Origin of the sequence: Vibrio mexicanus (genome assembly GCF_001012815.1) — a bacterium.
Classification (GTDB): Bacteria; Pseudomonadota; Gammaproteobacteria; order Enterobacterales; family Vibrionaceae; genus Vibrio; species Vibrio mexicanus.
In genome coordinates this window covers 57,672-110,571 of sequence record NZ_JYJP01000144.1, presented here as the reverse complement: position 1 = coordinate 110,571, position 52,900 = coordinate 57,672, and the positions used below count along the sequence as shown (strand labels likewise).

40 protein-coding genes and 11 pseudogenes are annotated in these 52,900 nt (G+C 45.9%); 11 read left to right on the top strand and 40 right to left on the bottom strand.

Features of this window, described 5'->3' with window-relative positions:
- Positions 1-53: 53 nt before the first annotated feature.
- The gene (locus tag UA76_RS21810) at positions 54-1,304 is read right to left on the bottom strand and encodes a TIGR03503 family protein (RefSeq protein ID WP_047049970.1); all 1,251 of its coding nucleotides are present in this window, start codon (positions 1,302-1,304) and stop codon (positions 54-56) included.
- An 8-nt stretch (positions 1,305-1,312) separates the two neighbouring features.
- The gene (gene dnaQ, locus UA76_RS21805) at positions 1,313-2,053 is read right to left on the bottom strand and encodes a DNA polymerase III subunit epsilon (protein WP_047049968.1); all 741 of its coding nucleotides are present in this window, start codon (positions 2,051-2,053) and stop codon (positions 1,313-1,315) included.
- Between the two features lie 56 nt (positions 2,054-2,109).
- Between dnaQ and rnhA the strand changes: the two genes are divergently transcribed.
- Complete coding sequence (gene rnhA / locus UA76_RS21800) at positions 2,110-2,574, top strand: ribonuclease HI (RefSeq protein WP_047049966.1); 465 nt, start codon at positions 2,110-2,112, stop codon at positions 2,572-2,574.
- Positions 2,575-2,590: 16 nt separating this feature from the next.
- Here the strand turns inward: rnhA and UA76_RS21795 are convergent.
- Positions 2,591-3,342 (bottom strand): annotated as a pseudogene (locus UA76_RS21795) (class I SAM-dependent methyltransferase).
- A 35-nt stretch (positions 3,343-3,377) separates the two neighbouring features.
- Between UA76_RS21795 and gloB the strand changes: the two are divergent.
- From gloB to UA76_RS21780, 3 genes and pseudogenes are all read left to right on the top strand, one after another.
- A complete protein-coding gene (gloB, locus tag UA76_RS21790; RefSeq protein ID WP_047049964.1) occupies positions 3,378-4,136 on the top strand; it encodes a hydroxyacylglutathione hydrolase in 759 nt (252 codons plus the stop codon).
- Positions 4,137-4,356: 220 nt separating this feature from the next.
- Positions 4,357-5,774: pseudogene (locus tag UA76_RS21785) on the top strand (lytic transglycosylase); the annotation flags it as partial.
- Between the two features lie 85 nt (positions 5,775-5,859).
- Entirely contained in the window at positions 5,860-6,459 is a 600-nt protein-coding gene (locus tag UA76_RS21780) for a YIP1 family protein (RefSeq protein ID WP_238322376.1), read from the top strand.
- Here the strand turns inward: UA76_RS21780 and UA76_RS21775 are convergent.
- The 21 genes and pseudogenes from UA76_RS21775 to rpsB form a co-directional block, all read right to left on the bottom strand.
- On the bottom strand, positions 6,446-7,288 hold the full coding sequence (locus UA76_RS21775; RefSeq protein ID WP_047049963.1) for an endonuclease/exonuclease/phosphatase family protein: 843 nt from the start codon (positions 7,286-7,288) through the stop codon (positions 6,446-6,448). The two genes, UA76_RS21780 and UA76_RS21775, sit on opposite strands and share 14 nt — an antisense overlap.
- Before the next feature lie 84 nt (positions 7,289-7,372).
- On the bottom strand, positions 7,373-7,711 hold the full coding sequence (glnB, locus tag UA76_RS21770; protein WP_047049961.1) for a nitrogen regulatory protein P-II: 339 nt from the start codon (positions 7,709-7,711) through the stop codon (positions 7,373-7,375).
- Positions 7,712-7,858: 147 nt separating this feature from the next.
- Positions 7,859-8,170: a c-type cytochrome gene (locus UA76_RS21765; RefSeq protein ID WP_047049960.1), complete on the bottom strand. Its 312-nt coding sequence runs from the start codon at positions 8,168-8,170 to the stop codon at positions 7,859-7,861.
- A gap of 35 nt (positions 8,171-8,205) precedes the next feature.
- Entirely contained in the window at positions 8,206-9,540 is a 1,335-nt protein-coding gene (gene tilS / locus UA76_RS21760; RefSeq protein ID WP_047049959.1) for a tRNA lysidine(34) synthetase TilS, read from the bottom strand.
- A 186-nt stretch (positions 9,541-9,726) separates the two neighbouring features.
- Complete coding sequence (accA, locus tag UA76_RS21755) at positions 9,727-10,686, bottom strand: acetyl-CoA carboxylase carboxyl transferase subunit alpha (RefSeq protein WP_047049958.1); 960 nt, start codon at positions 10,684-10,686, stop codon at positions 9,727-9,729.
- 45 nt (positions 10,687-10,731) lie between these two features.
- Positions 10,732-14,210: pseudogene (gene dnaE, locus UA76_RS21750) on the bottom strand (DNA polymerase III subunit alpha).
- A 153-nt stretch (positions 14,211-14,363) separates the two neighbouring features.
- Positions 14,364-14,987, bottom strand: coding sequence for a ribonuclease HII (gene rnhB / locus UA76_RS21745; protein WP_047049956.1), 624 nt, complete (start codon positions 14,985-14,987; stop codon positions 14,364-14,366).
- Positions 14,980-16,133, bottom strand: a pseudogene (gene lpxB / locus UA76_RS21740) (lipid-A-disaccharide synthase). Before lpxB ends, rnhB begins: the two are co-directional and overlap by 8 nt.
- A 100-nt stretch (positions 16,134-16,233) precedes the next feature.
- Positions 16,234-17,022 carry an acyl-ACP--UDP-N-acetylglucosamine O-acyltransferase gene (lpxA, locus tag UA76_RS21735; protein ID WP_047049955.1) on the bottom strand — a complete coding sequence of 263 codons (789 nt, stop codon included), beginning with the start codon at positions 17,020-17,022 and terminating at the stop codon, positions 16,234-16,236.
- A 1-nt stretch (position 17,023) separates the two neighbouring features.
- The gene (gene fabZ / locus UA76_RS21730) at positions 17,024-17,476 is read right to left on the bottom strand and encodes a 3-hydroxyacyl-ACP dehydratase FabZ (protein ID WP_047049976.1); all 453 of its coding nucleotides are present in this window, start codon (positions 17,474-17,476) and stop codon (positions 17,024-17,026) included.
- A 94-nt stretch (positions 17,477-17,570) separates the two neighbouring features.
- Positions 17,571-18,605, bottom strand: coding sequence for a UDP-3-O-(3-hydroxymyristoyl)glucosamine N-acyltransferase (gene lpxD, locus UA76_RS21725; RefSeq protein ID WP_047049954.1), 1,035 nt, complete (start codon positions 18,603-18,605; stop codon positions 17,571-17,573).
- Positions 18,606-18,616: 11 nt separating this feature from the next.
- Positions 18,617-19,116 (bottom strand): annotated as a pseudogene (locus UA76_RS21720) (OmpH family outer membrane protein).
- Between the two features lie 25 nt (positions 19,117-19,141).
- Complete coding sequence (bamA, locus tag UA76_RS21715) at positions 19,142-21,577, bottom strand: outer membrane protein assembly factor BamA (RefSeq protein ID WP_047049953.1); 2,436 nt, start codon at positions 21,575-21,577, stop codon at positions 19,142-19,144.
- A 39-nt stretch (positions 21,578-21,616) separates the two neighbouring features.
- Positions 21,617-22,974: pseudogene (rseP, locus tag UA76_RS21710) on the bottom strand (sigma E protease regulator RseP).
- Positions 22,971-24,179 (bottom strand): 1-deoxy-D-xylulose-5-phosphate reductoisomerase, encoded by a 1,209-nt coding sequence (gene ispC / locus UA76_RS21705; RefSeq protein ID WP_047049952.1) that lies wholly within the window; start codon positions 24,177-24,179, stop codon positions 22,971-22,973. Before ispC ends, rseP begins: the two are co-directional and overlap by 4 nt.
- Before the next feature lie 45 nt (positions 24,180-24,224).
- A complete protein-coding gene (locus tag UA76_RS21700; protein ID WP_047049951.1) occupies positions 24,225-25,067 on the bottom strand; it encodes a phosphatidate cytidylyltransferase in 843 nt (280 codons plus the stop codon).
- A 14-nt stretch (positions 25,068-25,081) separates the two neighbouring features.
- The gene (locus UA76_RS21695; RefSeq protein WP_047049950.1) at positions 25,082-25,837 is read right to left on the bottom strand and encodes an isoprenyl transferase; all 756 of its coding nucleotides are present in this window, start codon (positions 25,835-25,837) and stop codon (positions 25,082-25,084) included.
- Between the two features lie 93 nt (positions 25,838-25,930).
- Positions 25,931-26,487, bottom strand: a pseudogene (gene frr / locus UA76_RS21690) (ribosome recycling factor).
- A gap of 99 nt (positions 26,488-26,586) precedes the next feature.
- A complete protein-coding gene (gene pyrH / locus UA76_RS21685) occupies positions 26,587-27,318 on the bottom strand; it encodes a UMP kinase (RefSeq protein WP_047049949.1) in 732 nt (243 codons plus the stop codon).
- A 175-nt stretch (positions 27,319-27,493) separates the two neighbouring features.
- Complete coding sequence (gene tsf, locus UA76_RS21680) at positions 27,494-28,336, bottom strand: translation elongation factor Ts (RefSeq protein ID WP_047049947.1); 843 nt, start codon at positions 28,334-28,336, stop codon at positions 27,494-27,496.
- Between the two features lie 131 nt (positions 28,337-28,467).
- Complete coding sequence (rpsB, locus tag UA76_RS21675) at positions 28,468-29,196, bottom strand: 30S ribosomal protein S2 (protein WP_047049945.1); 729 nt, start codon at positions 29,194-29,196, stop codon at positions 28,468-28,470.
- Between the two features lie 365 nt (positions 29,197-29,561).
- Here rpsB and map point away from each other — a divergent pair, with 365 nt between their 5' ends.
- The 3 genes and pseudogenes from map to UA76_RS21660 all read left to right on the top strand — a co-directional run bounded on the left by map (position 29,562) and on the right by UA76_RS21660 (position 33,728).
- Positions 29,562-30,437, top strand: a complete 876-nt coding sequence (gene map / locus UA76_RS21670) for a type I methionyl aminopeptidase (RefSeq protein ID WP_047049943.1) — start codon at positions 29,562-29,564, stop codon at positions 30,435-30,437.
- A 105-nt stretch (positions 30,438-30,542) separates the two neighbouring features.
- Positions 30,543-33,166: pseudogene (gene glnD / locus UA76_RS21665) on the top strand (bifunctional uridylyltransferase/uridylyl-removing protein GlnD).
- 178 nt (positions 33,167-33,344) lie between these two features.
- Entirely contained in the window at positions 33,345-33,728 is a 384-nt protein-coding gene (locus UA76_RS21660; protein ID WP_047049941.1) for a DUF3461 family protein, read from the top strand.
- 69 nt (positions 33,729-33,797) lie between these two features.
- Here the strand turns inward: UA76_RS21660 and pgpA are convergent, their stop codons facing one another.
- The 15 genes and pseudogenes from pgpA to UA76_RS21590 all read right to left on the bottom strand — a co-directional run bounded on the left by pgpA (position 33,798) and on the right by UA76_RS21590 (position 46,097).
- Complete coding sequence (gene pgpA / locus UA76_RS21655) at positions 33,798-34,301, bottom strand: phosphatidylglycerophosphatase A (RefSeq protein WP_047049940.1); 504 nt, start codon at positions 34,299-34,301, stop codon at positions 33,798-33,800.
- Positions 34,298-35,272, bottom strand: coding sequence for a thiamine-phosphate kinase (gene thiL, locus UA76_RS21650; protein ID WP_047049939.1), 975 nt, complete (start codon positions 35,270-35,272; stop codon positions 34,298-34,300). Before thiL ends, pgpA begins: the two co-directional genes overlap by 4 nt.
- An 82-nt stretch (positions 35,273-35,354) precedes the next feature.
- Positions 35,355-35,822, bottom strand: coding sequence for a transcription antitermination factor NusB (gene nusB, locus UA76_RS21645; RefSeq protein ID WP_047049937.1), 468 nt, complete (start codon positions 35,820-35,822; stop codon positions 35,355-35,357).
- A complete protein-coding gene (gene ribH / locus UA76_RS21640; RefSeq protein ID WP_047049936.1) occupies positions 35,822-36,292 on the bottom strand; it encodes a 6,7-dimethyl-8-ribityllumazine synthase in 471 nt (156 codons plus the stop codon). The genes nusB and ribH overlap by 1 nt, the downstream gene beginning before the upstream one ends.
- A gap of 138 nt (positions 36,293-36,430) precedes the next feature.
- Positions 36,431-37,543 carry a bifunctional 3,4-dihydroxy-2-butanone-4-phosphate synthase/GTP cyclohydrolase II gene (ribBA, locus tag UA76_RS21635; protein ID WP_047049935.1) on the bottom strand — a complete coding sequence of 371 codons (1,113 nt, stop codon included), beginning with the start codon at positions 37,541-37,543 and terminating at the stop codon, positions 36,431-36,433.
- Positions 37,544-37,582: 39 nt separating this feature from the next.
- Complete coding sequence (locus UA76_RS21630) at positions 37,583-38,239, bottom strand: riboflavin synthase (RefSeq protein WP_047049933.1); 657 nt, start codon at positions 38,237-38,239, stop codon at positions 37,583-37,585.
- Positions 38,240-38,241: 2 nt separating this feature from the next.
- Positions 38,242-39,207, bottom strand: coding sequence for a bifunctional diaminohydroxyphosphoribosylaminopyrimidine deaminase/5-amino-6-(5-phosphoribosylamino)uracil reductase RibD (gene ribD / locus UA76_RS21625; protein WP_420340937.1), 966 nt, complete (start codon positions 39,205-39,207; stop codon positions 38,242-38,244).
- Positions 39,168-39,392, bottom strand: coding sequence for a hypothetical protein (locus UA76_RS25765; RefSeq protein ID WP_420340936.1), 225 nt, complete (start codon positions 39,390-39,392; stop codon positions 39,168-39,170). Before UA76_RS25765 ends, ribD begins: the two co-directional genes overlap by 40 nt.
- Positions 39,393-39,403: 11 nt before the next feature.
- Positions 39,404-39,853 (bottom strand): transcriptional regulator NrdR, encoded by a 450-nt coding sequence (nrdR, locus tag UA76_RS21620; RefSeq protein WP_047049932.1) that lies wholly within the window; start codon positions 39,851-39,853, stop codon positions 39,404-39,406.
- Between the two features lie 101 nt (positions 39,854-39,954).
- Positions 39,955-41,205, bottom strand: a complete 1,251-nt coding sequence (locus tag UA76_RS21615; RefSeq protein WP_047049930.1) for a glutamate-5-semialdehyde dehydrogenase — start codon at positions 41,203-41,205, stop codon at positions 39,955-39,957.
- An 18-nt stretch (positions 41,206-41,223) separates the two neighbouring features.
- Positions 41,224-42,363 (bottom strand): glutamate 5-kinase, encoded by a 1,140-nt coding sequence (gene proB, locus UA76_RS21610; RefSeq protein WP_047049928.1) that lies wholly within the window; start codon positions 42,361-42,363, stop codon positions 41,224-41,226.
- A 121-nt stretch (positions 42,364-42,484) separates the two neighbouring features.
- A complete protein-coding gene (gene crl, locus UA76_RS21605) occupies positions 42,485-42,874 on the bottom strand; it encodes a sigma factor-binding protein Crl (RefSeq protein ID WP_047049926.1) in 390 nt (129 codons plus the stop codon).
- Positions 42,875-42,968: 94 nt separating this feature from the next.
- Entirely contained in the window at positions 42,969-44,177 is a 1,209-nt protein-coding gene (frsA, locus tag UA76_RS21600; protein WP_047049924.1) for an esterase FrsA, read from the bottom strand.
- 131 nt (positions 44,178-44,308) lie between these two features.
- On the bottom strand, positions 44,309-44,773 hold the full coding sequence (gpt, locus tag UA76_RS21595) for a xanthine phosphoribosyltransferase (protein WP_047049922.1): 465 nt from the start codon (positions 44,771-44,773) through the stop codon (positions 44,309-44,311).
- A gap of 35 nt (positions 44,774-44,808) precedes the next feature.
- Positions 44,809-46,097: pseudogene (locus UA76_RS21590) on the bottom strand (NCS2 family permease).
- Between the two features lie 1,005 nt (positions 46,098-47,102).
- Here UA76_RS21590 and UA76_RS21580 point away from each other — a divergent pair.
- The 4 genes and pseudogenes from UA76_RS21580 to UA76_RS21565 all read left to right on the top strand — a co-directional run bounded on the left by UA76_RS21580 (position 47,103) and on the right by UA76_RS21565 (position 51,294).
- Positions 47,103-48,574, top strand: a pseudogene (locus UA76_RS21580) (aminoacyl-histidine dipeptidase).
- A gap of 324 nt (positions 48,575-48,898) precedes the next feature.
- Positions 48,899-49,339: an ATP-dependent zinc protease family protein gene (locus tag UA76_RS21575; protein WP_047049918.1), complete on the top strand. Its 441-nt coding sequence runs from the start codon at positions 48,899-48,901 to the stop codon at positions 49,337-49,339.
- Positions 49,339-50,243: pseudogene (rimK, locus tag UA76_RS21570) on the top strand (30S ribosomal protein S6--L-glutamate ligase). The gene UA76_RS21575 and the pseudogene rimK overlap by 1 nt, the downstream one beginning before the upstream one ends.
- Positions 50,203-51,294 (top strand): succinylglutamate desuccinylase/aspartoacylase family protein, encoded by a 1,092-nt coding sequence (locus UA76_RS21565; RefSeq protein ID WP_047049915.1) that lies wholly within the window; start codon positions 50,203-50,205, stop codon positions 51,292-51,294. The pseudogene rimK and the gene UA76_RS21565 overlap by 41 nt, the downstream one beginning before the upstream one ends.
- A 75-nt stretch (positions 51,295-51,369) precedes the next feature.
- On the opposite strand, the gene UA76_RS21560 is transcribed toward UA76_RS21565, so the two are convergent.
- Positions 51,370-52,728 carry a sodium-dependent transporter gene (locus tag UA76_RS21560; protein WP_047049913.1) on the bottom strand — a complete coding sequence of 453 codons (1,359 nt, stop codon included), beginning with the start codon at positions 52,726-52,728 and terminating at the stop codon, positions 51,370-51,372.
- Positions 52,729-52,900 lie beyond the last annotated feature (172 nt).

Sequence of the window (52,900 nt, the reverse complement as noted above, 5' to 3'; positions counted from 1 at the left end):
AAGAGACAGGCATAACGCAGCCTTTTGTTTTATCCCAAGTGACTTTATTCACTCTACTTTTTGGGCATATCCAATTGCATCTCTGGAACCGCCGCTTTTCTCGCTTTGAATTTGCTGCGGATAAACCAGATAAGCAGCCCAAGTATAATCGCTAGCACGTTACCACCAATGATGATCATCATACTCTTCTTGCGCTTCTCTTCACGCATTTGAATCTGTCTAAGCTCTTCCAATCGCTCTTGCTGAAGTCGCTTCTCTTCTTCTTGCAATCGACGAGTCTCTTCAAAGTTCACTTCTTCTAGAACACTATAGGTATGAAGCGGGATAGCAAACTTGAGGCCTCGACCTGACGCCAAATCCGTGGCAAACACTTTACCCAGCCAACGGAAATTACCAATAGCGCCCTGATAATCGAAATTAAGGTCAACTTTAAGAGACTCTTCTATCGCCGAACCCTGCGCAGTTTCTAATAGTGTCTCATCTTGGTAGTGCTCAATGTGAGCTGCCAAAGAACCGGGTGCAATCATGCCCTGCTCGCCTGAAATAACCAGACTGTGCGGCTGGCCTTCTTCACGAGATTGAATAAAGGTTGGCTGAATCGGCATTGGGTAAACCAGAACTTCTTGCTCATGAGCACGAAGGAAAACCCCATTTCCGGATGTGATTCGCACACGGTATTTACCTGGCTCCGCCTCGATTGGCAGCGCAACGGTAAATACGCCGTCACCCGCGTATTCGTCCAAGCCTTGTCCATCATCGGCAAATACACCCATCACTTTCGGAATTGGGCGGGCTTCTTTCACAAGCGACTCTTCGTTTTCGATAAACTTAGTGAACGTCACCTGCAGATTGACGCGATCTAAAAAGTCTCTGAGTACCAGCGGCTCATCATTTGAGGTTAAACGCGCCGTGAACTTAATCTCCTCGCCTTGGAATAGACGATCAGGGAATTCATCGGTTGTTAGCTTAAGGTGCGAGATTAACTTGATGTTGTTCTTAGGCGTGACTTTACCCACGGCCTGCCAAGGACCTGGCATTGGATTATCAATAGAGATGATGTCCATAGACGACTCTTGATACCAACGAACATCATCAGGATGACGCCAAGCATAGTATTTTTTGCCGTCGGGACGCACTAATACCACGGGTTGAGAGCGTTCAGCACGATAGATCACAAAGGTAATCTGTTTGATTGTGGGGTCGACCCTAAAACGGTTATCAAGCAGTGACATTGAGGATTCTTGCTGAGCGAACGAGCTCACGCTAAATAACAATCCAATTATGATGAAAACAATCCTCAACATCCTATCTCCTAACGCCAGAGGCAACTGCCATTTTTTTCGACTATATCCAATCGTTTTTGATGTTCTTCTAATTCATCGGCGGTTGCCATCAAAACCTTTAATGCTTTTCGACCAGATGCGACACGCTTAATGCTTGATCCGCCTTCATTTCCTTCTCCGCTGTCTGCAGAAAACTGTAGTGAAGTTTGACCACCGGTCATCGCCAGATAAACATCCGCAAGGATCTCGGCATCGAGCAATGCCCCGTGGAGCACACGCGCCGATGTATCAATTGTGTAGTGCTTCGCTAATGAATCGAGGTTTTTCCTTGCTGGCATATTGGCCATGCGCTTGGCCATCGCCAGTGTATCGGTCACTTTGCAATATTGCTCAGTTTTACCAATCGCCGCATCCAGCTTACCAAACTCATAGTCCATAAAGCCGATATCGAAGGGCGCGTTGTGAGCCACCAGCTCCGCACCGTTAATAAAGGCTAAGAATTCATCGTGGATGTCTTTGTATTCCGGTTTGTCACGCAAGAATTCGTCTGTGATACCGTGTACTTCAATCGCATCTGGCTGGATTTCGCGATCAGGCTTAATGTAGCAGTGGAAGTGACGCCCTGTTAGCTTGCGGTCGATAATCTCAACGGCACCAATCTCGATAATTCGATGACCTTCATAGTGTGGGCCACCTTCACGGTTCATACCTGTGGTTTCCGTATCGAAAACCACAATACGTTTTTGCTTGGAATTGTCGCTAGTATTCATATCAAATCTTGTGTCAGACTATGCCGATAATGTGCTTAACCCAATAGTATCAAATCATGACGAAACAGGTGGAAATTTTCACTGACGGTTCTTGTTTAGGCAACCCTGGCCCCGGCGGTTATGGTGTCGTCCTTCGATATAAGCAAGTGGAAAAGACCCTAGCCAAAGGCTATACCCTCACGACTAATAATCGCATGGAGATGCTAGCAGCCGTAGTGGGTTTACAAGCCCTTAAAGAACCTTGCCAAGTTTCTTTGACGACCGACAGCCAATACGTGCGCCAAGGTATCACCCAATGGATTCATAATTGGAAGAAACGAGGCTGGAAAACTGCCGACAAGAAACCGGTTAAAAATGCCGATCTATGGCAAGCCCTAGACAAAGAAACTGCTCGTCACCAAGTGGAATGGCATTGGGTGAAAGGCCACGCTGGCCATCGTGAGAACGAAATGTGCGACGAACTGGCTCGTGCAGCTGCAGAAAACCCAACCGAAAACGATGAAGGCTATCAAACCACATAATTTAATGAGAGTATATTTATCGAGAGTGTCTCTCACACTGACAATTATGAATGTTGCAGTTAGCGCTGACAGGAGCAAGTCGGCGCTTTAATTTCCAGTGTGGCTTAATCGGTTTTAGCGGATAGGTGCGTTTACGCGCCACAATGAAGTACAAACTCCCCATCGGCGACGCCCAATCGCCCATCGCATTTTCCATCCAAGTCCAAAGCGGCTGATACTTTTGCATCGGAAATAGCGCATACGTATCACAATGAATCACCTGATAGTTTAACACCCCAAGCCAATCCTTAATCCGCCCTGGGGTAAACATTCTACCACTCCAAGGCAAATTGTTTTTTCGCCACGGCATCAAGCTCGACAGCCAGATAAGCTTAGTGGATTAAAGCCGGTAATAATCAAATAGCCATCATCGACCATCACTCGATCCACTTCGCGCAACATGCGATGTGGGTCGTTACAATAGTCCAATTGATGCGCCATAATGACTGCATCGAAGCTTTTTTCTAAGAAAGGGAGATCGTAACCGTCGGCAATTACGTTATGCAGTGGGTTCTGAATATCTAGGTTAACTTGATGTTGGATGTTACAGTTGCAACTTGTCAGCTCACAGCTCAAACCACCCAATTTTAGTAGGTGATAGCCGAACAGTTTAGGACACCATTCATCAAGGCGCGTTTGTATCGATTCACTCACCCATGGGCCATTTTTTAGTTGACGCCACTCGTGAGGTTTCTCTATCTTCTTTTCACTACGTGCGGATGTGACCATTAAACTGCTACACCTTAGGGATCGGAGACCTAACCATGTTACATATCAAAAGCATACCTGCATTTAACGACAATTACATCTGGCTCATCGAAAATAGCGATCAAGATTGTGCCGTCGTCGATCCGGGTGATGCCACGCCTGTGCTTGCTTATATTAAAGAGCACAACCTTAATCTTAAGGCGATATTAATTACGCACCATCACAATGATCATATTGGTGGCGTTGCCGAACTGGTTAGACAATTTCCAGATGTGGATGTGGTTTGTTCTGTAAAAGAACCTATCCCAACCATGACCCACTCCGTCGAAGCGGGCGATCAAATTAAGCTGTTCGATGAAGTTTTTTGGGTTCTGGGTTTAGAAGGACACACGCTTGGTCACGTTGGCTATGTCGGAGACGGCAAACTATTCTGTGGCGACACCTTATTCTCTGCAGGCTGTGGACGCGTATTTGAAGGCACTATGCAGCAAATGCATGACTCTCTGAGCAAACTTGCCGCACTGCCTGAAGAAACCGAAGTTTACTGCGCCCATGAATACACCACTGCCAACCTTGCTTTTGCCCTTGCAGTTGAACCAGACAATACGCAACTCCACCAATATCGAGATGAGGTCAACCGATTAAGAGCGCAAAACAAGAGCACGATACCCACCACCATACGCAAAGAAAAGTGGATAAACCCGTTCTTACGCTTGGATCAGCCGAGTGTCATCAAATCTGTCACAAATCGGACATTGCAAACCGATCCTGTCTCAATCTTTACAGCATTACGTGAGTGGAAGAACGAATTTTAACGTTTTGCTGCTTGTCACTCGGCTAGGGTGACAAGTATTATCATCAGCCAAATTATAAAAGGGCTGAAAAATGCGATTGAAACACAGCTGGGTTTTGGTGCTGATGCTAACAGGATGCCAATTAACTCAGCCTATGGATCAGGAAACGGAATCCAACACAACAGATTCAACGACACAGGTGACTAAGCCTGTAGTTACACCAAGCACCACACCAGATGAACCTGCGGTTGAACCGACTCCCGTCGTCACACCTCAAAATCAAGAAGATGTTTGGCAACGTATTGCGATGCAGCTTGAAATGGAGATCCCAGATCATCCAAAGGTTGACTACTATCGTACTTGGTATTTAAAACACCCGAACCATTTAAGAACCGTTTCGCAGCGTGCAGAGCCGTTTCTGTACCTGATTACCGAGCGCATTGAAGAACGCGGCCTTCCTATGGAGCTGGCGCTACTGCCGGTGGTAGAGAGCTCTTTCGATGCCTTTGCGTATTCACACGGCAGCGCAGCCGGCCTATGGCAGTTTGTTTCTGCAACAGGTAAAAGCTACGGCCTAGAGCAAGACTTTTGGTACGACGGCCGACGCGATGTCTCTGCAGCAACCGATGCAGCATTGGATTTTCTTACTGACTTGAATAACCGCTTTGATGGTAACTGGAACCATGCAATCGCTGCTTATAATAGCGGTGGTGGCCGTGTAAATAGCGCCATTCGTAAGAATCGTAACCTCGGAAAGCCAACAGACTTCTTCTCTTTGGACCTACCAAAAGAGACCAGTGGTTACGTACCAAAACTGTTGGCACTGGCTGATATCGTCGCCAACCAAGAAAAATACGGATTCACCATCCCACCAATTGCCAACAAACCCGTGGTTGAACTAGTTGACCCTAAAGAGCAGCTTGATCTAGCCATTGCAGCAGATTACGCAGGGATCTCCGTTAAACAACTCCAAAGTCTAAACCCAGCCTACAATCAATGGGCAACTTCTCCAGACGGCGCTCAGCAATTATTGCTTCCGGTTGAATCAGTCGACTCATTCAACCAAAAAGTCGAAGAGAACCGCGGTAAAGGCATGCAATTGGTTCGCTATCAAGTCAAAGCAGGCGATAGCCTGAGTGTGCTTGCGAGTAAATACAACACCACTAGCCAAGTCATTCGTAATGCAAACAACCTATCAGGCAATACGATTCGAGTTGGCCAACATTTGATGATCCCAACTTCAACGCGTGATGACCAAGCTTATGCTTTAAGCGCTGCAAACCGATTGGCTAAAACTCAATCTCAGTCTCGTGGCCAAATCAAACTAACTCATAGAGTCGTTAGTGGCGATAGCTATGGAGCATTGCTCGCGCGAACAAAGTGTCACATCAATCTCTGGCCAAATGGAATGGTATGGGACCACGCGATACCCTTCGAGTTGGGCAAGAGCTTGTCATTTGGAAAGACAGCAGCGATGGTGCCATCATTCGCACCGTTTTCTACAATGTACGCTCTGGCGACACTATTAGCGGCATCGCTAACAAGTTTAGAGTGAAGAGTAACGACATTGTAAAATGGAATAACTTGAGTAAGAAGAAATACCTGCAACCAGGCCAACGCCTGAAGTTGTATGTTGATGTGACTAAGGTGAGTGTATGAATCCCTCAAGTAACCCTCTCGTCATGTTGGTGGACATCTTTCGTTCACCAAGCGCCTGTTTCCTCGCACTTCACCAACGTGGAATGTGGGGCTGGCAGCCATACATTTTCCTAATTTTGTCCCCCTTCCTATTTTGGGCTCTTACTTCGATATTGTCGATTTCGCTTGGCTTAAAGCAGGCTTAGTCGAACATTTAGCTGAGTCTTCGCCACAACAGCTTGAACTGTTAGAGGAAAACACTTTGATGGCCAGTGCTATCATCAGCGACGTGTTTGGCCGCACTCTAACCATCTTAATGCTAGCATTTTGGTTTAACTTGGCAACGAAGCCTAGCCAGCATCAGCACGGCTTCTGGCGTTGGTTTGCTGCAAGTGCTGTGATTACTTTCCCAGCCGTGGTGGGCGACCTAGCAAGTTATGTCAGTGTGCTTCTGAAACACGGTCAAGTGATGAGCTACGCGGCTGATTTGAATAGCCTCAATGGCCTGCTTAAACTGCCACCAAGTAACGCTTGGTCTCAGTTTGCTAGTTCTTTCCCACTGCTTTTGCCATGGTACATCGTATTAGGTTACGCAGCAGTGGGTACTTGGACGGAATTTGAAAGAGGTCAGGCATTAGCAATTTCAGCCCTGCCTTGGCTCGCTTACTACCTGATTTGGGCAGTCTACATTCTTATTGCAGGCTAAATTCTACCAACATTGGATTATGATCAGAGGCGTCCGTTTGTGGCGCCTCTGCTTTTTCTAACGTAAGGCCACGATAAAACACATGATCTAGAACTAGGCCTGTCACAAACTCGGTTCTATAGTCTGGGGTAAATGAGACCTTCTCGACGTTGAGTGATTTCAAACTCGCTTCTAACGCCTTCATTCGCTTCTCACTCCAACTGTTAAAGTCTCCCGCTACTAGGATTGGGCCTGTATGTTGGCGTAAGCCTTCAGCCAATTTTCCCAGTTGACGCTCATACTCCGTCGTTCCATAAGTGAAGTTCACAGCGTGAATGTTCACCACGGCTAGCTCTTTACCTGAAGACAATGGATAACGAGCGAAAATCCCAGATTTAGGTAGCCTCAACCATGGCTCTGGTTCCACATAAGCGCAAGCGATACTTGGCGCGCTGCCAGACAGGTTAAGCACACCAGCGGTAACATCTAACGCAGAGAAAGCATCCACCTGTTGGCCAAACCAATGGCTTTGGTTTAACCATGTTTTCAACTCATCCGTCATACTTGCTTCTTGAAGCAGCACCAACTGCTTATCATCAGAAAATTTCTCTAGTTCAACTTGCCAGTTTGATTTGTTCTGCTTGTAAATATTCCACACGAGAATGTTGAGCTTGCCCTGATTGTCTAGTTGCTCGTAGGCATTAGGCTCAATGCATTGAATAGATTTTTCGGAATCGCTTTGATGAATATCAGACAAAGCCGCAGACTCTGGAACAGAAAAGCTCCAGTAAATTGTTGATGCCATGGCAGCGACTGCGATAAGCAGAAGGGTAAGTAAACGCTTGATCATTAAACGGCTTCTAATGGTTCTTCTTCTAATGAACGTCTTCTAATAGATATCTTGTAATAAAAAAGGAGCCTGCTGGCTCCTTTTTTAAATCGCTTCTTCGTCTTCTTCACCAGTACGGATACGAACAACTCGCTCCACATCGGTGATAAAGATTTTACCATCGCCAATTTTACCCGTTTGAGCGGTTTCGATGATGGTATCAACACACTGCTCGGCTACATCGTCAGTCACGACAATCTCAAGTTTTACTTTCGGTAGAAAATCGACCATGTACTCTGCACCGCGGTACAACTCTGTGTGCCCTTTCTGACGACCAAAGCCTTTCACTTCAGATACCGTCATACCCGTGATGCCTACTTCAGCTAGCGCTTCACGTACGTCATCAAGCTTAAATGGCTTAATGATCGCTTCAATCTTTTTCATGCTCATCCCTTACGCTTCAACAGTTTGGGTTATTATCAGCCAGCCACCAGCAACAATCAACTGCTTAGATAAAAACCAATAAAAAAAGCCCAAGTATGACACTTGAGCTCTCTTCAATACTTAATGATTAATTTGAATCTTACACAATTACTTTAAGCTAGCGTAGTAAGCGGCAAGGTTCGCGATGTCATCATCGCTTAGCATAGACGCTTGCGCTTGCATTACAGCCGCAAGTCCACCTGTGCGCTCTTTATTCTTGTAGGCTTTCATTGAGGTCACTAAGTACTGTTCATTCTGACCTTTAAGATTTGGATAGCCAGGGATAACGGCAATCCCATCTGCTCCGTGACACGCTGCACACACAGCGGCTTTAGCCTGACCAGCAGCAACATCTGCGGCTAGTGCTTGACCACTCAACATTCCCAAACCAAGCACAAGACCCATTGCGACTTTTTTCATTGCTCTTCCTTATTTTTCTTTGTTATCAAGTATTTTTACAATTCTTGCACAAATTGTGTTGTTTTGTACCAAACTACATCACACTCTTGTCCGGAAAACGCTTGGTCTACAAAAAGTCCCACAACCGCGACGACCTTACCTTCAAATAGAATGATGGGTGTTCTGCGCCTTAACCAGCTTGGTACTTGGTACTCTTGAAAGAGTTTTTTCAATTTTCGGCTATGCTGGCGACCAACGGGTTTCGCACTCAGCCCTTCTGGGTCAAACGTTACGGTAAGCCCCGCTAACTGCTCTTCATTTAGAGATAATGAGCCGCCACTTCCACACTTCTCCAAGCACAAACAACCCAAATCATCAGGAAGTTGTACTGGTTCATTCAAAGTTATTTGGTACGTCCACTGCGTTAGGTCTTCGCCTCGTTCAACCAAGTAAAGCTTGTTTGAAAAGCGCCTCACTTGGCAGTCGACTACATTTAGGATTGGGTTGGCATCTTCTTTCGCTAGTGCTACCTCTTGCCAAATAAGACTAAGCTGTTTGGCACTTGGCATCAACTTACCCAGTTGCTCGAACCACATTCGAATCAAGCGATTACGCATGAGATCACTGATAGCCACTAAGGGAGCAATTGATAGGCTGCCATCTGCATTGATGGCATTCTCCAACCTATCAGACAAAAGCTCGTCTAACAGAGACTCTTGTTCGGCACACAATTGGGCGCTTCGCTCCACAGAACTAGCAATACTCGGCCAGCGCATTTTGAGCTCCGGGACGATTCGATGGCGCAAGAAATTACGATCGTAGCGCTCATCATCGTTGCTCTCATCTTCGATCCATTTCAGTTTTTGGCTCTGTGCATAAGCTTCCAGCTCGGAGCGAGCAACTTGCAGTAAAGGCCGAACAATGAAGCCTTTACCAAATGGGGCACATTGAGGCATAGATGATAGCCCTTTTGGCCCACTGCCGCGCTTTAAAGCCAGAAGAAATGTCTCTAGTTGGTCATCGGCATGTTGGCCAGTGAGAAGAACATCATTATCTCCAATATGCTGGCTTAATGCTTGGTAGCGCTTTTGTCTTGCTTGCTGCTCGATGCTATCACCATTGTTCAAATCTAACTGAACATGCTCGATAACACACTGCAGCTCGATCTGATGGCAGAAGTTTTTAACCACATCTACCCAATGATCCGCATTCGCGCTCAAACCATGGTGAACGTGGACTGCAATACAAGACTTATCGTTCTCATGACACCACTGTTTGACAAGAGTGGTCAAAACTATTGAATCCAAGCCGCCACTCAATGCGATCACAAAACGATTTGCATGGGTAAGCTGCTGAAGTGTCTTATCAATATCGAGAGAAAGCTGAGTCATTAGGCTAGTTATGAAGTGGGTATATATGGCTATCTTAACATCACGCTTGTGTTTGGGGCTAACAAGGATTGATGCAAACGAGGGACATTGAAAGGGAAAGCTTGTCTTTAGCACTTTCAAATGGCAAACAGCAAAAAGGCCAGCACATGGCTGACCTTTGGATATATGACTATCTGAAATCTCAGATTAGCAGTAACCGTAGCTCATTAGGCGTTGGTAACGGCGCTCTAGTAGCGAGTCATTATCGAATTGCTCTAGCTCTTCAAGTTGCTTCAACAGTGTCGATTTCATGTTAGCAGCCATCTCAACGTAGTTGCGATGTGCACCGCCTAATGGTTCAGGGATGATCTCGTCAATCAGCTCTAGCTCTTTTAGACGAGGAGCAATCAAGCCCATCGCTTCTGCAGCTTGTGGGGCTTTGTCTGAATCACGCCATAGGATAGAAGCACAACCTTCTGGTGAAATTACTGAGTACGTAGAGTACTGAAGCATGTTCACATAGTCACCAACACCGATAGCTAATGCACCACCTGAACCGCCTTCACCGACAACGTTACAGATCACTGGCACTTTAAGGCCTGACATAACTTTCAGGTTCTTAGCAATCGCTTCAGATTGGCCACGCTCTTCCGCGCCAACACCTGGGTAAGCACCTGCAGTATCAATGAAGGTAATGATTGGCATTTTGAAACGCTCTGCCATTTCCATTAAGCGCAATGCTTTACGGTAACCTTCTGGTTTAGGCATACCGAAGTTACGCTTAACCTTCTCTTTTGTCTCTCGACCTTTCTGATGGCCAATAACCATAACTGGGCGACCATCTAGACGTGCAATACCGCCAACAATCGCTTTATCATCAGCAAAGGCACGATCACCTGCAAGCTCTTCAAACTCGGTAAATACGTGCTCTAGGTAATCTAGCGTGTAAGGGCGTAGTGGGTGACGTGCTAATTGAGCCGTTTCCCAAGCACCTAAGTCGCTGAAAATTTTCTTCTTAAGCTCTAAGCTTTTCTTCTCTAGTTGCTCGATCTCTTTATCTAGATCGACTGCAGTATCACCACCATGGCGTGAAACATCACGTAGTGCTTCAATCTTTGCTTCAAGTTCTGCAATTGGCTTTTCAAATTCTAGAAAGTTTAGGCTCATCGATGGATCCTTTTATACTCAGCCCTAATCTGTCGGCTGAATTTATTAGTTAAATTCGAGTTCTACCTGGTTCTTACCAAGTAGTTGTTTTAATTCGTCTAACAATGTATCGCTCGGGGTTACTCGCCACTCAGTCCCTAAGGTTAGGCGAGCTCTCGCATTGGAGCGTTGATAATATACATTGACTGGCACTGTGCCAGCTCTATGAGGCTCTAGAATGTTGCTAAAGCGCTCAAAAAATTGACCGTCTATCTGGGATTCGTTCACAGAAACGGAAATACCACGTGCATATTTTTCGCGTGCACTTCCTAAGTCCATGACTTCGCGCGCGGACATTTTAAGACCACCATTGAAATCATCAAAGCTGACCTGTCCCGAAACCACCAAAATTTTATCTTTTTCTAACAATTCTGCGTAGCGATCCAAGGCATCCGAGAATAACATGACTTCCATTCGACCGCTTCGGTCATCCAAAGTCATCAATCCAATTCGGGTTCCACGCTTGGTCGTCATCACGCGAGCCGCAATGACAAGGCCAGAAATCGTGACCGACTGATCGCGTCTTGTTGGTGTTGCGTCTTTTAGTCGACAACTGGTGTACTTACCCAGTTCCTTAAGATACGCATTAATTGGGTGTCCTGTGAGGTAAAGCCCAAGTGTGTCCCTCTCCCCTTCTAACCAGACTTTTTCTGGCCAAGGTTCAACTTGAGTGTACTTGTGCTCTACTTCCTCAGGCGCATCGGTGAGCACGCCAAACATGTCGGCTTGACCAAACGCTTCCGCTTGGTGATGTTGACTCGCCGCTTTCACCGCATCATTGAGTGACGCCATTAACGCTGCTCGGTGTGGCCCTAAACGGTCCAATGCACCGGCAAAGATAAGCTTCTCAATCACTCGTTTATTGACCTTTTTCAGATCAATGCGCGCACAGAAATCGAATAGATCTTTAAAGTGACCATCTTTATTGCGCGCTTCTAAGATAGCGTCAATTGGGCCTTCACCAACACCTTTAATCGCACCGATGCCGTAAACGATCGCACCTGTCTCATCCACATTAAATCGATAGAGGCCGGAATTGATGTCTGGCGGAAGCACTTTTAGCTTCATTCGCAGACACTCGTCTACCAGGCCGACCACTTTCTCGGTGTTATCCATATCGGCGGTCATTACTGCTGCCATGAACTCCGCAGGGTAATGGGTTTTAAGCCACAAGGTCTGATAAGAAACAAGCGCGTAGGCAGCCGAGTGCGACTTGTTAAAGCCGTAACCTGCAAACTTCTCTACCAAGTCGAAGATCTTCATGCAAGTTCGCCATCAACCCCATTGGCAATCGCACCTTCTTCGAAGGTTGCACGCTGCTTCGCCATCTCTTCTGGCTTTTTCTTACCCATTGCACGACGCAGCATGTCCGCACCACCCAATGTGTAGCCAGACAGAACCTGCGCGATCTGCATTACCTGTTCTTGGTAAAGGATGATGCCATATGTAGGATCAAGGATCTCTTTCAGCGATTCGTGCTGCCATGTTTCATCCGGATAAGAAATAGCTTCTCGGCCATGCTTACGGTCGATGAAGTTATCTACCATCCCCGATTGAAGCGGGCCAGGACGGAAAAGTGCTACCAGTGCGATGATGTCTTCAAAACAGTCTGGTTGCAGTCGTTTGATCAACTCTTTCATGCCGCGAGATTCGAGCTGGAATACCGCTGTCGTTTCAGAGTTTTGTAGCAGATTAAATGAGGCTTGGTCCTCTAGAGGAATCGACTCAATACGAACTGGATCTTTGCCTTCTTTCTCAAGCCTTGGGTTAATCAGCCCTAACGCCCAATCGATGATGGTTAAGGTTCGCAGACCTAAGAAGTCAAACTTAACCAATCCGGCCGTTTCTACATCGTTCTTATCAAACTGAGTTACCGGGAAGTTACCTTCCGCATCAGCATAAATAGGAGCAAAATCGGTAATAGTCGTTGGTGAGATTACAACACCACCCGCGTGCTTACCCGCGTTTCGTGTACACCCTTCTAAGATGCGACACATGTCGATGAGGTCTTTGACTTCCTCATCTTTTTCATACAGTTCAGGCAGCGCTGGCTCGGCTTTGAAAGCTTTCTCTAGCGTCATGCCCGGATCGGGCGGAATGAGTTTTGAAATTCGATCAACAAAGCCGAACGGGTGTCCCAACACGCGGCCAACGTCTCGGATAACCGCTTTTGCCGCCATGGTACCGAAGGTAATGATCTGAGATACCGCATCACGACCATACATTTCTGCCACGTGGTCAATCACTTGGTCACGTTTATCCATACAGAAATCGACATCGAAATCGGGCATGGATACACGTTCTGGGTTCAAGAAACGTTCGAAGAGTAGGTCGTACTCCAGCGGATCAAGGTCGGTGATATCAAGTGCGTAAGCCACCAAGGAGCCGGCACCTGAACCACGGCCGGGTCCAACAGGAACCGCATTGTCTTTCGACCACTGGATGAACTCCATTACGATCAAGAAGTAACCTGGGAACCCCATGTTGTTGATTACTTCGAGTTCAATTTTCAGGCGCTCATCGTATTCAGGGCGTCGCTCTTCACGCACTTTTTCATCAGGAAACAGGAATGCTAGACGTCTTTCCAACCCCTCTTCAGATTTTTTGATTAGGAACTCTGTTTCTTCCATCCCTTCAGTTGGGAATGCAGGCAGGAAGTACTCTCCTAATCGAACGGTCACATTACAGCGCTTGGCAATCTCGACACTGTTTTGTAGCGCTTCTGGAATATCCGCAAACAGCTCGCACATCTCTTCTTCAGTGCGAAGATACTGTTGATTGCTGTAGTTTTTGGGTCTGCGCGGGTCATCAAGTGTAAAGCCGTCATGAATCGCTACACGAATTTCGTGCGCTTCGAAAAAGTCTGGTGTCAAGAACACCACATCATTAGTCGCCACAACTGGGAAATCGTATTGTTCAGCATACTCCAGCGCGAAGTGAAGATAGGCCTCTTCATCAGCGCGGCCAGTACGCGTCAATTCCACATAGAAACGATCAGGGAAGTGAGTTTGATAGAAAGCCGCTACATCTGCAGCAAGGGCTTTATTGCCTTTTAGCAGCGCCTTGCCTACTTCACCATTCTTCGCACCAGAAAGAATAATTAAGCCTTTCGCGTGATTGGCTAACCACTCTTTATCAATCACTGGCTGATGTTGTACGTGACCACGAAGGTAGGCTTCAGAGATGAGCAAAGTGAGGTTTTTATAACCTTCATTATCGGCAGCGAGAACCGTAAGTTTGGTCAACTCGTCCCCAAACTCGCTAGACTGCATCGCAAAATCTGCACCGATAATTGGCTTAATACCACAACCGTGCGCCGTCCCGTAGAATTTAACCAGACCACATAAGTTCGTAAAGTCCGTCAAAGCCATGGCTGGCATGCCCATTTCCGCCACTTTCTTAACCAGTGGCGGGACCTTAGATAGGCCATCAACCATTGAGAAGTCGCTGTGAACTTTAAGGTGAATAAACTTTGGATCTGACATCAAATATTCCAGGTTTCTTTACTTTTTGGGCAAACTTAAGACTTTATAGACAAGTCAAAGCTGCCTTACAACATATGGCGCTAAGCGTCTAAGTTTAGCGTAATCCGATTAAGGATCGGAGATTAATACAGGTGAAATGGGAGCAAACCGTCTCTACTCAATACCGAGCGCTTTCTTAACGGGTTTGAAGCTCTTGCGGTGCTCATCGATCACCCCATGTTTTTCAATTGCTTCGAAGTGCGCTTTGGTTGGGTAGCCTTTGTGTTTTGCGAACCCAAACTCAGGATGCTTTTCATCCAGTTGATCCATTTCATCATCGCGGACGACTTTCGCAATGATTGAGGCCGCACTGATTTCAGCGACGCGCAAATCCCCTTTGACCACTGCTTGAGCATCCATTGGTAGATCTGGCGTTCTATTTCCATCGATCAATGCTAAGTCTGGCTGTATTGCCAAACCAGAGATAGCACGCTGCATTGCAACCATCGTCGCTTGTAATATATTCAGTTCATCAATCTCGCTCGGAGAGCATCGCCCTACCGACCAAGCCAGTGCTTTTTCTTTAATCTCTGGGAACAGAGCAAGACGTTTCTTCTCGCTGAGTTTTTTCGAGTCCGAAAGACCTTCAATTGGATTATTAGGGTCAAGAATCACTGCAGCAGTCACCACGTCTCCGACAAGTGGTCCACGTCCTACTTCGTCGACACCTGCGATTAACTGGTAACCTGTAGGGTATTCAAAAGGAGGAAGTTCCGGCTTTTTCTTTTTATCAGGCATTGGATTGGCTCTCTGCAATTAAGTTAATGACGGCGCGCGCCGCTTGCTGGTCGGCATCTTTTCGAATCCAGTCATGCATCTGGGTAAACTTCTCGATGAGCGCAGAGTTGTCATTCTCAAGAATTTTTTCCATCGAAGGAAACAGAAAGTCTGGATGACACTCTTCCTGAATATGCTCTTTGACTAACTCTTCGTCAGCTAAAACGTTTGGTAGAGAAACAAACTTGGTAATAGACAGCTTTCTTGCAATCCAACCAGTCAGTTTATTGACCTGATAACCAACCACCATTGGACGTTTCACTAGCATACATTCCAGAGCAACAGTGCCTGATGCTAGCAAGACTGCATCGGAAGCGGTCATGACATTGCGAGCGGTATCTTCAATGATCACAAACTCAAGCTCAGGTGCGGTTTCTTGCCAAATTTTCTCAAACTGCTCACGGCGTTTTTTGTTTACGGCAGCAACAACAAAGCCATATCTGGGTGCGTAGCATGAATGCGCTGACAGGTTTCTATAAAGGGTTTTGCAATCAGTGCAACCTCACCACCACGGCTACCGGGCAAAACGGCTAACCACTTTCTGTCTTGGTCGAGGTTGAGAAGATCTCGCGCTGCCGCTTTATCACTTTCAAGAGGAATCGCATCGGCTAAGGTATGGCCAATAAATTCACACGCGACATTGTATTTGTCGTAGAAAGCTTTTTCGAATGGCAAAAAGGCTAAAACCAAATCTGTCGCTGCATCGATTTTGAATATACGCTTTGGTCGCCACGCCCAAACCGAAGGGCTAACGTAGTGAACCGTTTTAATGCCGATATCTTTAAGAGATTTTTCCAAGCGCAGGTTAAAATCTGGTGCATCTATACCAATGAAAACATCGGGTGGGTTGTCTTTGAAGTAGCGGACCAACTCAGCTTTCACTTTCAATAGACGCGGCAATCGGCCAAGTACTTCCACCAACCCCATAACCGCCAGTTCTTCCATATCAAAAAGCGATTCACAACCTTGGGCGATCATCTTAGGTCCACCGATACCAACAAACTCTGCATCAGGGTAACGCTGCTTTATCGCCTTGATGAAGCCTTCACCTAAGGTATCCCCAGAAAGCTCTCCGGCGACGATTCCAATCTTTAACGGTCTATCCATTACGGGTTACTCTTTTTGATAGTGGTAATGTTGCTGTCTTAAAACGCAAAAAAGATCGCAACGAGACGCTACGATCTTTCGATGTTAAGTTCAAAGGCGATTAACGAATAATGCCACGCTCAGTGCTTTCTAGCATGTCACACATTGGCTGGATAGAAGGCCACTCTTTTGCCATTTCAGCAAGGATAGGCTTAACTTCTTCCAGTGTTTTACCTGAGCGATAAATCTCTTTATACGCTTTTTGCAACGCTCTTAACTCTGGCTTTTCAAAGCCATTGCGCTTTAGGCCAACCAAGTTAAGACCGAAAGGCGTAGCGTGGTTACCCTGGGCAAGTACGTACGGCAGGATATCTTGAACCACAGCTGAGCAGCCGCCGACATAGGCGTATGCACCGACGGTACAGAATGGGTGAATAGCAGACAGCGCCATGACGCCCGCATAATCTCCAACCGTTACATGACCACCAAGAATCGCGTTATTACCGATGTGGGTGTGATTACCGACAATCACGTCGTGTGCAACGTGCGCATTCACACACAGTAGGTTATCATCACCAATTACGGTTGTCGCTTTGTCTTGCGTCGTACCACGGTGAATCTGCACCGCTTCACGAATGACATTGCGATCTCCGATAACCACTGTGGTAGCTTCGCCACCGTACTTCTTGTCTTGGTTTTCTTCACCAATCACTGCATTAGGAAAGATTCGGTTCTCTTTACCAATCGTCGTGTGACCTTTAATCACCACGTGAGACATCACTTCGGTATTGTCACCGATAACCACATCTGACGTGATATAGGTAAATGGACCTACGGTTACATTAGCGCCTAGAGTCGCACCTTCTTCAACTACGGCACTAGGATGAACTTGAGCTGTTTCATGAATCATATTAGAACTCTCGACGAGCACATTTTAGCTCTGCAGAACAAACAACTTCACCGTCGACTTTAGCCACACCGTTAAATGCAGCAATGCCGCGACGCTCTTTAATAAACTCAACTTCGATAACAAGCTGATCGCCTGGTACTACTGGCTTGCGGAACTTAGCTTTATCAACACTTGCAAAGTAGTAAAGCTCATTATCTGCAGGTGCACCAAATGATTTGAAACCAAGAAGGCCTGTTGCCTGTGCCATCGCTTCTAAAATAAGAACCCCAGGGAACACTGGAAGTTGTGGGAAATGACCTGTGAATTGAGGCTCATTAACTGATACGTTTTTAATTGCTGTAAGGTATTTTTCTTCTTCGTAATCCGTAACACGGTCGATCAGCAAGAACGGGTAGCGATGTGGAAGCAATTCCTGAATTTCAGTGATGTCCATCGTCTTTTTTTCAGTAGTCAAAGTCATATTCCTATGTCAATTCTTAAAATTTTTCTGTGCGCATTATAGAAGAAAAAGACTCGCGAGACGCGAGCCTTCTAAATAAAAAGTGGAATTAAGATTCCTCTTTTTGCTCTAACTGTTTCTCTAGAGCTTTTAGGCGCTTGTTCATCTCATCAATTCGATGAACTCGAGTTGCGGTTTTACGCCACTCTTTATTCGGCTGCAGCGGGATGCCTGATGAGTACATGCCTTTTTCAGAAATGCCACGCATAACCATACCCATTCCGGTAATGGTCACGCCATCAGCAATCTCAATATGGCCGTTAATCACCGAGCCACCACCAATAATGCAGTATTTACCAATCGTTGTACTGCCGGCAACAATAGTACCACCAGCCATAGCTGTACCATATCCGATGTGAACGTTATGGGCGATTTGTAATTGGTTATCAAGAATGACGTTATCTTCAACAACAGTATCTTCAAGTGCACCGCGGTCGATTGTGGTACATGCACCAATTTCTACGCGATTGCCAATGCGTACTGTGCCAAGTTGAGGAATTTTAATCCACTCACCTTTTTCATTCGCATAACCAAAGCCATCAGCACCAATAACCGTACTTGACTGAACCAAGCAGTCAGTGCCCATTACCACATCATGATAAATCGTTACGTTAGCCCAAAGCTTAGTATTCGCACCAATTGAGGCATTTTTACCAATAAAGCAACCCGCACCAATAACAACGTTGTCTCCAAGAGATACCCCTGCTTCAATCACCGCATTAGCGCCAATTGAAACATTGTTGCCTAAGCTAGCCGTTTCAGAGATTACCGCCGATGGGGCAATATCTTGGGCTGGTGATGGTGTTGTATCCAACGCTTGAGCCACTTTGGCAAATGCGACATAAGGGTCATCAACAACCAAAACATTGCCAACACATTGTTCTTTCTGTGCTGCTTTTACCATCACTACTGTAGCTTGGCACTGGTCAAGGTGTTTTGCGTACTTCGGATTGGATAGGAAAGTCACATGACCTTCCTGAGCTTTATCCATTGGAGCAACCATAGAGACTGTTGCGGCAATATCACCATGCAACTCTCCACCGGTTATTTCAGCAAGCTGTGCTAACGTAATCGTTTTATTCATAAGCTATTTTATTATTTTAGTGAGCTAATTACTTTTTCAGAAATGTCGTAGTCAGGGTTCGCAAACGCTACCGCTTGAACATCAACAACTAAGTCGTAGCCTTCTTTTTCAGATACTTTAGCAATAGCATCTTGAATGACTTTGAATAGTTTCTGCTTCTCTTGAGCTTCACGACGTTGAGTCGCTTTCTCAAGAGATTGAGCTTTTAGCTTAAATGTATTGTCTAGTTGACCAATCTCTAGACGCAAAGCTTCAACCTCTTCTGGCTCATTAGCTCGCCATCGCGTTGCAGCTTTTCAATCTTAGTCTTAGCATTCGCTTCGATTTTCTTTAGCTCATCAGCGCGATCTTTAAACTCTTCTTGCATCGTCTGAAGCACGATTTCACGTTGTGGTAGCTCTTGGAAAACTTGCGCTGTATTTACGTAGCCAACTTTCTGAGCTGCTTCAGCCGCGTGAGCAAAAAAAGAAGAAGAGAGTACCGCTAGGCTTAAGCCTGCAACTTTAATCATGTTTTTCAAAATTTTATCCTTTAAGTTAGAAGGTTCTGCCGATAGTGAAAGTGAAGAATTCTTCGTCATCACCTTCGTATTTCTTAATTGGTTTAGCCAAAGAGAAAACTAATGGGCCCATCGGTGACATCCACTGAAGAGCCGCACCATAAGATGCTCGATAGTTTGATGGATCTGAGTAGTCATAGTAGTACTGACCACCATAATCTGCACCGTTGTCACGATAATCAAACTCAGTATCCCAAACACTAGCTGCATCTAGGAACACGCTGGTTCGAATTTGACTGCGTACTTCGTCTGAGGCAAAAGGTGTTGGAACAATCAACTCTAAGCTTGCTAGAGCGATTGCGTTACCACCCACTGAGTCGTCAGTTGCCGTATCACAACCATTGTTACCACAGCTTCCCTCATTGATACGATAAACAGCTTTAGGACCCGCACTGTTAGAGCCAAAACCTCTAAGCGTGGTGAAACCACCCGCATAGTAGTTCTCATAGAACGGGTATAGGTTGTCTTGACCATCGGTTTGACCATAACCATTACCATATCCCAATCGGCCACGCATCAATAGGGCGAACTCATGCTTCGCCGTGATCGGGAAGTATTGGCGTACATCATATTGCGCTTTGAAGTATTGAACGTCAGAACCCGGCACAGTTGCTTTCACAAATGCACGCTGGTGATTACCCGCCGTTGGGAAAATACCACGGTTTAAGTTATTACGTGTCCAGGACACGTTAACATCGAAGTCATTTGTGTTAAGTGAGCCGTCGGAGTCAATGTTACTTGCTTGTGAACGAAGGAACTGCTCGACCTGTAGGTAAGGAGACAGGTTACCGATCTTGTTATGTGTGTAACCCACACCAAACTCAAAACGGTTCAGTTCATCGAATGGGAAACCCCAAGTTAAGCTAGTACCGTAACTTTCGTTGGTATAGTCAACAATACCCGCTTCTGATGCTTCAAATTCGTTGTAGAAAATTCGGCCACCTAAGCTGACACCATCAATTGTCCAGTACGGATCACGATAGTCTAAACTCACGTTCTTCTGATAATCGTTCATCATTGCGTTAATACCAACGCGATTACCGGAACCTGCAAAGTTATCTTGCTGCAGACCAACCTGGAAACTTACGCCTGACTCAGTACCGTAACCAACACCGAAGTTGATGCTGCCCGAGTTTGCTTCTTTAACAGAGTAAACGAGATCAACCTGGTCATCACTACCTGGTACACGCTGAGTTTGTACATCTACCGTTTCAAAATAACCTAGACGGTTAAGACGGCCCTTTCCGGTTTCAATTGCTTTAGAGTTAAGCCAACTCCCTTCCATCTGGCGCATCTCGCGACGCAGTACTTCATCTTTCGTCGAGTTATTGCCCGTAAAGCGAATATCACGCACATAGATACGGTTGCCCGCTTCTACATTAATAACCAGCGAAACCTGCTTGTTCTCATCATCAAACTCAGGAATCGTGTTAACTTGTGGATACGCGTAGCCCGCTTCCCCAAGAACTCGTTTGATATCCTCTTCTAAGCGCGTCACAGCAGAGCCGTTATATACGTCACCAGAAGTAAATGGCGCTAGATCTTTGAACTCTTGTTCTTTACCAATGAGTTCACCGCGGAACTTCACTTCATCGATACTGTAAGCTTCACCTTCATCAATACCTAGAGTGATGTATACGCCTTTTTTGTCAGGTGAAATGGCAACTTGAGTTGTATCAACCTGAAACTTCAAATATCCACGATCAAGGTAGTATGAACGAAGCGCTTCAATATCACCGGCAAGTACCTGCTTTTGGTACTTGTCATCGGCTAGGAAATTCCACCACGCGACATCAACATTGAGGTTAAAACGGCTCAGTAGTTCAGCATCACTAAAAACTTCGTTACCAATAAAGTTGATCTGCTTAATTTTCGCCGACACACCTTCAGTAAAGACAAATTTAAGGTCAGAACGATTTCGAGGTAGCGGAGTCACAACCGCTTGTACCGTTGCGTTGTATTTACCAACGCTGTAATAGAAGTCTTCTAAGCCTTTCTCTATGTTCGCAAGCGCAGTGCGATCCAAAGCTTCACCAATACGAACACCGGATGCGTCTAAGTTTTGCTGCAGCTGTTCATCTTTGATCGCTTTGTTGCCCGAGAAAGAGATACTCGCCACCGTCGGGCGCTCTTTCACTTGAACAACCAGAACATCGCCATCGCGAAGTACTTTCACATCTTCGAAATTACCAGACGCATATAGAGCGCGAATAATTTCCGCTACGTTTTGCCCATCAACACTGTCGCCGATGCGCACAGGCATATTAAGGAGGGCAGCACCTAGAGCAACACGCTGAAGACCTTCAATTTTGATATCTTCAACGACAAAGCCATCCGTCTCACTTGCAGCAACACTGGTCACTGAAACACTGCTGGCCAACAGTGTTGCTAGCGCTAATTTTTTCATCGCCATACTTGTTTTAGTTAGTCCTTACTACAACTATTGCCCGGGTTAGAGGCGAGTAAAATCGTTAAATATTGCAATCGCCATCAACGAGAAAATGATCACGCCACCAATACGGAAACCGATTTCTTGTACTTTTTCTGGTACTGGTCGGCGAATGACAGCCTCAATTGCATAAAACAGTAGGTGACCACCATCTAGCATCGGCAGTGGTACCAAATTAATAATGCCTAGGTTTACGCTAATCAGCGCGAGGAAACCTAAGAAATAAACTAAACCATAATCCGCGGTTGCACCCGCGCCTTTCGCTATCGATATTGGGCCACTGAGGTTATTTAACCCAACATCGCCAACCACGAGTTTTTTTAGCATGCTCGCGGTTAAGCCGACCACTTGCACCGTCTTATCGAAAGCTTTACCGATAGATTCAATTACACCAAATTGGAGTTCAAATCGATAGTTATCCGGCCATTCTGAGACTTGAGGAGCAATTCCAGCAAAGCCTTGTACATTACCTTGTCCTACATCCCTACTTTCCGGGACAAGTCGAATATCAAGGTTCTGGCCCGCGCGCTCAACCGTCATATTCAGTGGAGCATTCGGGCTGTTCTGAATTGCAGTGACTACATCACTCCATTGCTCAATGCTTTTACCTTCAATGGCGACGAGAGTATCACCAATTTGTAGCCCTGCTTTAGAACCTGCTCCACCCTCTGACACATTCGTCAATGTTGGAACGATTTCAGGGGTGTACGGCACAAAACCAAGCGCCCCATTGCAGACTCTTTTTCTGGGTCAAAGTTCCAGTTCTCGAGCGATAATGTTTTGGTTTGCTCTAAACCAACACCTTCTGCTGGTGCAACCGTCATAGTCAGCTGACGATCGCCAATATGGGAAATGAGGCGCATTTGCACCGATTCCCAATCCGCAGTTTTGACGCCAGATATCGCTTTAAGTTCCATACCTGGTTCAAGGCCAGCTTCAGCTGCTATAGAACTTGGGGAGACTTGGCCAACAACCGGCTTAACGGCCGGAACGCCAATAAGAAAAACTAACCAATAAGCCACGATGGCGAATATGAAGTTAAATATCGGACCAGCGGCGACAATAGACGTACGCTGCCAGAGCGGCTTTTTATCAAAGGCAAATTGCTGTTGCTCAGCAGGAACATCATCAACTCGACCATCGAGCATTTTGACATAGCCACCAAGAGGAATCATAGAGATGCTGTATTCGGTGCCATCTTTCGCCGTGCGCTGCCAGATGGACTTACCAAAGCCGATCGAAAACTTCTCAACTTTGACACCACAACGTCTAGCCACCCAAAAATGGCCGAACTCATGGACAGCAACTAATATACCCAGTGCAATGACAAAGGAGGCAAAATTCCAAAGAATGTCGTTCATCGTGAATACTCGCGGACCGTTTCGCTGGCAATAACTCGGGCCATTCTATCTAGGTCCAATAAGCTTTCCAAGTCATGGCTGTGTAAGTGATTGTTTGTCGCGCACACTTTTGACATTACATGATGATTGATTCGCGCTATATCTGTAAAGCGTATCGCATTATCTAGAAAAGCCGCGACGGCAATCTCGTTAGCCGCGTTTAATGAAGTCGTCGCATGCTGCCCTTCGTAACAGGCCTGCATAGCAAGTTCCAAGCAAGGATAACGGTTGTAGTCTGGTGCTAGAAATGTCAGCTCACCGACTTGTGTGAAATCCAAAGGCTTAACACCAGCTGGAATGCGCTCAGGGTATGAAAGAGTGAGTGCTATTGGTGTTGCCATATCTGGCTCCCCCATCTGGGCAAGCACAGAACCATCTTGGTACTGAACCATAGAATGAATAACAGATTGAGGGTGAATAAGAACTTTGAGCTGCTCTTGCTTTGCGTTGAACAACCATTTTGCTTCGATGAACTCCAAACCTTTGTTCATCATTGTCGCGGAATCTACCGAGATCTTAGGCCCCATAGACCAATTAGGGTGAGCGATTGCTTGTTCGGGAGTAACACTCTCTAACTCCGAAAGGTCGCTGTAACGGAACGGACCGCCAGACCCAGTCAGCAGGATGTGGCTGATTCCCTCTTTTGCGAGATCACATCGCCCCATTTGAATTTGAGCACTAGCTGGCAGGCATTGGAAAATGGCATTGTGCTCGCTATCAACAGGAAGCAACTCGGCACCAGAACGTTCAACGGCATCGATAAACAGTTGGCCTGACATGACCAATGCTTCTTTGTTTGCCAGTAGTACGCGCTTACCTGCCTCTACTGCGGCCATGGTAGGTAATAAACCCGCAGCGCCAACAATTGCAGCCATCACAGTGTCAACTTCATCAAATGCACTCACTTCGCACATCGCATCGACACCAAAGCGAACTTCGATTTTCACCGGAAGCTTAGCAAGTACCACTTGTAAGGCTTTTGCCGCTTGCTCGGTAGCCATTACCGCGTATTTCGGCTTCCATTGCATGCATAACTCAGCCATTTTCTCCACGTTGGTACCTGCTACAAGAGCAACGATAGAGAATTCAGTTGGGTTTTGACCCACGACTTTAAAAGTACTTGCGCCTATGGAGCCTGTCGCACCAAGGATTGTTAGCTTACGCATGAATTGAAACCGCTATTAGAAAGGCAAGAAAATCTTGCCTTTAATTTAGAAAATGAAATACAGAAAAGCAAAAACGGGGAAGGCAGCCGTCAAACTATCAATGCGATCGAGGACACCACCATGGCCTGGAATGATGTTACTGCTATCCTTGATGCCCGATACCCGTTTGAACATACTTTCGACCAAGTCACCCAATACCGAGATCACAACTGTCACTAAGGTGATCATTATCATGACAAAGGGACTACTAAATTGTAGGTCAAACCATTGAGCACTAAACCATGCAACAATCACTGCAGTAATAATACCGCCAATTAAACCTTCAATCGTTTTGTTCGGACTAACATGCGGGGCCATTTTGCGTTTGCCCAAGCTTTTTCCTGCAAAGTAAGCGCCACTGTCTGCCGCCCACACAATAAAGCACACAAACAGTACCAACTTAGCTCCATGATATGGGTTTGCGTCAACGCCTTCAGCACGGAGCAGTATTACGCTCCAGAAGAAAGGTAATAGGGTCAGAATGCCGAACAGATGACGGGCAATATTAGAGTTTTCCCACAATGGACGAGATTTAGGATAAGTAATCGCCAAAATACTCGAAGCTATCCACCACAGGCACCCAATTAAGAGTATTAAGTAGTGAGATGGAAGTAGTTGATTGAGGCTTTCAATATCAAAAGGGATAGCAAAAAGACTAAGTGCACTGATAAGAAGAGCTGGGATTAAAGCAACATAACGAGATTTATGTTCGACAAACTGAGTCCATTCCCAGTAACCAATAGTCGTCACTGCTGCAATCGCGGCTACAAAAGCCAGCATAGGTAACTTAAAAATCCCCAGGATAACTAGGGGAGCTAAAATCAGCGCGGTAATGATGCGTTGTTTCAAATCAAATCAACCCTTTATTGATTATTCATCAGAGCTTTTACTTGCTCTCCGGTACAGCCAAATCGTCTTTCACGATTTACAAACCAAGATACTGCGTCAGCGAGGCTGTCTTCGTTAAATTCAGGCCAATAGATTGGAGTAAAGTACATTTCAGCGTAAGCAAGCTGCCAAAGCATAAAGTTACTAATACGGCATTCACCGCTCGTTCGTATTAGTAGATCAACCTCTGGAATGTCAGACATTGTTAAATGCTGAGTCATCATCTCTTCCGAGATCTCATCAACAGTAAGCTCGCCGTCAACAGCTTTTTGCGCAAGCTGCTTTGTCGCTTGTAAGATGTCCCATTTGCCGCCGTAGTTTGCAGCAATGTTGATCACCATACCTGTATTATTCGCAGTTAACTGCTCTGCGTCTTGAATTTTTTTCTGCAATCGCGAACTAAAACGAGTTTTATCGCCAATCACTCGAAGTCTTAAATTGTTCTTATGAAGTTTTTTAACCTCTGTAGAAAGAACAGAGATGAATAACTCCATTAATAACCCCACTTCTTCCTCAGGTCGTTGCCAGTTCTCACTGCTAAATGCAAACAGAGTCACTGCTTTGATATTAAGTCGCACAGCAGCATTGATGGTCTTGCGAACGGCTGTAACACCATTCTTGTGACCGAATACACGTGGCTTTCCTTGCTCTTTAGCCCAGCGGCCATTGCCGTCCATAATAATAGCGATATGTTGCGGTAGAGAGTCTGAGGAAATTTGTGAGTTTTGCATATAGGAACAGCTGAATTGAATCGGGGAGTCAGAGTAGCATAAAAAAACGCTGTGCTGCGAGCACAGCGTTTTTCAACGATGTAGTGCTATGGATTAAACTTCCATTAGCTCTTTTTCTTTTGATGCAAGAACTTCATCTACGTTCTTAACAGCAGCATCAGTGATCTTTTGGATCTCGTCTTGCGCTTTACGATCTTCGTCTTCTGAAATTTCTTTGTCTTTCAGTAGCGCTTTAAGTTCGTTGTTCGCATCACGACGAATGTTACGGATCGCAACACGGCCGCCTTCTGCTTCACCACGTACAATCTTAACTAGTCTTTACGACGCTCTTCTGTTAGTGGTGGCAGAGGGATACGAATTACCGTACCTGCAGACATTGGGTTTAGGCCAAGGTCAGATTGCATGATCGCTTTTTCTACTTTAGGTGCAAGCTCTTTATCGAATACTGTGATTGCAAGTGTACGCGCATCTTCAGCAACAACGTTACCCACTTGGTTAAGTGGTGTTTGCGTACCGTAGTACTCAACTGAGATACCAGATAGAAGGCTTGGGTGAGCACGACCTGTACGAACTTTTGCTAGGTTATTTTTTAGTGCTTCAACACTTTTTTCCATACGCTCTTGAGCGTCTTGTTTGATTTCGTTAATCACAATTTCACCTTAAATTTGTGTTCTGTCCTAAACAAAGACTAATCTGTCATCATTCAAAGGCAAAGCTACCAACGTCACAGTTGGCAGCATTGAATCTAATTATTCAGCGTCGCTGATTAGCGTGCCTTCAGTTTCACCCATCACTACACGACGAAGCGCACCTGGCTTGTTCATGTTGAAAACACGGATTGGCATTTTATGATCGCGTGCAAGAGTGAAGGCTGCTAAGTCCATAACTTTCAGTTCTTTTTCAAGAACGCTTGTGTAAGATAGCTTATCATACAGCTCTGCATCTGGGTTTGCTACTGGGTCAGCCGTAAATACGCCGTCAACTTTTGTTGCTTTCAATACAACATCCGCTTCGATCTCGATACCACGTAAACACGCTGCAGAATCAGTAGTGAAGAATGGGTTACCTGTACCCGCAGAGAAAATCACAACACGACCTTGGCGTAGCTGGCTGATTGCGTCTGCCCAGTTGTAGTCATCACAAACGCCTTTTAGAGGAATTGCAGACATTACACGCGCATTAACGTATGCACGATGAAGTGCATCACGCATTGCTAGGCCATTCATCACTGTTGCTAGCATACCCATGTGATCACCAACAACGCGGTTCATACCTGCTTCAGCAAGACCTGCACCACGGAAAAGGTTACCACCACCGATAACCACACCAACTTGTACACCCAGTTCAACGAGCTCTTTAATCTCTTGCGCCATACGATCTAGAATCGTAGGGTCAATACCAAAACCTTCTTCGCCTTGAAGAGCTTCACCGCTCAGTTTTAACAGGATACGTTGATATGCTGGTTTAGGGTTTGTAGTCATGGAGTTTACCTTCCAAATATGAGAGTTGTTGATTAGCAGTCATGAATAGAAACAAAGCAAATTCCGCACTATATCTATTCATTACGACTAATCACTATTCAATTAAAACACGTTAGCCATTCGTAAAAAGACCGCAGCCATGGCTACGGTCTAAATAGTAAGCAAAACTCAGGGATTAACCTTTTTGAGCTGCTGCTACTTCTTCAGCGAAGCTCATTTCTTCAGCTTTCTCGATACCTTCACCTACTTCTAGGCGAACGAATGTAGCAACTGAAGCACCTTTTTCTTTCAGGTGATCGCCAACAGTCTTCTTAGGTTCCATGATGAACGCTTGACCAGTTAGAGAGATTTCGCCCGTGAATTTCTTCATACGGCCAACAACCATCTTCTCAGCGATTTCAGCAGGCTTGCCTTCGTTCATTGCGATTTCAACTTGAACCGCTTTCTCTTTCTCAACTACGTCTGCAGGTACGTCTTCTGGGTTAACGAACTCTGGACGAGAAGCAGCAACGTGCATTGCAACGTGCTTAAGAGTTTCAGCATCGCCTTCACCAGCAACAACAACACCGATTTTCTCACCGTGACGGTAAGAAGCTAGTGCAGCACCTTCAACGTACTGTACGCGACGGATGTTGATGTTTTCACCGATTTTAGCAACAAGAGCAACACGCTCTTCTTCGAACTTAGCAACTAGCTCTTCAACAGAAGCTTTAGAAGCTAGAGCGTCTGCTGCAACTTTCTCTGCAAATGCAGTGAAGTTGCCATCTTTAGCTACGAAGTCAGTTTGGCAGTTAACTTCAAGAAGAACAGCAACGCCGTTTTCTTCTTTAATGATGATTGCGCCTTCAGCAGCTACGTTACCTGCTTTCTTAGCAGCTTTAGCAGCGCCAGACTTACGCATGTTTTCGATTGCTAGTTCGATGTCAGCGTTTGCTTCAACAAGCGCTTTCTTACATTCCATCATGCCAGCGCCAGTGCGCTCGCGAAGTTCTTTAACTAGAGCAGCAGTTACAGCCATTCTCTATTCCTCAGTCAATTCTGGATTTGGTAAAAATCAGGGGCCTACATTATCGGCCCCTGATGCTAACTATAACTTAGTTTATGTTGCAACAGCATTTCGCATAAACCAAGTGTGACACAGAGCCGCTATTATTCAGCTTCTACGAAACCGTCTTTTTCAGCAGCTGCAGCTACGTCTTTGTTACGACCTTCTGTAACCGATTGAGCAGCAGCGTTTAGGTATAGCTGTACTGCACGGATAGCATCGTCGTTACCTGGGATAACGAAGTCAACGCCATCTGGGTTAGAGTTAGTATCAACTACAGCGTAAACTGGGATACCTAGGTTGTTTGCTTCTTTAACTGCAATGTGCTCGTGATCAGCGTCGATTACGAATAGAGCGTCTGGTAGGCCGCCCATGTCTTTGATACCACCAAGAGATTTCTCTAGCTTCTCCATTTCGCGAGTACGCATTAGAGCTTCTTTCTTAGTTAGTTTGTCGAAAGTACCGTCTTGAGCTTGAGCTTCTAGGTCTTTTAGACGCTTGATAGACTGACGAACAGTTTTGTAGTTAGTTAGCATACCGCCTAACCAGCGGTTGTTAACGTAAAACTGGTTGCTTGCGATAGCAGCTTCTTTAACAGCTTCAGATGCAGCGCGCTTAGTACCAACAAATAGAACTTTACCTTTCTTCTCGCCAACTTTAGCTAGTTCAGCTAGAGCGTCGTTGAACATTGGTACAGTTTTTTCTAGGTTGATGATATGTACTTTGTTACGAGCACCGAAGATGAATGGCTTCATCTTTGGGTTCCAGTAACGAGTTTGGTGACCGAAGTGAACACCAGCTTTAAGCATATCGCGCATTGATACAGTTGCCATTTTAAAATCCTCTATGGGGTTAGGCCTCCACATCCCCCATGTGTCCGACCCTGCCTTAATGGCGGGCACCCCGGAACATGTGTCGGAATGTGTGTGATTTAAAGATATAAGTTTAGTGGAACTGAGCCGCTTCGCCGCTAACATTAAAAGAAGTGGAGAGAACGGACCATGTTTCCGGCGCGCTTTATACCATATTTCTAGGCAATTTGGCTAGTAAAAAGTCGATATTTCCCTTAATCACGGCAATCTTTTGAACGATTCATGCTACGAGTGAATGTGCGCAACATACACATTTTAAATGCATCCTGTTAGAATACCGCAAAATTCGTACCTCAGAGTACTAGCGAAGTAGATAGAGAATACTGATGACAATCAAGATCAAAACCGCTGACGAAATCGAACGTATGCGCATTGCAGGCAAACTGGCCGCAGAAATCCTCGAAATGATTGAGCCTCACGTGAAAGAAGGCGTAACCACGGAAGAGCTTAATGACATCTGTCATAACTATGCTCTGGAGCGTGGCGCTTACTCAGCACCACTTGATTACCATGGTTTTCCAAAATCAATTTGTACTTCAATCAATCATATCGTTTGTCACGGCATTCCGGCCTCTCAAGACGAGATGGGTGCAAATGGCCAGCTAAAGCCAGCTGTTTTGAAGAGTGGCGACATCGTCAACGTTGATATCACGGTTATCGTTCCTAATGACGAAAATGCGGATCTCTCTACTCGCCCAGAAGGTTACCACGGTGATACCTCAAAAATGTTCCTAGTGGGTGACGTTTCTCCTGCAGACAAACGCCTTTCTATGGTCGCGCAAGAGGCGCTGTACATTGGTATGCGTAAAGTAAAACCTGGCGCAACTGTTGGTGACATCGGCACAGCAATCGAAAAATACATCAAAGAGAACAACAAAAAGAACCCGCGTAACAAGTTCTCTATTGTGAAGGACTTCTGTGGTCATGGCATTGGTGATGAGTTCCACGAAGAGCCACAGGTTGTTCACTATAAAAACCACGATCGCCGCGTGCTGAAAGAAGGCATGTGTTTCACCATTGAACCAATGATCAATGCAGGTAAGTTCGGCTGTAGCGTTGATGTGGAAGATAACTGGACGGTATATACTGGCGACGGCAAAAAGTCGGCACAATGGGAACACACTATTCTCGTCACGAAAACAGGCTGCGAAGTTCTTACGCTACGAAGCGACGACACCATCCCACGCTTGTTAAACAACTAAATTCCTTCAAACAATATCCCAGTCACCGACTGGGATATTTTTTTCCGCTTCCCGATTTGATAAATTGAAGTTCTTGATGGACTTTAATACGCATGGATCGCTGTTATGCCCTACCAATCTCCAATGGAGTTTACTGAGCAACAAATTGAGCTTAGTACCCTAAAATCACAACTTGAGAGTTTTGCTGAATACCAAAAGGCGGAATTTCGCAATCATCACCCGGTGACGGATCTAGTTCTTGGTCGCTCAGAGTACATGGACTCCCTACTCAATCGATTATGGGCTCACTATGGTTTTTCTAGACTGCCTCACATCAGTCTGGTTGCGGTAGGTGGATATGGTCGAGGGGAACTTCACCCGCTTTCGGATATCGATATTCTTGTTGTGTCCCAAAAGCGCCTACCCGATCATCTCGCAGAAAATGTTAGCCAATTTATCACCTTGCTTTGGGATTTGCGTCTCGAAGTCGGCCACGCGGTAAGAACCATTGATGAGTGCATCGAGATTGGCAAAGAAGACTTAACTGTCGCGACTAACCTTCAAGAAGCGCGGCTTTTGTGCGGCTGTGAAGAAACCTTCCAGCAACTAAAGTCGCAGATTCATTCAAAAACTTTTTGGCCGAGCGAAATCTTCTACAAGGCTAAAGTCGATGAACAACGCAGCCGTCACTCACGCTACCACGACACGACATACAACTTAGAGCCCGATATCAAATCCACTCCCGGCGGTCTAAGAGATATTCACACTTTAAGTTGGGTTGCCAGACGTCACTTTGGTGCGACTTCTTTGCTTGAAATGAGCCGTTACGGCTTCTTAACCGATGCCGAGTACCGCGAACTGGTCGAATGCCAAGACTTTTTATGGCGTGTCCGTTTTGCACTACACATTGAGTTAAAGCGCTACGATAACCGCCTAACCTTTGCTCACCAAGCGCATGTTGCGGAACATATTGGTTTCCAAGGTGAAGGCAACCGCGGCGTGGAAATGATGATGAAAGAGTTCTATCGCACATTGAGACGTGTCGCTGAACTCAACAAAATGCTCCTTAAGCTGTTTGATCAAGCGATCTTAAACAATGGCGTCGAAGCAGAACCTGAAATCTTAGATGATGACTTCCTAAGACGTGGCCATTTGATTGAAGCAAGAAAGCCAGCCCTTTTCCAAGCTCGTCCAGAAACTATTTTGGATATGTTCATCCATATCGCTAATGACTCGACCATTGAAGGTGTCGCTCCGCCGACATTGCGGCAGCTAAGAACCGCAAGAAGAAGACTCAATAAGTTCTTGCACACCATCCCAGCCGCAAGAGAGCGGTTTATGGAACTGGTGCGTCACCCTAACGCCCTGCACAAAGCCTTTAGTTTGATGCACAAGCTTGGCGTATTGGCTGCCTATTTGCCTCAATGGAGCCAAATCGTCGGCCAGATGCAATTCGATCTATTCCATGTCTACACCGTGGATGAGCACAGTGTCCGCTTACTCAAGCACATTAATACCTTTAGCTATGCTAAGAACCATGACAAGCATCCTATTTGCTGCGAAGTCTATCCACGTATCCAGAAGAAAGAGCTACTAATCATTGCCGCTATTTTCCACGATATCGGTAAAGGGCGTGGCGGAGATCACTCGGTAATTGGTGAAGGTGAGGCATACGAGTTTTGTATGGAGCACGGTCTGTCAAAACCTGAAGCTAAACTCGTGGCTTGGCTGGTGCGCAATCACTTATTAATGTCAGTCACGGCTCAAAGACGAGATATTTACGATCCAGACGTGATCACCGAATTTGCTAAGAAAGTGCGCGATGAAGAGTATTTAGAGTATTTGGTTTGCCTAACGGTAGCCGATATCTGTGCGACCAACCCAGAGCTTTGGAATAGTTGGAAACGTACCTTGCTTGCAGAGTTGTTCCACTCCACTCAACGCGCGCTTCGTCGAGGTTTAGAAAACCCTGTTGATGTACGTGATCGAATTCGCCACAACCAGCAAATGGCATCTGCCCTACTTCGTAAAGAAGGGTTTACCGCGCGTGAAGTGGAAGTGCTCTGGCAACGTTTTAAAGCAGACTACTTCTTAAGGCATACTCACAAACAAATCGCTTGGCACTGTAGTAATCTACTAAGCCAAGACGATCCAAACAAACCCGTCATTCTAATCAGTAAGAAACCGACTCGAGGTGGCACAGAGGTCTTTGTCTACTGTAAAGACCAACCGGCACTGTTTGCGACCGTGGTAGCTGAGCTAGATAGACGAAACTTCAACGTGCATGACGCGCAAGTCATGACCAGTAAAGATGGTTTTGTTCTTGATACCTTTATGGTGCTTGCTCAAAATGGCGAAGCATCGATGAGACTCGCCATAAAGCGGTGATAAAACATCTCATCCATGTATTAGAAGATGGCAGGCCGACTAAGATTAAGACTCGTCGTACGCCGCGCAACTTGCAGCACTTTAATGTCAAAACACGCGTTGATTTTCTTCCAACAAAGAGTAAGAAGCGCACGTTGATGGAGTTCGTTGCACTTGATACGCCAGGTCTACTTGCGGTTGTCGGTGCGACGTTTTACGACCTAGGTATCAACCTTCATGCTGCGAAAATCACGACGATCGGTGAGCGCGCTGAGGATTTGTTCATCATTACTAGCCCGGCAGGCGGCCAGCTTGATGAAGAGCAACAGCAGGCGCTAAGTAATTCGCTAAAAGAAAATATTGCCGAGTTTGCGCCTAACTAGTCATTTATTTCAGGTTAAATTTCATAACCAGAAAAATGGGCTAACATTGCTCACTTACTAAGCGAGATCTTGACCACAACTCAGGTAGTTGATAGCAATATCAGCTACCTGACACTCTATTAGGCTGCTACAGTAAACAGTAATGTTACTAAGATGAAAACACTAATAGAGGTCGCCTATGTATCCAAACCTCACCGGCTTAGGTATTCATGATCCTAAGCAGATCGAGCGTTACTCTCTTCGTCAAGAAGCCCACAAGGATGTCTTAAAAATCTATTTTCGTAAACAAAAAGGAGAGCTGTTTGCGAAAAGTGTTAAATTCAAATATCCACGACAAATCAAGAATGTACTCGTAGATAGCGGCAGTCACAAATACAAAGAAGTGACTGAGATAAACCGTAACCTCACCTTAGTGATAGATGAATTAAACACACTCACTAAGCCTGAGAAAGTAGCTGAAGTAGATGTAAAACAGAAAATTCTTACCGACCTTCGCCACCTAGAAAAAGTAGTATCGAGTAAGATCGCAGAGATCGAAGCGGATCTCGAAAAGCTCAAATAAATGAACCCAAAAAGGTTGATATACTATCAACCCTTTTTACTTTTACATCAGACTAACCCTATGTAAGGCTTACACCCAACCTAGATACCCGCCAAGAAGAAACAGCGCCAACCCTGCCATAGCGCCTGCAACAATATCATCAATCATAATGCCCAAGCCGCCGTGAACGCGTTTGTCCAGCCATTCAATTGGCCACGGTTTTACCATATCGAAGAAACGAAACAACACAAAGCCAGCCGCCAACCACTTCCATTCAAACGGCGAAATACCCAGCATAGGTACCACCAGCATAGTCAACCAAAAGCCGGCAAACTCATCCCAAACAATAGAACCGTGATCATGCACACCCATATCGTCTGATGTCACTTGGCATATCTTTATCCCAATCACGCACGAAATCACCACAATGGCCATATACACAGGAAGGGGCAGCTGAACTAAAAGTAGGTAAAAAGGTATCGCTGCGACAGTCCCCATCGTGCCAGGAACAACAGGAGATAATCCGCTACCAAAACCTGTTGCTAACAGATGCCACGGATTAGAAAGAGAAATTTTCGCTAAAGGGTTACTCATTGGTTTCCTTTGAAATGGTCATAGCCAGACAAGCGCCATTCAAGAGCTTGCCCATTGTTGTGTAATTCTAGTTGGTCACCGTCGGTCAGCTCACCAATGCATGTCACTGGTACATTCAAGCTCTCTGTTTTTGATTCAAACAGTGCCAACTTATCGTTCGGAACAGTGAAACACAGCTCGTACTCTTCACCACTCACAAGTGCGTATTGCTGCGCTTTCGACTCACTGCCTACAAAGCTGATCAGCTCATCTGAAATTGGCAGTTTACTTACGTCAATAGACGCTCCGACTTTTGAACGCTTAAGAATATGACGCAGATCCGATGCCACGCCATCAGAAATATCGATAGCGGAACTTGCCAAGCCACGCAAAGCCTCACCAAGAGAGACTCGTGGCTCGGAGAGATAGTGAAGACGTTCGAGTGTTTGAGCATTCGGCTTAGATGCATGCTGATCATCAAGTACTACATCCAATCCGGCATGAGCATGGCCTAAATAGCCACTGACCCATACTGTATCACCCACTGATGCACCACTTCGCTTCAAGGCAAGTCCTGATGGAACTAAACCTTGCACCGTCAATGTTAAGCTTAAAGGCCCTTTCGTCGTGTCACCGCCAATCAGTTGGATACCATATTGGTTCGCGAGTTCAAAAAAAGCATCACAGAAAGGTGCTAACCATTCTTCATTCGGTTCAGGCATGGTCAGAGCAAACGAAAGCCACGCAGGCGTTGCCCCCATTGCAGCCAAATCACTAATATTCGACGCCAACGCTTTGTGCGCGACCCATGCAGGGTTTGCCGATTTTAAGAAATGCGTCCCCGCCACCAAGGTATCGGTACTGATGGCGATTTCCATGTCGTTCGGGGCTTTCACCAACGCACAGTCATCACCTAACGACAGCACCACATCGTCACGATTGGCTTGTCGATTTTCGAAGTACTTCTCTATGAGATTAAATTCACCAGACATAATGCTAACGGTAAGAAAAAGAGCTTACGACAATAACAAAAAAGGCCAGCATATGCTGACCTTTTCTTTTCTAACGCACGGATTATTTTTTACGTACGTGCGGTGCTGCTTTATCAAGCACACCGTTGATAAACTTGTGGCTATCTTCTGCAGCAAATACTTTGGCTAACTCAATCGCTTCGTTGATGACCACTTTGTAAGGGACATCATCACGGCGAGTCATTTCGTACATCGCTAGGCGAAGTAGCGCAAGTTCCATTAGATCCAAGTCCTGCATTGGACGAGAAACATATGGACGCAGTTTGCTGTCTAGTTCCATGTGACTCAGAGCAACGCCAGCCAAAAGATCGCGGAAGTAAGCTACGTCTGTTTCTGGTGCAACAAGCGCAGGCTCAGCAGCATGATGCTCTTCTTCATCATACTTACCACCAGATAAGAATTGTTCTTCAACTGTGGCAACATTTTCTTTAGTAATTTGCCAAGAATAAATTGCTTGTAGAGCAAATTGACGTGCATTACGACGTGCGGCTGGTTTCACACTGGCCCCCATTAGGAATCGATTTCAGAAAGAACGTTGATCATCTCAAGTGCGCTTAGTGCAGCTTCTGCACCCTTGTTACCAGCCTTGGTTCCTGCGCGTTCAATAGCTTGATCGATCGTATCAACAGTTAGGACACCAAATGCTACTGGAAGTGAGTATTCCATAGACACTTGAGCCAAACCTTTATTACATTCACTACAAACATAGTCGAAATGAGGCGTACCGCCACGAATAACTGTACCTAGAGATACAATCGCATCGAACTTACCTGTTTTTGCTACGCGCTGCGCAACCAGTGGAAGTTCTACTGCACCAGGACAACGTACAACAGTGATGTTGTCTTCGCTAACTTGTCCGTGACGCTTTAAAGTATCGATTGCACCAGAAAGTAAACTTTCGTTAATAAAACTGTTGAAACGAGAAATAACGATAGCAATTTTTGCATTTGGCGCTGGGAAGCCACCCTCGATCACTTTCATAAGCCTTCCTTTAACTATGTTCATCAAGTGAGAATCGCCGGATTCTATCACAAAACTGTGAGCGATATCTAATACAAATTAGAGCGAGATCTTAGTTGCCTAACTACCATGCTTAAACACTAAGATCTCGCCAAATTATTATTTACAAACGTACTCAACAACGTTCAAACCAAAACCACCTAAGGCATGGTATTTCTTATTGCTCGACGACAGTAGACGCATATCATGCACACCAAGGTCTGCTAGGATTTGCGAACCAACACCAACACGGCGAGATGTCCCCTGCTTCTTAGCAAGTGTCGGCGCTTCACCTTTATCTTGCTGCTCGAACATCTTCACTCGATGGATAAGAAGATCTGTCGACTCCTCATTGCCAAGGATGATAAGTACGCCACCTTCTTTACCAATCTTTTGCATAGCGCCGTCAAGGGTCCAGCTACGCTCAGCATTACGATCGCTGTGAAGCAAATCGGTGAAAGTGTCTTGCAGGTGAACACGAACTAGTGGTACTTCATCACCTTTGAGGTCGCCTTTTTGCAGCGCATAGTGAATTTGATTATCGATAGTGTCGCGGTAGGTCACTAGCTCAAAGTCACCGAATTCTGTTGGCAGGTGGCATTGTGCGACACGCTCAATGGTTGTCTCAGTGTTGTTGCGGTACTCAATCAAATCTGCAATCGTGCCTAACTTGATACCGTGTTTCTCCGCGAAGATTTCCAAATCTGGGCGACGCGCCATCGTGCCGTCATCGTTCAGAATCTCAACGATAACTGATGCCGGTTCTAATCCTGCTAGACGAGCCAAATCACAACCCGCTTCAGTGTGCCCCGCACGAGTCAATACACCACCTTCTTGCGCTGCAAGTGGGAAAATATGGCCCGGCTGCACAAGATCAGCCGCTTTCGCTTCTTTTGCGACTGCCGCCTGAACGGTTAGCGCGCGGTCTGCAGCAGAGATACCCGTAGTGACACCTTCAGCAGCTTCAATTGAAACAGTGAAGTTCGTGGTGTATTGCGCATTGTTATCTTGAACCATCGGCGGCAAGCCTAGGCGCTCACAACGTTCTTTTGTCATTGTTAGGCAGATCAAACCACGGCCAAATGTCGCCATAAAGTTGATCGCTTCCGGCGTAATCATTTCTGCCGCCATGATTAGATCGCCTTCGTTTTCACGATCTTCGTCATCCATCAGGATAACCATTTTACCTAAACGAATATCTTCGATGATCTCTTGTGGGGTACTAATTGACATGATGTATTCCTAGACTCACGGTATTGGTTGCAGCTGGCTTTAAGCGAAACCATTTTGTTGTAAAAATTCCATCGTCAAACGCGACTCTGGTTCTTGTTGTTCTTGTTTAGAAAGCAGTAAGCGCTCCATGTAACGCGCGAGAACATCGACTTCTAAATTGACCTTTCGGCCTACTTGGAACTCATCGATAGTTGTCTCTTCAGACGTATGCGGCACGATGGTGAGTTTAAACGCATTCTTACGCAGATCATTAATCGTTAAACTGATGCCATCAACGGTAATCGAACCTTTCTCAGCCACATATTTGCTAAGCTCAGCTGGCATAGCTACCCAAAGCTCAATTGCGCGGCCAACAGGATTGCGTTCAACAATCTCGCCAACGCCATCAACGTGACCTGATACGATATGTCCACCAAAACGAGTGGTTGGCAGCATCGCTTTCTCTAGATTCACCTTGCCACCGACCTGATAATCAGCGAAGCCTGTTTTATTTAGGGTTTCTAACGATAAGTCTGCGCTGTAGCTCTGCTCATCAAAAGCAACGACAGTTAGACAAACGCCGTTGGTTGCAATACTGTCACCGAGCTTCACGTCCGACATATCAAGCTTACCAACATTCACGGTTACGCTGATGTCTTCGCCTTTTGGTGTGATAGCAGCAAGGGTACCCACTGCCTCTACAATTCCTGTAAACATAATTAATCTTCTTGGTAAATCACAGCCGCCACAATACGAATATCTGCGCCAACTTTTCGAATATCTGTAATATCAAGCTCAATGATATCAGCCATAGACTCTAAACCGAGAGCGCCGAATAGCCCGCGGCCATCGCTCCCCATAAGTTTAGGCGCTAAATAGAGTACGATTTCATCTACTAGCTGCTCTTTCAGCAGAGAGCTTGCCAGTGTGGCCCCCGCTTCAACCCACAACTGGTTGATGTGATGGTCACGCACTAAGCTTTCAAATGTCTCTCGGAGCTTAAACTGACCTTGCCCATCAACAGGGCCAACGGCGCGAGTTATCTGCTGTGTAGACTCTTGCAGCTCTGTAATCTTCGAGCTCACATTGCCGTTTATTAGTAAGACCGGCCCGTCAGTCGACAGTAATTTAGCATCTTCTGGCAAGTTCGCCTTACTATCGAGTATCACGCGAGTTGGCTGCCTCAATAAGTCCTTACTGTATTGGGACTGAACTGATTCTGGGAGTTCTTCCCAACGAACATTGAGCGATGCATTGTCTTCGATAACCGTTTGGCTGGTTGAGAGTACGGCACATGACTTTGCACGATAAACTTGAACATCACGTCGAGCTTGTGGCGAGGTAATCCACTGGCTTTGCCCATTAGCCAGAGCGGTTTGCCCATCAAGGCTTGCCCCCATCTTTAGTTGGACAAACGGCATGGTGCCTTTCATTCGCTTGATGAACGCAGTATTGAGTTGATGTGCGTCTTGTTCCAACAGGCCGACCTGAACATCGATTCCGGCTTCGCGAAGCATACGAATACCGCGCCCAGACACTTTCGGGTTCGGGTCTTCCATTGCACAAATTACTTTCGCAACTTTTGCTTCAATTAGCGCAAGTGAACAAGGTGGCGTACGGCCAAAATGCGAACATGGCTCGAGAGTCACGTAAACCGTCGCGCCCTCGGCAAGATCCTTCGCCATTCGAAGTGCATGGACTTCGGCATGAGCTCGCCAGCTCGCGCATGGAAACCTTCACCGACAATTTCGCCGTCACGGACAATAACACACCCAACATTAGGGTTCGGTGCTGTAGTAAATTGGCCACGCTCGGCTAGCTTTACCGCGCGCAGCATCATTTGATGATCTAGAGGTGTAAATTGAGACATATAATACTGAGTTAATCTTCTAGTTTGGCGATCTCTTCACCAAAGTCTCGAATGTCTTCAAAGCTGCGATAAACGGAGGCAAAACGAATGTAGGCAACTTTATCGAGCTCTTTGAGCTGATCCATCACCAAGTTACCAATCATTTCGCTTGGGACTTCTCGCTCACCCGTTGCTCGAAGCTGAGATTTAATCATGCTGATTGCCAATTCGACGGAGTCTGCGCTCACCGGACGTTTTTCTAACGCTCTTTGGAAGCCGCCCACCATTTTATCTTCATTAAAAGGTTCGCGATTACCATTTGATTTAACGACTTTCGGCATAACCAGTTCAGCGGTTTCAAACGTTGTAAAACGCTCGCTACAAGCCAAACATTGACGGCGACGGCGCACTTGGTGGCCATCCGCAACTAATCGAGAATCAATGACTTTGGTGTCATTTTCGGAACAAAAGGGACAATGCATACTACCTCCAGTATTTGAAGCTAGTGTAGCGGAATTCGCCCGCGGATTAAAAGCAAAAGGGGCCAAACGGCCCCTAATTCGTAAGCAAATACGAGATTTTGTTAACTACGTGCTAGGTAGTTTGCTTTACCTACCCATTTGTAGCTCGTTAGCTCTTCTAAGCCCATTGGACCACGTGCATGCAATTTCTGAGTCGATACCGCCACTTCCGCACCCAAACCAAATTGAGCGCCATCAGTAAAGCGAGTAGACGCGTTTACATAAACAGCCGCAGAACCTACAGAGTTAATGAAGCGCTCAGAGCTTTCAAGGCTGTTCGTCATGATCGCATCTGAATGGCTCGCATTGTGTACACGCATATGGTCAATCGCTTCCGCTACATCAGCCACCACTTTAACGCCAAGGGTGTAGCTCAACCATTCAGTATCAAAGTCCCCTTCTGCCACATCACGCAGCTTATCGGCGTTGGCTAGAAGTGCTTTCGCTTTTGGCTCAGCGACTAACTCGACCTGACCTTTTAGCTTCTCAGCCAGTTTAGGCAAGAACTCTGACGCTACTTTTTCATGAACCAGTAGAGTGTCTAATGCGTTACATGCAGATGGGCGTTGAACTTTAGAGTTTTCAACCACTACCAGCGACTTATCTAAATCTGCACTTTCATCAACAAAAATATGACTGATACCAAAGCCACCAATGATCACTGGGATTGTGCTGTTCTCTTTACACATTTTGTGCAGGCCAGCGCCACCACGTGGAATGATCATATCAACGTAGTCATCAAGCTTAAGCAGTTGAGACACAAGCTCACGATCTGGCTTCTCGATGTACTGCACAGATGCTGCAGGCAACTCAGCTTTTTCGAGTGCTTTTTGAATGACTTTAACCAGCTCCATGTTGGAGAAGAACGTTTCTTTACCGCCACGCAGAATACTCGCGTTGCCTGTTTTCAAACACAGTGCCGCAATATCAATAGTTACATTCGGACGCGCTTCGTAAATCACACCAACGACGCCCAGTGGTACTCGGCGGCGAGACAATGACATACCATTTTCTAGCACTTTGCTGTCAATTTCGCTGCCCACAGGATCGTTTAAGCTGATGACGTTACGAACGTCATTTGCGATACCGTGAAGACGCTCAGGGTTTAGCAGTAAGCGGTCAAGTAGCGCATCAGTTAGACCTGCGTCACGACCCAATTGAATGTCTTTTTCATTAGCCGCTAGAATCGCGTCTGCGTTTGCTTCTAGCTCGTCTGCGATAATCGTAAGTGCTCGGTTTTTCTGCGCTGTAGACGCAGTGGCCAAATGAAATGCTGCTTCTTTCGCAGCTTGACCCATGATGGTTAAATCCACAATTGTTCCCTCTAATCTCTATTCTTGAATCACAACGAGATCGTCGCGGTGAATCACTTCCGATCCATAGTCGTAACCTAGGATGGAAAGAATGTCTTTACTGTGCTTGCCGGCAATATTGGCAAGATCTTGGCTCGAGTAACTGCTGATACCTCGCGCAACCAATTGACCTGATTGCGTGGTAATACGTGCGACTTCACCGCGGGCAAACTCACCTCGCACAGATGTCACGCCTTTGGCCAGCAAGCTGCTGCCTTTACCAATTACGGCATTCACCGCACCATCATCAATGATGATATCGCCAGCTGCTGCTGGGCCAGCTAGAATCCAGCGTTTACGGTTCTCGAGTGCTTCTTCTAATGGTAAGAAGCGTGTACCTTGAGGCTCGTCGCTCAAAGAATCAAAAATCACGTTTTCAGCACTGCCCGCTGCGATAATCACTTCAATGCCGGCTCTGCGTGCGATGTCTGCGGCTTGCAGCTTGGTCGCCATGCCGCCTGTACCTAAAGTTGTACCGCTGCCGCCTGCAATTTTACGCAGCGTATCATCGATAGTGCGCACTTCTTTAATCAATTCAGCATTAGGGTCTTTGCGCGGGTCTGCGGTAAACAGACCCTTTTGGTCGGTAAGAAGCAGTAATTTGTCTGCGCTACACAAAATACCGACTAATGCCGATAAGTTGTCATTGTCACCGACTTTGATTTCACTAGTGGCTACTGCATCGTTTTCATTAACCACTGGAATGATATCGTTCTCGACTAACGCATTGATGGTATCGCGCGCATTGAGAAAACGCTCACGATCTTCCAGATCAGCGCGAGTTAGCAACATTTGGCCAATTTTCAGGCCATAGATTGCAAACAGCGACTCCCAAACTTGGATCAGTTGGCTTTGACCAACCGCAGCCAACAGCTGCTTACTAGACATAGCATTGGGAAGTGTGGGGTAACCTAAGTGCTCTCGGCCAGCTGCAATTGCACCTGATGAAACCATTACGACAGAATGGCCCTGTTTTTTAAGTTCTGCACATTGACGAACAAGCTCCACCATATGAGCACGATCGAGCGCCAATGTACCGCCTGTGAGTACACTTGTCCCAAGTTTCACAACCACGGTTTTTGATTGCGAAGACTTTCCACTTTGTTGCTTAGTTGCCATGATCTCTTCTGAAAGGAATAACGTTAAGACCAGATGTTTTAGCAATCAAACGGACAATTCACAAGTAGAAAAGGTGCAATAATGCACCTTTTTGTGGATATCAGAGTTTAATGAAAGAAAATCAGACGAACTCGACAGATTCTGCATGAAGCTCAACAGTCAGTCCGAACTTCTCTGACAAGGCATCGGTTAACTTCTTGTGGAACTCATCTTGTGTGCGATTTACCTCAGAAATCGCTTTGGCTGGAACAGGTTTTGTCACCCACTCACCCGCCAAGTTATACAAACCTGTTTGATACTTCGCACTAAAGCTTTCCCCTTCTTGCTCTAGTTCAAGCCACCAGCCCCAAAACTCCCTTTCTTCGGGTGACTTTTTGTCATTCACGCAGGCAGATAAGCAGTCAAACAGATAAAACCCTTCTCGACATTGGCCTTCACGAACATAAGGCCCAACAGCTTTCAGCGCAGCTAGCAAACGAAAATGAGTCGGATTTTTCGTCGTCTCTGACATAAAGACTCTCCATTTAGTAATTGAAATTGTTATTATTTAGCGATCAATTAGTAACCGCTAATTAACATGCTTTACCAAATTTCGAGTTTTGTCATCAAATTAGTTCATCTTCTAGCCACTTTATTGCCAAATCGAGGGATTGCTCATATCCTTTTGTAATTGTCTTGCTTTCGATTTTCTTCGCACGCCCACCCATACTGTAAAGTGCGACTAACTGGTTATCACTGTGTGGTGAAACCGGATCGCCATCCAAACTCATTGCTAAGATTGGCACTTTGGTTTTTCGAGAACCCAGAACCCCTTGAACTTTAAGGGACCAAGCGCTCATCAACCCAGACATGCTATCGATATCGACCACATCTTTGCCCATTCGAGACGCTAAGACATCGAGATACATCTTCGACATTTTCTTAAGCTTATTCGGCGATGAGAACACATCATGCACTGGCGCACCTAATGCAACACACGCTTTGATTTGGTCCGGCGCCAAAAATGACAAGCGCACCATCGCGTTACCGCCAAAACGGAAACCAAGCAGACCAATTCGACGGTGGTTTACCCATGGGAGCGTTGGTAAATGCTCAAGAACCGCATGATGAAGATCGGAAAACTCATGGTTCAGCGGCCAGCGATTACTTTGACCAACCGAAGGCAAATCTACCGTAAGCATGGCAATGTTTTTAGGCGCTAGATGATCTCTGAAAAGACGCCACATATCCGTTTGCAAACTATCAAGGCCAGCACTCACAATTACCACCGGATAAGGCTTATCTGTAGCCGGTAAATGAAGATTTACAGGCACCTTCTTATTCTTAAACGGGACTTCAATCGTCTTAATGGTATAGCGTGTTTTCTTAGCGCCTTCTGTATAAGCAGCATTGGCAAGCACTTGAGTTTGAATGGCTAAGTTATCGCCTTTAATGTGCGGGTAGCCTGCAATACTGAAGCACAACGCCGCTTGGAAGAGCTCATCAGCCCCTTCATCACCGTCCAACTCTTGTCCACGCTTTTGATGTGCAGCGCCCAGCTTGGTCCACTCATACGCCCAGTTACCACTGCGATAACCTGCTACCGTGTCCAACCACTCATCGTGAGAACGGTCATGAGTCGAAGAAGCAATTTTAGACAGCACAGCTTCTTGTTCAATCGGGTCAACACCCTGCCACACCCACTGCAGTTTGCGCAGATTACGATACCAATGATGATTGTCTTTGCTGTTTTTCTCTTCCAACATGGCTTCACTACTTGGCAAGTAACGAGTTAAAGCCGAGGTTTCTTTTGCAAGTTTATTACGGGCAAACAGGGTTTCAGATAGTTTTTGCTAACAGGTTCTGATTCCGACATAAAGCAATCTCTTAAAATACAATTGTCATAATAGTAATAAAAAAAATGACCCATTGAAGGGTCATTTTTGATATTTAATGTTTCAGCCAGTTATTTTACTTTGCGATTAATTGGCTCAGCGTACTGGATAGTCATATCCCATGGCTGCTCAATCCAAGTATCTTGGGCAATATCAACAACGTAATCATCAAGCAGATCAGCGCCAGAGGGCTTAGCACATACTGCGATAAGCTTAGCTTTCGGGTACATTTCACGAAGCTTACGTGCAGTGTCACCACTATCTACTAAATCTTCTACGATAAGGAAACCTTCACCGTCACCTTCAGGCGCTTTAACAACCGTCATATCGCGCTGATGATCGTGGTCGTAGCTAGAGATACAGATAGTGTCTACGTAACGAATACCTAACTCACGAGCTAAGATAGCAGCTGGAACAAGGCCGCCACGGCTAACACCTAGGATACCTTTCCACTGCTCAGCAGGCATTTGCTTTTCAGCAAGTTGACGGCAGTAAGTCTGCATGTTGTCCCAAGTGATAACGAATTTGTTGCTCATTTTAAAAACCTAATTATTAATTGTTTGTCAGTATCTTAAGCCACGATGTACTTAATGATAAAGATTGCAGACATCACCCAAACGCTGGCTGATACTTCTTTACCTTTACCACTTAGTGCTTTGATTGCAGCGTAAGCGATAAAGCCTAAACAGATACCTTCTGCAATCGAGAAAGTCAGTGGCATCAACAAGCAAGTCACCACCACTGGAGAGGCTTCAGTGAGATCACGCCAGTCGATGCTTACTAGGCCAGACAGCATTAGGATTGCAACATAAAATAGCGCACCTGCCGTCGCATAAGCGGGAATCATACCAGCTAATGGCGAGAAGAATAATGCAAGAAGGAACAAAATGCCAACTACAACAGCCGTTAAACCTGTACGGCCACCTTCACTTACACCCGCCACACTTTCAATGTAAGAAGTGGTGTTTGATGTACCTAAAACCGCACCCACTGAAGTTGCTGTTGAGTCAGCAAGAAGTGCGCGGTTAAGACGTGGAATCTTACCGTCTTTATCAACAAGACCGGCTTTTTGTGAAACGCCACTAGCGTGCCTGCTGTGTCGAACAAGTCAACGAATAGGAATGCAAACACAACTGAAATCATGCCAACTTCGAAAATTGCAGAGAAATCTAATTGCATGAATGTTGGCGCAAGACTTGGTGGCGCAGAAACTAGGCCGCCCCACTGAACGTCACCGAATGCTAAGCCAAGGCCCGTTACCGCAAGAATTGCGATCATTACGCCGCCTTTCACACCACGGTGAACCAAAGCGATAGTAATAAAGAAGCCGATAGCCGCAAGAACAGCTGGAAGAGAAGTGATGTCACCTAGAGAAACCAGTGTTGCCGGGTTATCAACTACGATGCCCGCGTTCTTAAGGCCAATTAGCGCTAAGAACAGACCGATACCTGCAGAGATGCCCGTACGAAGTGACATCGGGATCGAGTTAATGATCCACTCACGAATTTTGAAGATACTGAGAAGAATGAACAGCACACCAGAGACAAATACAGCCGCGAGTGCCACTTGCCATGTGTAGCCCATTCCAAGCACAACCGCATAAGTGAAGAATGCGTTTAGGCCCATACCTGGTGCCTGTGCAATTGGGTAATTTGCAACAAAGCCCATGATGAAACAGCCAATAGCCGCTGCCACACAGGTTGCTACAAACACAGCACCATGATCCATACCTGCATCTGCAAGCATCGCTGGGTTAACGAAGATAATGTATGCCATTGTCAGGAATGTTGTTAATCCTGCAACAACCTCAGTTTTCACGTTCGTGCCGTTTTCGCTGAGTTTAAATAGCCTTTCGAGCATAATCGAATCCTATAAGGGTAAAAAGTAAACGGTTGCGTAATCGATTGGCTGTGGATTATAAAGATATCAAATATGAAATTCCAGATAGAATTAAGACTCTAATCGCGTTTTATGAAGTCAAAGTACTCAGCGAAATCGCATTGCGATCAGAGTTACCAAACTAACTTTATATAATTCAATAAGTAAGAAAGTTCCTTAAGCAAAATACATGTGCGTTACTTTTGAACATTGTTCTAAACTTTCAAGGCATAAAATTTAGATTTTGAAGAGTGTGATATGAAGTTTGACGAATACAAAGGCAGGAAGCGGAGATCGTCATAAAACTGTAAGTTAGCGAACAATAATCGAACAGACGATCTAGCAGATAAAAAAACGCCACTCTATTTGAGTGGCGGTTGAATCATGTCAGCAAGCAAAGGCTGAAAAAAAATTCCAAAATTTAGGGGGTGAACAAACTGTTCGAGTTACTCACTAAAATCTTATCGACCGAAGCAAGTAGGGTATACAAAGTTGCTAGTGTAAACAGAGCTGTTTGACCAGAACATTGCAGAAGGTAAACCTTTCATAACTATCACCTATAAATCAAATTAAACAAACGTTGATTTCTCGGTTCCTTGGAGGCGATATACGGACTCATCCTTTGAGCATTTTCTCTTCGTTTCCGAAGTTGTGTTTAATATACCACCAAGAAATTTAATTACAACAAAAAAGGTGATAAAAATCACAAAAAATTTATCAGACCTCACTTTAAGTGCGGTTTGTGTAATTAAATTACAAAAATAACAGTAACCGGCCGCCTTTAATATGCACACCTTGTAATAGCGACACTTTTCCTTAATAACTTGCATCAATTTGGCTTCAAATACGTCAAGTGAAAACTATTCGCTTTCGCCAGAGAGTGGTATGCTAAGTCTCTACCAAGTTAGCCAGGCTTGGTTGTTCAAACTATTAGATCATTAAATTGCACAATTAAAGTCTGAAAAATCATTCAAATAGGAGTCATCTGTGTCTGAATTCCACTCTGAGATTAGCCAACTGTCACCAGCAACACTTTGGCAGTTCTTCGATAAAATCTGTTCTATCCCTCACCCTTCTAAGCACGAAGAGGAACTTGCACAGTACATTGTGAATTGGGCTACAGAGCAAGGTCTAGACGTTCGTCGCGACCCTACTGGCAACGTATTCATTAAAAAGCCAGCAACTGCAGGCATGGAAAACAAGAAAGGCGTCGTTCTTCAAGCGCATATTGATATGGTTCCGCAAAAGAACGAAGACACAGACCACGACTTCACAAAAGATCCAATCCAACCATACATCGATGGCGAATGGGTAACCGCAAAAGGTACAACGCTTGGTGCGGATAACGGCATGGGTATGGCTTCTTGTCTGGCGGTACTGGCGTCTAATGAAATCAAACACGGCCCAATTGAAGTTCTACTTACGGTAGATGAAGAAGCAGGCATGACAGGCGCATTCGGCCTTGAAGCAGGTTGGTTAGAAGGCGATATCCTGCTTAATACCGACTCGGAGCAAGAAGGCGAAGTCTACATGGGTTGTGCAGGTGGTATTGACGGCGCAATGACCTTCAACATCGCACGCGAAGCATCCCGGCTGATTACTCGGTGCGTCAGTTAACACTGAAAGGCCTAAAAGGCGGTCACTCTGGTTGTGACATTCACACCGGCCGCGGCAATGCAAACAAACTGATTGCACGATTCCTCGCTGGCCACGCTAAAGAGCTTGGCCTTCGCTTAGTTGAATTCCGTGGCGGTAGCTTGCGTAATGCAATCCCTCGCGAAGCCTTCATCACGGTTGCCGTTCCTACAAGCAACGAAGCAAAACTGGCAGAGCTGTTCGAGCACTACACTAGCTTGATCAAGTCTGAGCTAGGCAAAATTGAAACAGACATCGTTACCTTTAACGAAGTCGTTGAAACTCAATCCCCTATGTTTGCAGAAGGCGATCAACAACGTTTCATCGCGGCACTTAATGCGTGTCCAAACGGAGTTATCCGTATGAGCGATGAGATTGAAGGTGTAGTAGAGACCTCTCTTAACGTTGGCGTTATTACAACAGAAGAAGACACAGTCACGGTTCTTTGTCTGATTCGTTCACTGATCGATTCAGGCCGCAGCCAAGTCGAAGGCATGCTTAACTCAGTGGCAGAACTAGCAGGTGCGAACATGGCATTTTCTGGTGCGTACCCGGGTTGGAAACCAGATGCAGATTCTGAAATCATGGCAATCTTTCGTGAAATGTATGAAGGCATCTACGGTCACAAACCAAACATCATGGTTATCCACGCAGGTCTTGAGTGTGGCCTATTTAAGAAACCTTACCCAGAGATGGATATGGTGTCATTTGGCCCAACGATTAAATTCCCACACTCACCTGATGAGAAAGTGAAGATCGACACCGTTGCGCTATTCTGGGAGCAAATGGTCGCGCTACTTGAAGCGATTCCTGAGAAAGCCTAACGCTTCTAAAACAGCACTTTAAAACACCAAATCAAGCCGGCTACATGCCGGCTTTTTGTAACCATTTGATATCAACTTGACGCTCAATTAATGATAAAAATTCTTTGTCGAGATGGTCATTTTTATTCGTTAGCCAGCTTTCATTTACCTTGATACAGTCCCCCACCTTGAAGCACCTAAGGCAATTTATCTGTCTAATCACCATTGCCTTCTTCAAGCGATAACACTCTTTTGGCTACGGCCACAACACTTTTAGTTTTATCGGTGGGCTAACGTTTTTCCTAACATTGGCCTTTAATTCTCTATTAGAACATTAGTACTGCAATGAAAGAAAAAATGATTGTCGGCTGGCGAGAAACAATGAGCTTGCCAGAGCTTGGTATCGACAAAATTAACGCAAAAATTGATACCGGAGCACGAACATCATGCTTGCACGCATTCAAAGTAGAGAGCTTCAACAGGGATCAAGCTCTGTGGGTCCGCTTCTGGATTCACCCTATTCAACACAATCAGGACGTGGAAGTGATGTGTGAAGCACCGGTGATTGATCAGCGCGTGGTGCGTGACTCTGGTGGTCACGAGTCTACTCGCTTTGTTATTGAAACACAGCTTCACCTTGGCGGAGAAAGTTGGCCTATCGAAGTCACACTAACAAACCGCGAAGACATGGCATTTCGTATGCTGCTAGGGCGCACCGCAATGCGCAACCGAATTATTGTTGACCCTGTTGAGTCATTTCTAATCGCTTTCGAGGAGAGCAAATAATGAAAATTGGTATTCTTTCACGTAACGCTAATCTTTACTCTACAAAACGCTTGATCGAAGCGATTGAGAGTCGTGGCCATGAAGTTAAAGTTATTGATGCACTGCGCTGTTATATGAATATCAACTCAGACAAGCCTGAAATCCACTTCAAAGGTGAAGAGCTTTCAGACTTCGATGCGATCATTCCTCGTATCGGTGCCTCAGTGACTTTCTACGGCACAGCAGTACTGCGTCAGTTCGAAATGATGGGCGTATACCCAGTGAACGAATCGGTAGCGATCACTCGCTCCCGCGATAAACTGCGCTCAATGCAACTGCTGTCACGCAAAGGTATTGGTATGCCGATTACTGGCTTTGCAAGTAAGCCGGATGACGTAAAAGACCTACTAGAAATGGTGGGCGGTGCACAGTTGTAATTAAACTGCTTGAGGGGACTCAAGGTATTGGTGTGGTGCTAGCGGAAACACGCAAAGCGGCAGAAAGCGTCGTAGAAGCCTTCATGGGCCTAAAAGCAAACATCATGGTGCAAGAGTACATCAAAGAAGCGGGCGGCGCGGACATTCGCTGCTTCGTCATTGGCGACAAAGTAATTGCAGCAATGAAGCGTCAAGGGGCTGAAGGCGAGTTTCGTTCTAACCTTCACCGTGGTGGCACTGCATCTCTGGTTAAAATCACTCCAGAAGAGCGTCGCACTGCCATTGCTGCCGCTAAAGCAATGGGTTTGAACGTAGCAGGTGTTGACCTTCTTCGTTCCGAGCGTGGCCCACTGGTGATGGAGGTGAACTCATCACCAGGTCTTGAAGGTATTGAAGCGGCAACAGGCAAAGATGTTGCTGGCATAATTGTAGAATTCATTGAGAAAAATGCAGCAAGCAAAAGGACCAAAACTCGTGGCAAAGGCTAAAAAGAACCAAGCGTTCGAATTTTTAGGTGAGTTAATTGCACCAGGGCAAAGACAAGTTGTTGAATTAGAAGCCGCTAAGCTTTACACCCATTCACCGCTGTCGATTCCTGTCGAAATCATCAACGGCCAGTACGCTGGCCCTGTTTTGATGGTCAACGCAGCAATTCATGGCGATGAGCTCAATGGTGTTGAGGTTGTGCGTCAGCTGATCAATACCATTGATGCCAGTAAACTGCGTGGCACCGTGATTGCGGTGCCAATCGTCAACGTATTTGGCTTTATTCACAAATCTCGTTACTTACCGGACAGACGCGATCTTAACCGCTGCTTTCCGGGCAGTGAGAAAGGTTCGCTCGCCTCTCGCATGGCGAACACGTTCTTCTCACAAGTAGCTAAGCGATGTGACTATATTCTCGATTTGCATACAGGCGCCATTCATCGCACCAACCTGCCTCAGTTGAGAGCCGATCTGAGCAACCCAGAAACACTGCGCATTGCGCAAGCATTCGGTACGCCTGTGATTGTTGATTCACCACTGCGCGATGGTTCGCTGCGCAGTGAAGCTGAAAAGCTCAATATTCCAGTTCTTACCTACGAAGCGGGTGAAGCACTGCGATTTGAGCCAATCTGCATCAATGCTGGCTTCATCGGCGTGCAACGTGTGATGCAGGCTATTGGTATGCTCAGAGGCCGCCGTAAGAAGTTACCAGAGTCGGTAATTGCGAAATCCACCAGCTGGCTGCGTGCAGAAAGCGATGGCATCTTACGTACCGTAGTGACCTTGGGTGATAAGGTAGAAGCGGGCCAAGTACTGGCTTACATTAGCGCCCCGCTTGGTCACAGTGAGATCGAGCTGAAAGCGAACAAAGGCGGGATCGTTATTGGTCAGCAAACATTGCCGCTAGTAAACGAAGGTGATGCTGTGTTCCACCTTGCCTACTTCAAGCAAGACGACCAGCAAGTCGAACAAGTCGTTGAAGAGTTCATCGAAGAAGTGGCAGACGTGGATGTTGAGCCTTTAACAACAGGCCAAATCAATACGCCAACTTAATCGTAATCCAGTTCGATTACATACTAAAAAGCCCCTATCACAGGGCTTTTCTATTGAAAACGGTCACTCGCTCACTTAACCAAATGACGCCCAAATTACGGTTGCTACTAAAGCCGGACAAACAAACTTCACGTATGCAGGCCACACCTTACCAAACCAACCTTCACTGAACTCTGGGTTACCTTGCTTAAGTTCATTGATCTTGCTGTTACGATTCCATACCCAGCCGCCAAATACACAGAACAGAAGCGCGGCAATTGGCTGTAAATATTGAGTCGCAATCATGGCCACTAACCCAAACAGCTGACCAAAATTAAATACGATAACGACGCTCAGCAGTGCGATAGCACCGCCCAGAGCCCAACTGGTTTTGCCGCGCGGTGTATCAAAACGCTCACTAACCAGAGCAACAGGACATTCAAGCATAGAGATCGAAGAGGTGAGCGCCGCAATAGTTAAGAGTAAGAAGAACACCACCGCAAAGATCTGCCCTAGAAAACCTAGGCTATCAAACATCAGCGGCAGTACAGTGAAGACCAGAGTGTCAGAGCTCAACAGCGCTCCAGATTCAGAATAAATCTGTACGCCTTTTTGCATTGCCACAAACATGGCAGGCATCACCACTAGGCCTGCAATGAAAGCAACAGCCGTATCGACTAACGTCACTTGCATCGCGACCTGAGGAAGGTTCTCTTTCTTACTCAGATAGGAGCCATAAATCAGCATTGAGCAGCCGCCAATCGTCAGCGAGAAGAAACCTTGCCCCATCGCCGCAAGAATCAACTTGCGATCCCACACTTTATCAAAGTCGGGAATCAAGTAATGTTTCAGGCCTTCCGTCGCACCGGTTTGCATCATGATGTAGATGAACAGAACGCCAAACAGAATAAACAGAGCCGGCATCAGTCGGGTCGACCACTTTTCGATCCCCTGCTTCACACCGCCACGAACAATTAAAATAGTCAGAATATAAAAGCTCAACGTACCAAACAGGTTTCTTTCGACACTAAAGCCTTTGAACCATTCACTGACTGCCTGCAAGCCAATCAGATCAGTGATCGCCCCAAGCAAGAAACAGATAAGCCAGCCACCAACGACGCTGTAAAAGGCGAGAACCGCACAAGGAACCGCAAGGCCAATCCAACCCACCCCAGCCGATAATTTGGCCTGCAATGGGTTGTTTGCCAGCTTTCTCATACTATCGATTGGGTTCGCTTGACCATAGCGACCTATCGCCATTTCAACCACCAGCATGGGAAAGGCAACAATCAAAATCATGATGAGATAAACCAACAAGAATGCTCCGCCCCCATTACTGGCAGCCTGTGTTGGAAACCCCCAAATATTACCTAAACCAACGGCAGCACCCGCGGCCGCTAAAATAAATCCGATTCTTGAGCTAAAAAGCTCTCTTTGGTTTGCACTACTGCTCATTTGTTAGCTCTTGAATCACTAAACTAGTTTGCTAGTACACTAATTTAATTTAGGCCACTTAACAAGAGCTTTAAGGAGACTTTGACTACATAAAAACAATAAATGCAGATATAAACACCTAAATAAATGGCAATTAAAGAATTTAAATTCACACCAACATGTCAACTTGTCC

Coding starts and splice junctions, on each gene's coding strand:
- UA76_RS21810 (WP_047049970.1), bottom strand. CDS start 1,304: ATGTTGAGGATTGTTTTCATCATAATTGGATTGTTATTTAGCGTGAGC.
- dnaQ (WP_047049968.1), bottom strand. CDS start 2,053: ATGAATACTAGCGACAATTCCAAGCAAAAACGTATTGTGGTTTTCGAT.
- rnhA (WP_047049966.1), top strand. CDS start 2,110: ATGACGAAACAGGTGGAAATTTTCACTGACGGTTCTTGTTTAGGCAAC.
- gloB (WP_047049964.1), top strand. CDS start 3,378: ATGTTACATATCAAAAGCATACCTGCATTTAACGACAATTACATCTGG.
- UA76_RS21775 (WP_047049963.1), bottom strand. CDS start 7,288: ATGATCAAGCGTTTACTTACCCTTCTGCTTATCGCAGTCGCTGCCATG.
- glnB (WP_047049961.1), bottom strand. CDS start 7,711: ATGAAAAAGATTGAAGCGATCATTAAGCCATTTAAGCTTGATGACGTA.
- UA76_RS21765 (WP_047049960.1), bottom strand. CDS start 8,170: ATGAAAAAAGTCGCAATGGGTCTTGTGCTTGGTTTGGGAATGTTGAGT.
- tilS (WP_047049959.1), bottom strand. CDS start 9,540: ATGACTCAGCTTTCTCTCGATATTGATAAGACACTTCAGCAGCTTACC.
- accA (WP_047049958.1), bottom strand. CDS start 10,686: ATGAGCCTAAACTTTCTAGAATTTGAAAAGCCAATTGCAGAACTTGAA.
- rnhB (WP_047049956.1), bottom strand. CDS start 14,987: ATGCCTGATAAAAAGAAAAAGCCGGAACTTCCTCCTTTTGAATACCCT.
- lpxA (WP_047049955.1), bottom strand. CDS start 17,022: ATGATTCATGAAACAGCTCAAGTTCATCCTAGTGCCGTAGTTGAAGAA.
- lpxD (WP_047049954.1), bottom strand. CDS start 18,605: ATGAATAAAACGATTACGTTAGCACAGCTTGCTGAAATAACCGGTGGA.
- bamA (WP_047049953.1), bottom strand. CDS start 21,577: ATGGCGATGAAAAAATTAGCGCTAGCAACACTGTTGGCCAGCAGTGTT.
- ispC (WP_047049952.1), bottom strand. CDS start 24,179: ATGCGTAAGCTAACAATCCTTGGTGCGACAGGCTCCATAGGCGCAAGT.
- UA76_RS21695 (WP_047049950.1), bottom strand. CDS start 25,837: ATGCAAAACTCACAAATTTCCTCAGACTCTCTACCGCAACATATCGCT.
- pyrH (WP_047049949.1), bottom strand. CDS start 27,318: ATGACTACAAACCCTAAACCAGCATATCAACGTATCCTGTTAAAACTG.
- tsf (WP_047049947.1), bottom strand. CDS start 28,336: ATGGCTGTAACTGCTGCTCTAGTTAAAGAACTTCGCGAGCGCACTGGC.
- rpsB (WP_047049945.1), bottom strand. CDS start 29,196: ATGGCAACTGTATCAATGCGCGATATGCTTAAAGCTGGTGTTCACTTC.
- map (WP_047049943.1), top strand. CDS start 29,562: ATGACAATCAAGATCAAAACCGCTGACGAAATCGAACGTATGCGCATT.
- UA76_RS21660 (WP_047049941.1), top strand. CDS start 33,345: ATGTATCCAAACCTCACCGGCTTAGGTATTCATGATCCTAAGCAGATC.
- pgpA (WP_047049940.1), bottom strand. CDS start 34,301: ATGAGTAACCCTTTAGCGAAAATTTCTCTTTCTAATCCGTGGCATCTG.
- thiL (WP_047049939.1), bottom strand. CDS start 35,272: ATGTCTGGTGAATTTAATCTCATAGAGAAGTACTTCGAAAATCGACAA.
- nusB (WP_047049937.1), bottom strand. CDS start 35,822: ATGGGGGCCAGTGTGAAACCAGCCGCACGTCGTAATGCACGTCAATTT.
- ribH (WP_047049936.1), bottom strand. CDS start 36,292: ATGAAAGTGATCGAGGGTGGCTTCCCAGCGCCAAATGCAAAAATTGCT.
- ribBA (WP_047049935.1), bottom strand. CDS start 37,543: ATGTCAATTAGTACCCCACAAGAGATCATCGAAGATATTCGTTTAGGT.
- UA76_RS21630 (WP_047049933.1), bottom strand. CDS start 38,239: ATGTTTACAGGAATTGTAGAGGCAGTGGGTACCCTTGCTGCTATCACA.
- ribD (WP_420340937.1), bottom strand. CDS start 39,207: ATGGCGAAGGATCTTGCCGAGGGCGCGACGGTTTACGTGACTCTCGAG.
- UA76_RS25765 (WP_420340936.1), bottom strand. CDS start 39,392: ATGTCTCAATTTACACCTCTAGATCATCAAATGATGCTGCGCGCGGTA.
- nrdR (WP_047049932.1), bottom strand. CDS start 39,853: ATGCATTGTCCCTTTTGTTCCGAAAATGACACCAAAGTCATTGATTCT.
- proB (WP_047049928.1), bottom strand. CDS start 42,363: ATGGCAACTAAGCAACAAAGTGGAAAGTCTTCGCAATCAAAAACCGTG.
- crl (WP_047049926.1), bottom strand. CDS start 42,874: ATGTCAGAGACGACGAAAAATCCGACTCATTTTCGTTTGCTAGCTGCG.
- gpt (WP_047049922.1), bottom strand. CDS start 44,773: ATGAGCAACAAATTCGTTATCACTTGGGACAACATGCAGACTTACTGC.
- UA76_RS21575 (WP_047049918.1), top strand. CDS start 48,899: ATGAAAGAAAAAATGATTGTCGGCTGGCGAGAAACAATGAGCTTGCCA.
- UA76_RS21565 (WP_047049915.1), top strand. CDS start 50,203: ATGCAGCAAGCAAAAGGACCAAAACTCGTGGCAAAGGCTAAAAAGAAC.
- UA76_RS21560 (WP_047049913.1), bottom strand. CDS start 52,728: ATGAGCAGTAGTGCAAACCAAAGAGAGCTTTTTAGCTCAAGAATCGGA.